The organism is Cryobacterium tepidiphilum (assembly GCF_003716325.1).
GTDB classification, from domain to species: domain Bacteria; phylum Actinomycetota; class Actinomycetes; order Actinomycetales; family Microbacteriaceae; genus Cryobacterium; species Cryobacterium tepidiphilum.
Window position 1 is genome coordinate 1 of sequence record NZ_RDSR01000011.1, and the last position, 57671, is coordinate 57671.

Annotated in this window: 48 protein-coding genes and 2 pseudogenes (1 of these 50 running past the window's edge); 23 read left to right on the forward strand and 27 right to left on the reverse strand. The window is 67.9% G+C overall.

The features are described from left to right. The coding region (locus EEJ31_RS07950) for an FGGY-family carbohydrate kinase (RefSeq protein ID WP_267897614.1) at positions 1-261 on the forward strand (261 nt) is incomplete at its 5' end. A 16-nt stretch (positions 262-277) separates the two neighbouring features. Here EEJ31_RS07950 and trpD read toward each other — a convergent pair. After that, complete coding sequence (trpD, locus tag EEJ31_RS07955; RefSeq protein WP_123045858.1) at positions 278-1342, reverse strand: anthranilate phosphoribosyltransferase; 1065 nt, start codon at positions 1340-1342, stop codon at positions 278-280. Between the two features lie 104 nt (positions 1343-1446). Here trpD and ctaE point away from each other — a divergent pair, with 104 nt between their 5' ends. Genes ctaE through EEJ31_RS07980 form a run of 5 tightly spaced genes read left to right on the forward strand, consistent with a single transcriptional unit; the run spans position 1447 to position 6551 of the window. Further along, positions 1447-2115 carry an aa3-type cytochrome oxidase subunit III gene (ctaE, locus tag EEJ31_RS07960; protein ID WP_123045778.1) on the forward strand — a complete coding sequence of 223 codons (669 nt, stop codon included), beginning with the start codon at positions 1447-1449 and terminating at the stop codon, positions 2113-2115. Between the two features lie 24 nt (positions 2116-2139). Continuing rightward, the gene (gene qcrC / locus EEJ31_RS07965) at positions 2140-2967 is read left to right on the forward strand and encodes a cytochrome bc1 complex diheme cytochrome c subunit (RefSeq protein ID WP_123045779.1); all 828 of its coding nucleotides are present in this window, start codon (positions 2140-2142) and stop codon (positions 2965-2967) included. A gap of 37 nt (positions 2968-3004) precedes the next feature. Further along, the gene (gene qcrA, locus EEJ31_RS07970) at positions 3005-4078 is read left to right on the forward strand and encodes a cytochrome bc1 complex Rieske iron-sulfur subunit (RefSeq protein ID WP_123045780.1); all 1074 of its coding nucleotides are present in this window, start codon (positions 3005-3007) and stop codon (positions 4076-4078) included. After that, positions 4075-5694, forward strand: a complete 1620-nt coding sequence (gene qcrB, locus EEJ31_RS07975) for a cytochrome bc1 complex cytochrome b subunit (RefSeq protein ID WP_123045781.1) — start codon at positions 4075-4077, stop codon at positions 5692-5694. Before qcrA ends, qcrB begins: the two co-directional genes overlap by 4 nt. Before the next feature lie 32 nt (positions 5695-5726). Next, complete coding sequence (locus EEJ31_RS07980; RefSeq protein ID WP_123045782.1) at positions 5727-6551, forward strand: methyltransferase domain-containing protein; 825 nt, start codon at positions 5727-5729, stop codon at positions 6549-6551. Positions 6552-6711: 160 nt separating this feature from the next. On the opposite strand, the gene EEJ31_RS07985 is transcribed toward EEJ31_RS07980, so the two are convergent. The 5 genes from EEJ31_RS07985 to EEJ31_RS08005 all read right to left on the reverse strand — a co-directional run bounded on the left by EEJ31_RS07985 (position 6712) and on the right by EEJ31_RS08005 (position 11855). After that, positions 6712-7128 carry a cytochrome c oxidase subunit 4 gene (locus EEJ31_RS07985; protein ID WP_123045783.1) on the reverse strand — a complete coding sequence of 139 codons (417 nt, stop codon included), beginning with the start codon at positions 7126-7128 and terminating at the stop codon, positions 6712-6714. Next, positions 7129-8868 (reverse strand): aa3-type cytochrome oxidase subunit I, encoded by a 1740-nt coding sequence (gene ctaD / locus EEJ31_RS07990; RefSeq protein ID WP_123045784.1) that lies wholly within the window; start codon positions 8866-8868, stop codon positions 7129-7131. It lies immediately after the preceding gene. A 3-nt stretch (positions 8869-8871) separates the two neighbouring features. Beyond that, positions 8872-9762 carry an aa3-type cytochrome oxidase subunit II gene (ctaC, locus tag EEJ31_RS07995; protein ID WP_123045785.1) on the reverse strand — a complete coding sequence of 297 codons (891 nt, stop codon included), beginning with the start codon at positions 9760-9762 and terminating at the stop codon, positions 8872-8874. Between the two features lie 233 nt (positions 9763-9995). Further along, positions 9996-10361 (reverse strand): iron-sulfur cluster insertion protein ErpA, encoded by a 366-nt coding sequence (gene erpA, locus EEJ31_RS08000; RefSeq protein ID WP_123045786.1) that lies wholly within the window; start codon positions 10359-10361, stop codon positions 9996-9998. 60 nt (positions 10362-10421) lie between these two features. Beyond that, positions 10422-11855, reverse strand: a complete 1434-nt coding sequence (locus EEJ31_RS08005) for a dipeptidase (protein ID WP_123045787.1) — start codon at positions 11853-11855, stop codon at positions 10422-10424. 38 nt (positions 11856-11893) lie between these two features. On the opposite strand from EEJ31_RS08005, the gene EEJ31_RS08010 reads away from it, so the two are divergent. Beyond that, entirely contained in the window at positions 11894-12493 is a 600-nt protein-coding gene (locus tag EEJ31_RS08010) for a DUF3043 domain-containing protein (RefSeq protein WP_123045788.1), read from the forward strand. 20 nt (positions 12494-12513) lie between these two features. Here the strand turns inward: EEJ31_RS08010 and EEJ31_RS08015 are convergent, their stop codons facing one another. Then, a complete protein-coding gene (locus EEJ31_RS08015; RefSeq protein ID WP_199727306.1) occupies positions 12514-13653 on the reverse strand; it encodes an alkaline phosphatase family protein in 1140 nt (379 codons plus the stop codon). A 77-nt stretch (positions 13654-13730) separates the two neighbouring features. On the opposite strand from EEJ31_RS08015, the gene EEJ31_RS08020 reads away from it, so the two are divergent. Next, a complete protein-coding gene (locus EEJ31_RS08020; RefSeq protein WP_123045790.1) occupies positions 13731-16232 on the forward strand; it encodes a DNA gyrase/topoisomerase IV subunit A in 2502 nt (833 codons plus the stop codon). 102 nt (positions 16233-16334) lie between these two features. Here the strand turns inward: EEJ31_RS08020 and EEJ31_RS08025 are convergent, their stop codons facing one another. Beyond that, positions 16335-18416 carry a DNA gyrase/topoisomerase IV subunit B gene (locus tag EEJ31_RS08025; RefSeq protein ID WP_199727307.1) on the reverse strand — a complete coding sequence of 694 codons (2082 nt, stop codon included), beginning with the start codon at positions 18414-18416 and terminating at the stop codon, positions 16335-16337. A 159-nt stretch (positions 18417-18575) separates the two neighbouring features. Here EEJ31_RS08025 and EEJ31_RS08030 point away from each other — a divergent pair, with 159 nt between their 5' ends. Beyond that, positions 18576-18824, forward strand: a complete 249-nt coding sequence (locus EEJ31_RS08030; protein ID WP_123045792.1) for a DUF7455 domain-containing protein — start codon at positions 18576-18578, stop codon at positions 18822-18824. Positions 18825-18851: 27 nt separating this feature from the next. Here the strand turns inward: EEJ31_RS08030 and EEJ31_RS08035 are convergent, their stop codons facing one another. From EEJ31_RS08035 to EEJ31_RS08055, 5 genes are all read right to left on the reverse strand, one after another. Continuing rightward, positions 18852-19580, reverse strand: a complete 729-nt coding sequence (locus EEJ31_RS08035) for a type 1 glutamine amidotransferase (RefSeq protein WP_158603926.1) — start codon at positions 19578-19580, stop codon at positions 18852-18854. Next, positions 19577-20836, reverse strand: a complete 1260-nt coding sequence (locus EEJ31_RS08040; RefSeq protein ID WP_233563804.1) for a MurT ligase domain-containing protein — start codon at positions 20834-20836, stop codon at positions 19577-19579. Before EEJ31_RS08040 ends, EEJ31_RS08035 begins: the two co-directional genes overlap by 4 nt. Positions 20837-20854: 18 nt before the next feature. After that, a complete protein-coding gene (locus EEJ31_RS08045) occupies positions 20855-22153 on the reverse strand; it encodes an RNA polymerase sigma factor (protein ID WP_123045795.1) in 1299 nt (432 codons plus the stop codon). Between the two features lie 217 nt (positions 22154-22370). Then, entirely contained in the window at positions 22371-23705 is a 1335-nt protein-coding gene (locus tag EEJ31_RS08050; RefSeq protein ID WP_123045796.1) for an MFS transporter, read from the reverse strand. Positions 23706-23744: 39 nt separating this feature from the next. Further along, positions 23745-24668 carry a proteasome assembly chaperone family protein gene (locus tag EEJ31_RS08055; protein WP_123045797.1) on the reverse strand — a complete coding sequence of 308 codons (924 nt, stop codon included), beginning with the start codon at positions 24666-24668 and terminating at the stop codon, positions 23745-23747. 92 nt (positions 24669-24760) lie between these two features. Between EEJ31_RS08055 and EEJ31_RS08060 the strand changes: the two genes are divergently transcribed. The 3 genes from EEJ31_RS08060 to EEJ31_RS08070 all read left to right on the forward strand — a co-directional run bounded on the left by EEJ31_RS08060 (position 24761) and on the right by EEJ31_RS08070 (position 29211). Beyond that, entirely contained in the window at positions 24761-26239 is a 1479-nt protein-coding gene (locus EEJ31_RS08060; RefSeq protein ID WP_123045798.1) for a leucyl aminopeptidase, read from the forward strand. Between the two features lie 104 nt (positions 26240-26343). Continuing rightward, on the forward strand, positions 26344-27717 hold the full coding sequence (lpdA, locus tag EEJ31_RS08065; protein ID WP_123045799.1) for a dihydrolipoyl dehydrogenase: 1374 nt from the start codon (positions 26344-26346) through the stop codon (positions 27715-27717). 63 nt (positions 27718-27780) lie between these two features. Next, positions 27781-29211, forward strand: coding sequence for a 2-oxo acid dehydrogenase subunit E2 (locus tag EEJ31_RS08070; protein ID WP_123045800.1), 1431 nt, complete (start codon positions 27781-27783; stop codon positions 29209-29211). A gap of 11 nt (positions 29212-29222) precedes the next feature. Here EEJ31_RS08070 and EEJ31_RS08075 read toward each other — a convergent pair whose 3' ends face one another. Continuing rightward, positions 29223-30725, reverse strand: a complete 1503-nt coding sequence (locus EEJ31_RS08075; RefSeq protein WP_123045801.1) for a serine/threonine-protein kinase — start codon at positions 30723-30725, stop codon at positions 29223-29225. Positions 30726-30851: 126 nt separating this feature from the next. Between EEJ31_RS08075 and EEJ31_RS08080 the strand changes: the two genes are divergently transcribed. Beyond that, positions 30852-31559 (forward strand): DUF4191 domain-containing protein, encoded by a 708-nt coding sequence (locus EEJ31_RS08080; protein ID WP_123045802.1) that lies wholly within the window; start codon positions 30852-30854, stop codon positions 31557-31559. 4 nt (positions 31560-31563) lie between these two features. Here EEJ31_RS08080 and EEJ31_RS08085 read toward each other — a convergent pair whose 3' ends face one another. After that, the gene (locus EEJ31_RS08085) at positions 31564-31986 is read right to left on the reverse strand and encodes an RDD family protein (RefSeq protein WP_123045803.1); all 423 of its coding nucleotides are present in this window, start codon (positions 31984-31986) and stop codon (positions 31564-31566) included. Positions 31987-32124: 138 nt separating this feature from the next. Between EEJ31_RS08085 and glnA the strand changes: the two genes are divergently transcribed. The 6 genes and pseudogenes from glnA (at position 32125) to EEJ31_RS08115 (ending at position 38467) form a co-directional block, all read left to right on the forward strand. After that, entirely contained in the window at positions 32125-33549 is a 1425-nt protein-coding gene (gene glnA, locus EEJ31_RS08090; protein WP_123045804.1) for a type I glutamate--ammonia ligase, read from the forward strand. A gap of 361 nt (positions 33550-33910) precedes the next feature. After that, positions 33911-34849: pseudogene (locus tag EEJ31_RS08095) on the forward strand (IS3 family transposase); the annotation flags it as partial. A gap of 213 nt (positions 34850-35062) precedes the next feature. After that, positions 35063-36325 carry a glutathione-independent formaldehyde dehydrogenase gene (locus tag EEJ31_RS08100; RefSeq protein WP_233563799.1) on the forward strand — a complete coding sequence of 421 codons (1263 nt, stop codon included), beginning with the start codon at positions 35063-35065 and terminating at the stop codon, positions 36323-36325. A 1-nt stretch (position 36326) separates the two neighbouring features. Continuing rightward, complete coding sequence (locus EEJ31_RS08105; protein WP_123045806.1) at positions 36327-36896, forward strand: type 1 glutamine amidotransferase domain-containing protein; 570 nt, start codon at positions 36327-36329, stop codon at positions 36894-36896. Then, a complete protein-coding gene (locus tag EEJ31_RS08110; RefSeq protein ID WP_123045807.1) occupies positions 36893-37195 on the forward strand; it encodes a putative quinol monooxygenase in 303 nt (100 codons plus the stop codon). The genes EEJ31_RS08105 and EEJ31_RS08110 overlap by 4 nt, the downstream gene beginning before the upstream one ends. Before the next feature lie 192 nt (positions 37196-37387). Then, positions 37388-38467: an NAD(P)/FAD-dependent oxidoreductase gene (locus EEJ31_RS08115; protein ID WP_123045808.1), complete on the forward strand. Its 1080-nt coding sequence runs from the start codon at positions 37388-37390 to the stop codon at positions 38465-38467. Positions 38468-38866: 399 nt separating this feature from the next. On the opposite strand, the gene EEJ31_RS08120 is transcribed toward EEJ31_RS08115, so the two are convergent. Further along, positions 38867-39067, reverse strand: a complete 201-nt coding sequence (locus EEJ31_RS08120) for a hypothetical protein (RefSeq protein WP_123045809.1) — start codon at positions 39065-39067, stop codon at positions 38867-38869. Between EEJ31_RS08120 and EEJ31_RS08125 the strand changes: the two genes are divergently transcribed. Continuing rightward, positions 39066-39362 (forward strand): hypothetical protein, encoded by a 297-nt coding sequence (locus EEJ31_RS08125; protein ID WP_123045810.1) that lies wholly within the window; start codon positions 39066-39068, stop codon positions 39360-39362. The two genes, EEJ31_RS08120 and EEJ31_RS08125, sit on opposite strands and share 2 nt — an antisense overlap. 280 nt (positions 39363-39642) lie before the next feature. Continuing rightward, positions 39643-40068: a DDE-type integrase/transposase/recombinase gene (locus tag EEJ31_RS14125; protein ID WP_123045811.1), complete on the forward strand. Its 426-nt coding sequence runs from the start codon at positions 39643-39645 to the stop codon at positions 40066-40068. Here EEJ31_RS14125 and EEJ31_RS14130 read toward each other — a convergent pair. Further along, positions 40068-40295 (reverse strand): annotated as a pseudogene (locus EEJ31_RS14130) (DUF488 family protein); the annotation flags it as partial. The gene EEJ31_RS14125 and the pseudogene EEJ31_RS14130 sit on opposite strands and share 1 nt — an antisense overlap. A 326-nt stretch (positions 40296-40621) precedes the next feature. Between EEJ31_RS14130 and EEJ31_RS08140 the strand changes: the two are divergent. Together EEJ31_RS08140 and EEJ31_RS08145 are read left to right on the forward strand one after the other, a co-directional pair. Next, entirely contained in the window at positions 40622-43021 is a 2400-nt protein-coding gene (locus EEJ31_RS08140; RefSeq protein ID WP_407643219.1) for an excinuclease ABC subunit UvrA, read from the forward strand. 125 nt (positions 43022-43146) lie between these two features. After that, positions 43147-43437, forward strand: coding sequence for a transposase family protein (locus EEJ31_RS08145; RefSeq protein WP_123045813.1), 291 nt, complete (start codon positions 43147-43149; stop codon positions 43435-43437). 178 nt (positions 43438-43615) lie between these two features. On the opposite strand, the gene EEJ31_RS08150 is transcribed toward EEJ31_RS08145, so the two are convergent. The 10 genes from EEJ31_RS08150 to EEJ31_RS08195 form a co-directional block, all read right to left on the reverse strand. Further along, positions 43616-44254, reverse strand: a complete 639-nt coding sequence (locus tag EEJ31_RS08150) for a phage integrase central domain-containing protein (RefSeq protein WP_123045814.1) — start codon at positions 44252-44254, stop codon at positions 43616-43618. Positions 44255-44273: 19 nt separating this feature from the next. Then, positions 44274-44546, reverse strand: coding sequence for a site-specific integrase (locus EEJ31_RS08155; RefSeq protein WP_123045815.1), 273 nt, complete (start codon positions 44544-44546; stop codon positions 44274-44276). Positions 44547-44576: 30 nt separating this feature from the next. Next, positions 44577-45899 carry a phage integrase central domain-containing protein gene (locus tag EEJ31_RS08160; RefSeq protein WP_123045816.1) on the reverse strand — a complete coding sequence of 441 codons (1323 nt, stop codon included), beginning with the start codon at positions 45897-45899 and terminating at the stop codon, positions 44577-44579. Next, a complete protein-coding gene (locus EEJ31_RS08165) occupies positions 45899-46123 on the reverse strand; it encodes a helix-turn-helix transcriptional regulator (protein ID WP_123045860.1) in 225 nt (74 codons plus the stop codon). The genes EEJ31_RS08160 and EEJ31_RS08165 overlap by 1 nt, the downstream gene beginning before the upstream one ends. 295 nt (positions 46124-46418) lie before the next feature. Beyond that, positions 46419-49574 carry an efflux RND transporter permease subunit gene (locus EEJ31_RS08170; RefSeq protein ID WP_123045817.1) on the reverse strand — a complete coding sequence of 1052 codons (3156 nt, stop codon included), beginning with the start codon at positions 49572-49574 and terminating at the stop codon, positions 46419-46421. Between the two features lies 1 nt (position 49575). Then, on the reverse strand, positions 49576-50028 hold the full coding sequence (locus EEJ31_RS08175) for a hypothetical protein (RefSeq protein ID WP_148040148.1): 453 nt from the start codon (positions 50026-50028) through the stop codon (positions 49576-49578). Positions 50029-50043: 15 nt separating this feature from the next. Beyond that, positions 50044-53196, reverse strand: coding sequence for an efflux RND transporter permease subunit (locus EEJ31_RS08180; protein WP_123045819.1), 3153 nt, complete (start codon positions 53194-53196; stop codon positions 50044-50046). Between the two features lie 296 nt (positions 53197-53492). Then, complete coding sequence (locus EEJ31_RS08185) at positions 53493-53999, reverse strand: GNAT family N-acetyltransferase (protein WP_123045820.1); 507 nt, start codon at positions 53997-53999, stop codon at positions 53493-53495. 16 nt (positions 54000-54015) lie between these two features. Next, entirely contained in the window at positions 54016-57090 is a 3075-nt protein-coding gene (locus EEJ31_RS08190) for a bifunctional [glutamine synthetase] adenylyltransferase/[glutamine synthetase]-adenylyl-L-tyrosine phosphorylase (RefSeq protein WP_123045821.1), read from the reverse strand. Between the two features lie 10 nt (positions 57091-57100). Beyond that, positions 57101-57671 carry the end of a glutamine synthetase family protein gene (locus EEJ31_RS08195; RefSeq protein ID WP_123045822.1) on the reverse strand. The gene runs 767 nt beyond the window's last position, so 571 of the gene's 1338 nt are visible here — the last part of the coding sequence; its start codon lies beyond the right edge, outside the window; the stop codon is at positions 57101-57103.

The window sequence follows — 57671 nt, forward strand, 5'->3', positions numbered from 1 at the left end:
CTGCTCATGCAGTTCCAGGCCGACATCCTCGGCGTCCCCGTGATCCGCCCCGTCGTGGCCGAGACCACCGCCCTCGGCGCCGCATACGCCGCGGGCCTGGCCGTGGGCTTCTGGAGCGGACTGGACGACCTCCGCCAGAACTGGCAGGAAGACCAGCGCTGGGAACCCCAGATGGACGACGCCGAACGCGACCGGCTCCTGCGCAACTGGAAAAAAGCCGTCACCAAAACCCTCGACTGGGTCGACGACGACGTCGTGTGAGCCGCAGAACGCGCCGCTAGGCCCCCAGCGGGGCCTTCGCCGCCTCCACCCACGCAGCGAGCTTGGCCGTGGCCGCGCCCGAGTCGATCGCTTCCGCGGCAACGGCCATCTTGCTGCGGAACCGGTCGAGGATGGCGACCTGCACCTGGCTGGGGTCGTTGGCCAGGTCGTATGCGACGAGTCCGGCCGCGGCGTTCAGCAGCACGATGTCACGGACCGGCCCCGTCTCTCCGCCGAGGACGGCGCGCGCGACGGCGGCATTGTGACCCGCGTCGCCACCGATGAGGTCGGTGATCCGAGCCCGCTTGATGCCCAGGTCGCGCGGGTCGATGTCGTGCTCGGTGACGAGCCCCCGCGAGACCTCCCACACGTGGCTGTGGCCCGTGGTGGTGAGCTCATCGAGTCCGTCGTCACCGCGGAAGACCAGTGCGGTGGCCCCCCGGGTCTGGAACACCCCGACGAAGAGCGGCACCCGTTCCAGACTGGCCACCCCCACAGCGGATGCTTCGGGACGTGCCGGATTGCACAGCGGCCCGAGGTAGTTGAAGACGGTCGGAACGCCGAGCTCGGCGCGAGTGGCGCCCGCGTGGCGGAATCCCGGGTGGAAGGCTGCGGCGTACGCGAAGGTGATTCCCGCACGCTCGAGCACCGCGGCGACCGCATCGGGGGTCAGCGTGAGATCGATGCCGAGTGCCGCCAGCACGTCAGACGACCCGGACGCCGAGCTGGCCGCACGGTTCCCGTGCTTGATCACCGGCACGCCGGCCGCGGCGCAGACGATCGACGCCATGGTCGATACGTTGACCGTGCCCTGCCGGTCGCCTCCGGTTCCGACGATGTCGAGCGCCATCGGATCAACCGGCAGCGGAAGCGCGTGCTCGAGGATCGCGTCGCGGAAGCCGACGATCTCATCGACCGTCTCCCCCTTGGCCGCCAGCGCCACGAGGAACGCACCCAGCTGCGACGGGGTCACGTCTCCCAGCATGACCTGCTCCATGCTCCACGCCGCATCCGCAACGCTCAGGTCCTCCCCCTTGAGCAGCGCAGTGAGGACATTGGGCCAGGACTGGGATTCAAGCATGACCACAATCTTAATCTCACCGGCCGACACGCCCGCCCCAGACCCTTCTTCCTCCCCACCGGCACCCTCCCTTCCGTGGTATCGGCGGGGACTGGCACGGCCGAATGGGAAAAACCTGTGCGGAGTTCGGCCATAATGGAGGAGTGACGAGCACCTCATTTACTCCTACGGCGAGTGCGCCCGTAGTGAACAGGCCCAACAGCGTGGCGGTGGGCACCATTGTCTGGCTGGGCAGCGAAGTCATGTTCTTCGCGGGTCTCTTCGCCATCTACTTCACCCTCCGGTCGACCTCCCCCGACCTGTGGCAGTTCGAGACGGCGAAGCACAACTTCCCGTACGCGCTCACCAACACGCTCATCCTGGTGGCCTCGTCGTTCACCTGCCAGTTCGGCGTGTTCGCCGCCGAGCGCCTGCAGGCCCGCTCCACCGGTCCGCGCCCCAGCCAGTGGGGCATGGTCGAGTGGTTCTTCCTCACCTACGCCCTCGGCGCAGTGTTCGTCTCCGGCCAGATCATGGAGTACGCCACCCTGGTCTCCGAGCACGTCTCGCTCTCATCGAACGCCTATGGCTCGGCCTTCTACCTGACCACGGGCTTCCACGGCATCCACGTCACCGCCGGACTCATCGCGTTCCTGCTGGTGATCGGGCGCGCGTTCGCGGTGAAGAACTTCGGACACAAGGAGGCGACGAGCGCCATCGTCGTCTCGTACTACTGGCACTTCGTCGACGTCGTGTGGATCGGGCTCTTCCTGGTCATCTACGTTCTCAAATAGGAATCAGGAGCGGAAACCTTCAGCATGCCAGAGAACAGAACCCCAACGCCCCCCAAGGCACGGAGCCGCAAGCCCCGCAAGACCGGCCGTCGTCATCCGCTGGCCAGCGTCGCACTGATCGCCATCGGCCTCTTGTTCACCGGCGGCGCCTACGCCGCCTTCAGCACCAGCACGGCCAGTGCGGCAACGGATGCCACGTCGCAGCAGACCATCGACGAGGGCCGCAAGCTCTTCATCGCCAACTGCGCCACCTGCCACGGAATGCAGGCCCAGGGCGCGGATGCCGGGCCGAGCCTCATCGGCGTCGGTGCGGCATCCGTCGACTTCCAGGTGGGCACCGGCCGCATGCCGATGGCCGCCCAGGGCCCGCAGGCCCTGCAGAAGCCGGTGCAGTTCAGCGATGAGGATGTCGCGGCGTTGGCCGCGTACATCGGCTCGCTCGCCCCGGGCCCGGCGATCCCCGAAGCACACGAGATCGACGGCGAAGGCGACGCCTCCGCCGGTGCGGAACTGTTCCGCATCAACTGCGCGATGTGCCACAACGTCGCGGGCGCCGGCGGCGCCCTCACCGAGGGCAAATTCGCGCCCTCGCTCGCGGAGACCAGCAGCAAGCACATCTACGAGGCCATGGTGACCGGCCCGCAGAACATGCCGGTGTTCAACAACCTGAACATCACGCCAGAAGGCAAGCGCGACATCATCACCTACCTGAAGTACCTGCAGACCCACCCGTCCCCCGGCGGCTACGAGTTGGGGAACTTCGGTCCGGTCTCGGAGGGCTTGTTCCTCTGGATCTTCGGCATCGGCAGCATTGTGGCGTTGACCGTGTGGATCACGGCCAAGTCCAACTGACGGTCATCCGGTTTGAAACAGCGCAAGAAGGAGAACAATGGCTAACGACGACACCAGCGGGAAGGACCTCACGGGAGTGACCCCGTCCGGTACCGCTCACGGGGAGGCCCCAGCCGGCACTGCCGTCGTCGCCCGTGACGCCTTTGAGAACCCCGGCTTCCCGCCCCACCGTCCCCGTGTCACCGACATCGACCCCAAGGCAGAACGGCGTGCGGAGCGGTGGGTCTACACCCTGTTCTACCTGTCGATCGTGGGCAGCATCTTCGCGATCGTCGCGTACATGGTCTTCCCGATCGACGCGGAGAACATCGCGTCGGTTCGCCGCAACAACCTCTTCATCGGCCTCGGCCTGGCCCTCGCCCTGCTGGCGATCGGCATCGGCGCCGTGCACTGGGGCAAAGCCCTCATGTCCGACCACGAGGGCATCGACGAGCGCCACCCCGTCCCCGGCACGCCGGAGACCCGGGCGCGCGCCGTGGAGATCTTCGAGCAGGCCAACACCGAGTCCGGCTTCGGTCGCCGCGCGCTCATTCGCAACAGCCTCATCGGCGCACTGATCGCGTTCCCGCTGCCGGCGGTCGTATTATTCCGCGGCCTCGGCCCGCAGGACGTCGACCCCGTGACGGAGCTCTCCCACACCATGTGGAAGAAGGGCACCCGCCTGGCGATCGACCCCACCGGCAACCCGATCAAGGCTGCCGATGTGACGCTCGGATCCGCGTTCCACGTGATCCCGGAGGGCCTGCAGGACCTGGAGCACGGCCTGCTCGAGGCCAAGGCCAAGGCGGTCGTCCTGCTGATGCGCCTGAAGCCCGAGGATCTCAACGAGCTCCCCGAGCGCAAGGGCTGGTCGTACGACGGCATCGTCGCGTACTCCAAGATCTGCACGCACGTCGGCTGCCCGGTGGCGCTGTACGAGCAGCAGACCCACCACCTGCTGTGCCCCTGCCACCAGTCGCAGTTCGATGTTGCCAACCACTGCGAGGTCATCTTCGGCCCGGCCGCGCGGCCGCTGCCGCAGCTGCCCATCACCGTCGACGCTGAGGGCTACCTGGTAGCCCAGAGCGACTTCCACGAACCTGTCGGCCCGAGCTTCTGGGAGCGTCATTGAGTACGACAACAACCGCGGCGCAGCCCGCGGTGAACACGAAATCCGGTGGCTTCACTGCGGCGGCCGCCAACTACCTCGACGAGCGCACGAGCGTCTCGACCGTCGTCAAGGAGCTCGGGCGCAAGATCTTCCCCGACCACTGGTCGTTCCTGCTCGGTGAGGTCGCCCTCTACAGCTTCGTGGTGATCCTGCTCTCGGGCTCGTTCCTCACGTTCTTCTTCCAGGCCTCCATGGCCGAGGTCGTGTACGACGGGTCGTACGTTCCGCTCAAGGGCATCGACATGTCCGCGGCCATGTCGTCGACCCTCGACATCTCGTTCGACGTGCGCGGCGGCCTCCTCATGCGGCAGGTCCACCACTGGGCGGCGCTCATGTTCGTGGCCTCCATCGGCCTGCACATGCTGCGCATCTTCTTCACGGGTGCGTTCCGCAAGCCGCGCGAGCTGAACTGGGTGATCGGCTTCGTGCTGTTCATCCTGGCCATGGCGGAGGGCTTCACCGGCTACTCGCTGCCGGACGACCTTCTCTCCGGCAACGGCCTCCGCATCATCGACGGCATGGTCAAGGGCATCCCCCTGGTCGGCACCTGGATCTCCTTCCTGCTCTTCGGCGGGGAGTTCCCGGGCAACGACATCGTGGGTCGCCTGTACACGCTGCACATCCTGTTGCTCCCGGCGATCGTCGTCGCCCTGATCGCGATGCACCTGCTGTTCGTGGTAGTGCACAAACACACCCAGTACCCGGCCGCCGGTCACACCAACCAGAACGTCGTCGGATATCCGGTCATGCCGGTCTACGCCGCCAAGGCCGGTGGATTCTTCTTCATCGTGTTCGGCGTGATCATGCTGATCGCGTCGCTGGTGACGATCAACCCGATCTGGAACTACGGCCCGTACGACCCCTCACCGGTCTCCGCGGGTACGCAGCCGGACTGGTACATCGGCTTCGCCGACGGCGCCCTGCGCCTGATCCCACCGCACCTCGAGTTCGTGTGGCTGAACCACACCTGGTCGTTCAACATTCTGATCCCGCTCGGCGTCATCGGCGTGTTCATCCTGCTCGTGATGGTTTACCCCTTCATCGAGGCCTGGATCACCGGCGACAAGCGTGAGCATCACCTGCTGGACCGCCCGCGGAACGCGGCCACGCGCACCGCGATCGGCGCCGCCGGCGTCTGGTTCTACGCCTCGTTGTGGGCGTCGGCCGCCTCGGACCTCATCGCCACGCACTTCCACCTGTCGATGGAGGGTGTCATCCACGCCCTGCAGATCTCGGCGGTCCTCGGACCGTTCGCGGCGTACTTCATCGCCAAGCGTGTCTGCCTCGCCCTGCAGAAGAAGGACCGCGAGATCGTGCTCCACGGCTTCGAGTCCGGCCGTATCGTGCGTCTGCCGGGCGGCGAGTACATCGAGGTGCACCAGCCGGTGAGCGAGTACGAGCGTTGGAAGCTCGTGAGCTACCCCGACTTCAAGCCGCTCATGATCCGGCCTGACGCCCGCGGGCGCATCAGCACCGGGCAGAAGGTGCGGGCCGGTCTGTCCCGCTGGTTCTTCGAGGACCGGATCGCTCCGGTCACCCGCACCGAGATCGAACGCGCCCACGGAGGCCACCACTAGAAGGCCGTGCCTTCCGGAGCGATCGGGCACCGATGTCCCTGCTGACCCTGTCAGAGTGGCTTCGGTGCCCGATCTGTTTTCAGGACCTCTCGCCCCGTCCCCCGCTCGCCCTGGCGTGCCCGTCCGGCCACGCGTTCGACGTCAACAAGCGGGGGTACGTGTCGCTGGCCGCGTCCGTCGGCAAGCTGCGCTACGACACGGCGGCGATGCTCGATGCCCGCGACGCGTTCCTGGCCACCGGGGCGTATGCGGCACTCCGCGAGGCACTGGCCTCCGCCCTCGCCGAGCGGTCACCACGGCGGATCGTCGACGTCGGGTGCGGCACCGGGTACTACCTGGACGGAGTGCTCTCCCGGCTCCCGTCGGCTGCCGCACTGGCGATGGACCTCTCCCCCGTCGCCGTGACCCGCGCCGTACGGAGATCGGAACGAATCGACGGACTCGTCGCGAACGTGTGGTCGCCGCTGCCCATTCGCGACGGCGCCGCGGATGCCGTTCTCAACGTCTTCGCGCCTAGGAACCCTTCTGAATTCCACCGGCTGCTGTCGGACGACGGCGTTCTCGCCGTCGTGATCCCCGGCGACGACCACCTGCAGGAGCTCCGTGACCGGGACCTGCTCATCGACGTCCAGCCCGGCAAGGGGCAGCAACTGGTCGAGTCACTCGGCACCGGCTTCGTCGTGGACGACGTGCGCGACATCCGTTCGACGCTCAGCCTCACCGGCACGGCCATCGAGTCGCTCGTTGGCATGGGCCCGTCGGCGCACCATCGGCCGGCTGGGCAGCCGGAGATACCCGACAGCTGTGACGTCACGGCGTCGTTCCGACTGTTCCTGCTCCGCCGCCAGGGTGTGTAGAGCCGCCCTAGGTCCACCCGTGAGATGCGGAGAATGCACACGAAGGCCAAGACCGTAACTCATCCCGCCGCCCGCCACTCCCCCGTGAGATCCGGAGAGGGGAACACGAAAGCGCCGGCGCCCGCGATGCGGGTGCCGGCGCCGAGGCGTCACACTGGGATCAGCGGGCGAACAGGCCCCGGTAATACTCGTAGACCCAGCCGACGAGGCTGACGATACCGACGGCCACCGCGATGAAGCAGATCCAGAACCCGGCTCCGAGGCCGAGGAACATCAGCGCCGCACTGCCGGCGAGGAGAATCGGCCACCAGCTCCACGGGCTGTAGAAGCCCACCTCGGGGTCGCCGTCGTCGATGTTGGCGTCGAGACGGTCCTCCGGCAGCTCCCCACCCTGGGCGCGGTGCACCTTGGCGAGGTAGAAGGCGATGAGTGCGCCCATGACACCGACGAGCACCAGGCCGAAGGTTCCGGCCCACTCCAGCACGCCGGTGTCGTAGTACGTCCACAGTCCGTAGCCGGCACCGACGACCACGAAGAAGACGAAGATGATCCAGAAGATATTGGCGTTGGCCTTCATTTACTTGACCTTCTCCGAGCTCGTGTCATACGTGGGCGAATCCGAAGCGTCCTTCGCGGGACCGACTCCGAGAGGGATGCCGACCTCGGGGTGGTTCAGGTCGAACGCGGGGCGCTCCGAGCGGATGCGCGGGATCGACGTGAAGTTGTGCCGCGGCGGCGGGCAGGAGGTCGCCCACTCGAGTGACGCCCCGTAGCCCCACGGGTCGTTCACGGTCACCTTGGGCGCGTGGCGGGCGGTGATGTACACGTTCAGGAAGAACGGGATCAGCGACACACCGAGGATCATCGCGCCGATCGTCGACAGCTGGTTCATCCAGGTGAACCCGTCGTCAGGCGAGTAGGTGGCGTAGCGACGGGGCATGCCCATGACGCCGAGCCAGTGCTGGATGAGGAACGTGGTGTGGAAGCCGATGAAGAGCAGCCAGAAGTGCCACTTGCCCAGTCTTTCGTTGAGCATGCTGCCGGTCCACTTCGGCCACCAGAAGTAGAAGCCGCTGAACATCGCGAAGACGACGGTTCCGAACACCACGTAGTGGAAGTGCGCGACGACGAAGTAGGTGTCGCTCACGTGGAAGTCGAGCGGGGGCGACGCCAGGATGACGCCGGTGAGCCCGCCGAACGTGAACGTGATCAGGAAGCCGAGCGCCCACAACATGGGCGTCTCGAACGTGAGCGAACCGCGCCACATGGTGCCGAGCCAGTTGAAGATCTTGAGCCCGGTGGGCACCGCGATCAGCATCGTCATCAGCGAGAAGAACGGCAGCAGCACGGAGCCGGTGACGTACATGTGGTGTGCCCACACGGTCACCGACAGGGCGGCGATCGAGATCGTGGCGTAGACCAGCGTCTTGTACCCGAAGATCGGCTTGCGGCTGAACGCGGGGAAGACCTCGGACACGATGCCGAAGAACGGCAGGGCGATGATGTACACCTCGGGGTGGCCGAAGAACCAGAACAGGTGCTGCCAGAGGATGGCGCCGCCGTTCGCCGCGTCGTAGATGTGCATATCGAAGATGCGGTCGCCGGCGGCGGCGAGGAGTGCGGCGGCCAGCACCGGGAAGGCCATCAGCACGAGGATCGAGGTGACCAGCGCGTTCCAGGTGAAGATCGGCATCCGGAACATGGTCATGCCGGGCGCGCGCATGGTGATGATCGTCGTGATGAAGTTCACACCACCGAGGATCGTGCCGAAACCGGAGAGGCCGAGGCCCACCATCCAGAGGTTTCCCCCGAGTCCGGGCGAGAAGGTGCTGTTGGCGAGCGGCTGATAGGCGAACCAGCCGAAGTCTGCGGCACCGTACGGGGTGAGGAAGCCGCCAACGGCGATCAGGCTGCCGAAGAAGAACAGCCAGAACGAGAACGCGTTCAGGCGCGGGAACGCCACGTCAGGGGCGCCGATCTGCAGTGGCATGAGCGCGTTGGCGAACCCGAAGAACAGCGGCGTCGCGAACATCAGCAGCATGATCGTGCCGTGCATGGTGAACAGCTGGTTGTACTGCTCCTTGGTCTGCACGACGCTCATGCCCGGCTCGAACAGCTGGCTGCGGATGATCAGGGCCATCACGCCGCCGAAGCAGAAGTACACGAACGACGTGAGCAGGTACATGTACCCGATGACCTTGTGGTCGGTCGACGTGATCCACCGAACGAGGATGTTGCCCTTCCGGCGCGCGGTCGGGGTGATTCCCACGGGGGGCCGGGTCTCCGCCGGTGCGGCGGTTGTGGTGGTGGTACTCATGGCTTACTTGCCCTCCTCGCTCGCGGGGCGCTGAATGCCTGGCAGGTTCTGGTTGCGGTCGTAGTTCTTGTCAAGCTGACCGACGTTGCCTTGCGCACGAAGCGTGTCGATGTAGGCGGCGTAGTCCTCGGGCGAGACCACCTTGACGTTGAAGAGCATCAGGGAGTGGTACTCGCCGCAGAACTCGGTGCACTTTCCGGCGTAGGTGCCGATGCGCTCCGGGATGACCGACATGTAGTTGGTCTTGCCCGGGATCACGTCTTTCTTGTACAGGAAGTCGATGATCCAGAAGGAGTGGACGACGTCGCGGGAGTCGAGTGCGAACTCGATCTTCTTGCCCACGGGCAGCACGAGCGTCGGGAGGTCTTCCTCGACGCGGGACCCGGGCTCGCCGCCGGTCTTCGGCTGCACCTGGATGCTTGAGGAGTACACGTTCTCGTTGACGTAGTTGAAGTCCCACGCCCACTGCTTCGCCATCACCTGGATCTTGACGTCCGGGTCGTCGAAGCGCGCCTCGATGGCCGCCTGGTCGCGCGCGGTGAACGAGAAGAAGCCGAGGACAAGGATGAGCGGCACGACCGTGTAGAAGATCTCGATCGGCATGTGGTAGCGCAGCTGCACGGGGAGCCCGGTCTGGCCCTTGCGACGGCGGTAGACCACCACAGCCCAGAGGATCAGCCCCCACGTGATGATCCCGACGACGAGGAGCACGATCCACGACGTCGTCCACAGGCCGGCGACGCGGTCGGTGTGGTTCGTCACGGCCGGCGCGCCAGCGTCTTCGAAGCCGGGGAGGAAGCCGTGGAGCTCGGTGGAGGTACACCCAGCCAGGACTATTGCTAACGTCGCTGCGATCGGAATTGCAGCCCATCGGAGACGGCGATTAGTGCGCACCGGTGACCTTTCGGAAGACTCGAGGGCACTTCTCAGGAAGTGCTGTGATCGGTTATCAGCCTACTCCGAGAGACGGGCGCTGTTGTGCACCTGCGGCGCCGTGCCGCGAGATCACCGGGGTCCGGGGCGCCGAAACGGCCGTGCGGCCCCGGTTCAGCGGATGCCTGCGGCGGTTTAACAACACTGGGAGACCGCCTGCTCCGGCGATCTCCCAGTGTCTCGTGCGAGTCGGGTCAGTGGAACGAGTCCCCGCACGCGCAGCTGCCGCCCGCATTCGGGTTGTCGATCGTGAAGCCCTGCTTCTGGATCGTGTCCTCGAAGTCGATCGTCGCGCCGTCCAGGTACGGCACGCTCATCTTGTCGACGATCACCTCGACGCCGTCGAAGTCCACGACCGCGTCACCGTCGAGCATCCGCTCATCGAAGTAGAGCTGGTAGATGAGCCCCGAGCATCCGCCGGGCTGAACGGCCACGCGCAGCCGCAGGTCGTCGCGGCCCTCCTGGTTCAGGAGACTGCGCACCTTCTCCGCCGCGGTGTCGGTCAGGCCGACCCGGTGGGCCGTGCTGGGCGCGCTGTTCTCGGTGATGGTGTCGGTCATGGTGCTCCTTGCCTGATTGCACGAGGGTTGCGTGAATTCTATCCCCTGCAACGCCGGGAATCAGCTGGGCATTCCCGAGTCGAGCCGGCCCAGGAACAGGGCCTCGGTGAGCACGGCGCGCTTGAACACGCCGAGGTGCAGCGACTCGTTGGGGCTGTGGGCGCGCGTGTCCGGGTCCTCCACGCCGGTGACCAGGATCTGCGCCTCGGGGAACACCTGCACGAGGTCGGCGATGAAGGGGATGGACCCGCCGATCCCGGTGTCGACGGGATCGCGGCCCCACGCATCCGCCATGGCGCGCCGCACCTCTGTCACCGCCCAGCCACTGGTGTCGACGAGGAACGGGTCGCCGAGGTCGACGTCCTCGATCTGCACCTGGGCACCGAACGGGGCGTGCCGGCGCAGGTGCGTCTCGATGGCGGCGAACGCGTCGGCCGCGGACTGGCCCGGTGCCACGCGGGCGCTGATGCGCACGCTGATCTCGGGGGCGAGCGTGTTGGAGGCGTTGGCGACGCTGGGGGCGTCGATGCCGGTCACGGTGAGGGAGGGCTGGGCCCAGATGCGGCTGAGGATCGCTCCCCGGCCGATGGGCGTCACGCCCTCGATGAGGGCGGCCTCCTCGGCGAGTCGGTCCTCGGTGTACTCGGGCGTCTCCTGCTCGTGCCGGGTGAGGCCGTCGACGGCCACCGAGCCGTCGGCGTCGTGCAGGGACGCGAGCAGCCGCACGGTCGCGAGCATGGCGTCGGGCACCGCTCCCCCGAACATGCCCGAGTGCGACGCGTGCTGCAGGGTGCGGACCGTGAGCTTGAACGTGACGTTCCCGCGCAGGCCGACCGTGAGCGCCGGCGTCTCGGTGTCCCAGTTGTCGGAGTCGGCGACGACGATCACGTCGGCGGCGAGGGCGTCGCGGTTCTCCTGGAGGAACGTGGCGAACGAGCGGCTGCCGAACTCCTCCTCCCCCTCGATGAACAGGGCGAGTCCCAGGTCGATCTCGCCGGCGACCTCGGCCAGCGCACGAAGCGACGCGATGTGCGCCATCACGCCCGCCTTGTCGTCGGCCGCGCCCCGGCCGTAGAGCCGGTCTCCGCGCACAGTCGGCTCGAACGGCTTGGACTCCCACAGCTCGTCGGCGCCGGGCGGCTGCACGTCGTGGTGCGCGTAGAGCAGCACCGTCGGCCGGCCGTTCCGCGCCGCGCGCGTGGCCAGCACAGCAGGCTGACCGAGCTCATCGCTTCCGGGGATGCCCGCCTGCCGGACCTCCACGGTGTCGAAGATCCCGAGCCCGCGGGCCAGGTCTGCAACCGCCGCCGCGCTGGCGGCCACCGCGGACCGGTCGAAGGCCGCCCACGACACGGAGGGGATGCGCACGAGGTTGCAGAGATCGGCGATCGTGCCGGGCAGTCCCAGCTCCACCGCGCTCCTCAGCTCGTCGTCCCGGCCCGTGCCCTCGGTTCCGTTCCCGGCTCTGTCGTCTGTCCGTTGCTGCTGCGTCATGCGGCTAATCTTAAAGGAACCGATTCCAAGGACATGATGTGGCAAAGCAACCTGTGAAGCCCGACACGAGCGCGCTGACCGAGACACCAGAGCAGACGGCCGCCCGGCTCGCCGCCGCGACGACCGCCGGCAAGGGCGCCCCGACGCCCACCCGCAAGCAGCAGGAAGCTGCCCGCAAGCGACCGCTGGTTCCGGACGACCGCAAGCTCGCCGCCAAGCAGGCGCGCGCCAAGGCCGCCGAGGCCCGGGAGAAGGCCCGCCTCGGCATGGCCTCCGGCGATGAACGGTACCTGCCGATGCGTGATCGCGGTCCGCAGAAGCGTTTCGTGCGGGACTACGTCGACGCCCGCTTCAATGTGGGCGAGTTCATGATCCCCGTCATGTTCGTGATCATCGTCCTCACCATGTTCCCCGACCCGCGCGTGCAGGTCTACGGCATCCTCTTCCTCTGGACGTACTTCATCGTCTCGGTGATCGACTGCGTCCTCCTGGGCTTCCGGCTCACCCGCAAGGTGGAGCAGCGCTTCGGTTCCGGCAAGGCCGAACGCATCCGCTGGTATGCGGCCATGCGTGCGCTGCAGCTTCGCCTCATGCGGATGCCGCGGCCGCAGGTCAAGCGCGGACAGTTCCCGGCGTAGCGGCTCCGCGCCGGTCCGCATCAGGTGCGGGCGAAGGCTCCTGCCCGCACGAGCGGCACCCGTAGTTCCTCGTCGGTGAGCGCGCCGTGCTGGCCCACCATGCGCTGGGCTGACGTGTTGGCGTCCCGCGAGTCGTAGTAGGCCACGCGCTTGCGGGCGGACACAATGACGTCGCCGATGCGCGGGCGCACGGCGTCGTCGACCTCGCCGAACAGTCCGGCGCCGATGGCCTCGTCGCGCGTCATCACCCAGGCGCGCTCTCCCTCGACCGCGCGCCACGCGGTGGCCACGGCCTCGCCGCTCACGCCGGGCTCGAGGTAGAGCTGCAGGCAACGCGGGTCACCCCCGACATGCCGCACCCCGGCGACGAGTTCGGGAACCGTGTCGAAGAGGACGTGCTTCTCGGCCGGCACATCGAGCACCCCGTGATCGGCGGTGACCAGGAGCCCCTCGTCGGCGGCGAGGCCCGCCGCGAACCGGGACAGCTCGCCGTCGACGGCCTCCAGCTCCGCGAGCCAGCGATCGGACTCCCAGCCCCGAGCATGCGCGGCGACGTCGAGTTCCGCCACGTAGAGGTAGACCAGAACCCGGTCGTGGGTGCGGAGGATCCGCCGCGCGGCGTCGAAGCGGTCCGCAAGCGATTCGGCGGGGACGTACTCGCTGCCGCGCAGGACGGCCCGCGTGAAGCCGGAGCCCGCGAACCGGGGGGCGCCGACGGAGAAGCTCGCAATCGCTTCCTGCCGGGCCTGCTCGAACACTGTGGGCATCCGTTGCCACACGCCCGGGTCCATCCCGTCGTCCCAGCCGGTGAGCTGGTTGACCGTGCGGTCGCCGGCGGCGTCGAGCACGCGGTAGCCGACGAGCCCGTGCCGGCCCGGCTCGACGCCCGTCGTGAGCGTCGCGATGCCGGCGGCGGTGGTGGCCGGGAAAACGCTCTCGATCACGCTGCGCCGATCCATCCTGGAGGACAGGAACCGGGCATGGCCGGCCCGCGCCCTGATGGCGCTCGCACCCAGTCCGTCCACCAGGACGACCACCGCCTTGGCGACCGCGGGAAGGCCCAGCGGGTTCGCGCGTCCGGACATCGCGGCGAGGCAACTGGGCAGGACATCCGCAAGGCGCAGGGCGCTGAATGCGCGGGCCGGTAGCATGGGTGGCATCGACTACCAGTGTTCCACAGTCGTTCAGGCCTCCGATCGACCGCGCGCGAGACTGCGCGCTCCAGCAGAATTCACGAATGAGCCGCTCAGACACCACGAAACCAGCCTCCGCGGGCGCCGTCGTCCCTGCCGCCGAACGCATCGAAGACGTCGACGTCTCGTCGGAGATGCAGGGATCGTTCCTGGAGTACGCGTACTCGGTCATCTACTCCCGGGCGCTGCCCGACGCGCGCGACGGCCTGAAGCCGGTGCAGCGCCGCATCCTGTACCAGATGAGCGAGATGGGACTTCGGCCCGACCGCGGTCACGTCAAGTCGGCCCGCGTCGTCGGCGAGGTCATGGGAAAGCTGCACCCGCACGGCGACACGGCGATCTATGACGCCCTGGTGCGCCTCGCGCAGGCGTTCACGTTGCGCGTGCCGCTCATCGACGGCCACGGGAACTTCGGCTCGCTCGACGACGGCCCGGCCGCCCCGCGGTACACGGAGGCCCGGCTCGCCGCGGCGGCCCTGGCCATGACCGAGAACCTCGACGAGGACGTCGTCGACTTCGTGCCGAACTACGACAACCAGCTCACCCAGCCCGACGTGCTTCCCGCGGCGTTCCCGAACCTGCTCGTGAACGGCGCCAGCGGCATCGCCGTGGGCATGGCGACCAACATGGCGCCGCACAACCTCGTCGAAGTGATCGGTGCGGCCCGCCACATTCTCGCCCACCCCGATGCGACGCTCGATGAGCTCATGGAGTACGTGCCCGGCCCCGACCTTCCCACCGGTGGCACGATCGTCGGCCTCGCGGGCATCAAGGATGCCTATGCCACCGGGCGCGGCAGCTTCAAGACCCGCGCGCGCGTCTCCGTCGAGGCGATCACGGCCCGCAAGACCGGCCTCGTCGTGACCGAGCTGCCCTACCTCGTCGGCCCCGAGAAGGTGATCGAGAAGATCAAGGACGGCGTGAACTCCAAGAAGCTCAGCGGCATCTCGGACGTCACCGACCTCACCGACCGCACCAAGGGCCTCCGCCTGGTCATCGGCATCAAGACCGGGTTCAGCCCGGTGGCCGTGCTCGAGCAGCTCTACAAGGTCACCCCCCTCGAGGACTCGTTCAACATCAACGCCGTCGCGCTCGTGGACGGCGGCCCGCAGACCCTGGGCCTCCGGGAACTGCTGCTGGTGTACGTCGACCACCGCATCCAGGTGGTGACGCGCCGCTCTGCCTGGCGCCTCGCCCGCAGGAAGGAACGGCTGCACCTGGTCGAGGGACTGCTCATCGCGATCCTCGACATCGACGAGGTGATCCAGGTCATTCGCGGCAGCGACGACACCGCGCAGGCCAGGGCGCGCCTGATCGAGGTGTTCGACCTCAGCCAGGTGCAGGCCGAGTACATCCTCGAGCTGCAGCTGCGCAGGCTCACGCGGTTCTCCCGCATCGAGCTGGAGGCCGAACGCGACAAGCTGCGCGCCGAGATCGAAGAGCTCGAAGCCCTGCTCGGCAGCCCCCAGGCGATCCGCACGCTCGTCTCCGACGAACTCGCGGCCGTCGCCGACCGGTTCGGCACCCCGCGGCGGACCGTGCTCACCGAGGCGAAGCCGAGCATCGCCGGCGCCGGGGCGAAGAAGGCCGCGGCGCTCGAGGTGCAGGACACCGCGACCCGCGTGTTCCTGAGCGCCACCGGCCGGATCGCGCGCGTCGACCTCACCGCCGGCGAAGTGGAGGTCGGCGAGTCCGGCGCCCCGCGCATGAGCCCGGTGGTGAGGCGAAGCAAGCACGACGCCATCCGTTCGGTCATCGACACCACTAGCCGCACCGAGATCGGCGCGGTGACCAGCCTCGGCCGGCTCATCCGCTTCTCCCCCGTCGACCTGCCCGTCATGCCGCCCGCATCCATCCAGCTGGCCGCGGGCGTGCGGGTGGCCGACTACCTCGCGCTGCCCAACCGCCAGGAGCACGTGCTCGCGCTGGTCTCGCTGCAGTCCGACCGGGCCATCGCCCTCGGCACCCGCGACGGCGTCGTCAAGCGCGTCACGCCCGGCGACTGGGCCAACAAGCCCGACTTCGAGATCATCGGGCTGAAGCCCAAGGACGAAGTCGTGGGCGCCGTACAGGGCGGCGACGACGACGAGCTGGTGTTCGTGACGACGGATGCGCAGCTGCTGCGCTTCGCGGCCGACTCCGTGCGGCCGCAGGGACGCGGTGCCGGCGGCATGGCCGGCATCCGCCTGGCACCCGGCGCCGCGGCGATCTTCTTCTCCAGTATCCCGAGGGACCCGGCCGGCGAGGTCGTCGTCGTCACCGTCGCGTCGTCGAGCGGCGTGCTGCCCGGCACCGACCCGGGCAGCGCCAAGGTGTCCGACTTCGCGGAGTTCCCGGCGAAGGGCCGCGGCACGGCGGGCGTGCGGTCGCACCGCTTCCTGAAGGGCGAGGACGCGCTCGCCCTGGCCTGGGTGGGACAGGCGCCGGCGCGACCGGTGAGTCCCGAGGGCGCCCCGCGCACCCTGCCGGAGGCCGGGGCCAGGCGCGACGCGTCCGGCACTCCCCTCGACGCCGTCATCGGCGCGCTCGGCGCCTCGATCGCGTAGCGCCGCAGCCGTTTAAACTCTCCCCCGCTGCGCGAGTGCGCGCATCGTGTCGCCTCCGCATGGGAAGGGGCGGCAGAAACCACGCACTCGCGGAGGAAGCCGCTACACGTCGATGCGGTCCCGGCCGAGCTTGTCGGAGCTTTCGATGAGGAATTCCTTGCGCGGCGCCACGTCGTTGCCCATCAGGAGTTCGAAGACCTTGCCGGCCATCTCGGCGTCCGGTACCTGCACCCGGCGGAGCGTCCGATGCGACCGGTCCATGGTCGTGAGCGCCAACTGGTCGGCGTCCATCTCCCCGAGTCCCTTGTAGCGCTGGATCGGGTCCTGGTAGCGCTTGCCGGTTCGCTTCAGCCCGGCGAGGACGCCCTGCAGTTCGGCCTCCGAGTAGGTGTAGATGGTCTCGTTCGGCTTGCTGCCGGGATTCATCACGACCACCCGGTGCAGCGGGGGCACGGCCGCGAACACCCGGCCCTCCTCGATCATGGGCCGCATGTACCGGAAGAACAGCGTCAGCAGCAGGGTGCGGATGTGCGCGCCGTCGACGTCGGCGTCGCTCATGATGATCACCTTGCCGTAGCGGGCCGCCGACAGGTCGAAGCTGCGGCCGGAGCCGGCTCCGATGACCTGGATGATCGACGCGCACTCCGCGTTCGAGAGCATGTCCGAGACGGATGCCTTCTGCACGTTGAGGATCTTGCCGCGGATGGGCAGCAGCGCCTGGTGCTCGCTGTCGCGGGCGAGCTTGGCCGTTCCGAGCGCCGAGTCGCCCTCAACGATGAAGAGTTCACTCAGTGCCACGTCGCTGCTGCGGCAGTCGACGAGCTTCGCCGGGAGTGAGGAGCTCTCCAGTGCGTTCTTGCGCCGCTGGGTCTCCTTGTGCGCCCGCGCCGAGATGCGGGACTTCATCTCCGCGACGACCTTGTCGAGAAGGAGCGCGGTCTGCGCCTTGTCGTCGCGCTTCGTCGACGCGAACCGCTCCTTGAGCGCCTTCGAGACGACCGAGGTGACGATGGCGCGCACGGCCGGCGTGCCCAGGATCTCCTTCGTCTGCCCCTCGAACTGCGGCTCAGGAAGGCGCACGGTGATCACGGCGGTGAGACCGGCGAAGATGTCGTCCTTCTCGAGTTTGTCGCTGCCGGCCTTCAGGCGCCGTGCGTTCTGCTCCACCTGCGACCGCAGCACCTTCACCAGTCCCTGGTCGAAACCGGCCTGGTGCGTGCCGCCCTTCGGCGTGGCGATGATGTTGACGAAGCTGCGGGTCACGGTCTCGTACCCGGTGCCCCAGCGGAGGGCGACGTCCACCTGGCACTCACGCTCGAGTTCGGTGGCGACCATGGCGCCCGTCGGCGAGAGCACCGGCACGGTCTCGCTGAATGTCCCCGTGCCGGTGAGGCGCCAGGTGTCGGTGATCGCCGCGTCTCCCGCGAGATGGTCCACGAATTCCGAGATGCCGCCCTCGAACGAGAACGTCTCCTGCAGCGGCTCCTCCCCGCGCTCGTCGTCGATGCTGATCGACAGGCCAGGCACCAGGAACGCGGTCTGGCGGGCGCGGGAGAGCAGGTCGTCCACCTGGAAGGCTGTGCCGCGGGTGAAGATCTGCCGGTCGGCCCAGTAACGGATGCGGGTGCCGGTGACGCCCTTGGCGACCTTGCCCACCACGCGCAGTTCGCTCTGGTTCTCGAACGGAGTGAACGGGGAGTCGGGGCTCTTCCGCCCGTCCGCGTCGGCGAAGATGCCCGGCTCGCCGCGGTGGAAGGACATGGCCCAGGTCTTGCCGCCCCGGTCCACCTCGACATCGAGGCGCTCCGAGAGGGCGTTAACGACGGACGCGCCCACGCCGTGCAGGCCGCCGGAGGCAGCGTACGATCCCCCGCCGAACTTCCCGCCGGCGTGCAGCTTGGTGAAGACGACCTCCACACCGGAGAGGCCGGTCTTGGGTTCGATGTCGACAGGGATGCCACGGGCCGAGTCGCGCACCTCCACGCTGTCGTCGGGGTGCAGCACGATGTCGATCCGCTCGCCATGGCCGCCGAGCGCCTCGTCGACGGAGTTGTCGATGATCTCCCAGAGGCAGTGCATGAGGCCCCGGGAGTCGGTCGAGCCGATGTACATTCCCGGTCGCTTGCGGACGGCCTCGAGGCCCTCCAGGACCGACAGGTGGCGCGCGGAATAGTCAGAACTCACAACAGCCAAGGTTACTAAGCCGTTGGGCTCCGCCCTGACCGACACCCGGCGGCGCCCTACGCGTACAGCGAAATACCGGGCCCAGCGGTCGCTATGTCACCGGAAGCGTGTTTACATTGTGGAGCAAGCAGTACAGGAAGAATTCTGGAGGAGGAGCACATGTCCCAGCTCAATGCCCATCAGGGTGCTGTCGACGCACTCGGCACCGCCGAAATCGACTCCCCCCAGCTCACCGCCGCCGACCGCTGTGACGCCTGCGGCGCGCAGGCGTACATCCGTGTCGTCGTGAACAACAGCGAATTGCTCTTCTGCGCCCACCACGGTCGCAAGCACCAGGAGAAATTGGCCGCCATCGCACAGAGCTGGCATGACGAATCCGCTCGCCTGTTCGAGGAACAGCGGGCCTGACCCCACGTGACTGCCCGGTAGCGTCTGTTACTCGGCAGGGAGCTTGAGCCGCACGGCAACCTGGTTGCGTGCGGCTCTCGCTGTTTCATCGACCGCGTCGGATCGTGCGCCGGGAACGTAGTCGGAGCCGCGGCGGGCCAGCGCGAGCCGGAGCAGGTGATCTGCCAGGCCGGGGTTCCGTGCCAGCACCGGTCCGTGCAGATGCGTTCCGAACACGTCGCCCATGACGAGGCCCTCCTGGCCGTTCCCGTTGCCGGTGCCGGCGAGCACCCGGCCCAGGGGTGAGCCTTCCGCCCCGACGTAGTGGCGGGAGTGGTTCTCGAACCCGATCAGTCGGCCGTACTTCGACTTCACGGCGAGGTCGTCGGCGATGCGCGCGGGGGCGGGAACGGCCCGGCCGGCGACCAGCCCGATCCCCTCGACGACACTCCCGTCGGCGAGGTCGATGCCGACGCCCAGGAGTTCCCAGCCGGTTCCGACGGCCAGCAGCGGGACGCCCGCCGTGACCAGTTCGCGCAGCCGGTCGGCCATGGGCAGCAGGGCCGCACGGGCGGCCGGGAGGGCCGCGTCGCTGCCCGAGCCGATCACGATGATGTCGGCCGACGCCGGGAGGGCGTCCCCCGGCGCGACGTCGAGGACGACCGCGTCGAACCCGGCCCACCGGGCGCGCTGGGCGAGGACCCTGGCGTTCGCGGCGTCGCCGTTGGTGTCCTGGAGGCCTGGCAGCAGGGAGACGATGGTCAGTGTGTCGGTCACGCCGGCTCCTCGATGTTGCTGGTCAGGCCCAGGTGCGCCCGCGTGCGGCGCATGGAGTCGGCCGAGAAGACGATGGTCTTGAGGCCCGTGGCCGGGTCGGGAAGTGCCAGGAAGTCGTCGAGTGCGCGGCCGAGGTCGGGCTCCACGCGCTCCACGTCGACGTCGTCGTAGGCGAGCTGCAGGGCGATGTCGTGGGCCTTGGATCCGGATGCGATGAGCACCCGCCCCAGGCGTGACGTGTCGACCGGCCAGAAGTAGGAGGGATCCCGGACGTCGGAGCCGAGCGCCACGAGCAGCTGCTCGGTGTGCGCGTCGAGGCTGTCGAGGTTGAGCTGGAAGCTCGCCGGGTTCTGCACGAGCACGAATTCGACGGTGCGACCCCGCACGGTGACGATCTCGCCCCGGCCGAACACCGGGGGAATGCGGGAGACGGCGTCGGCGGCGACGGATACGTCGAACTCCTCCCCCAGCACCGCCCGCGCGGTCGCCAGGGCCGCCACGGCGTCCACCGCGTAGTGCACGCCACGAGCCGGCAGGGCCACCTCGTGCGCGGCTCCGTCGAGGCTCACGGTCGCCTCACGTCCGTCGACGCGGGTGAGCACGACGCCGTCGCCCGGCGTCAGCCGGGCGGGGGCGGTGCGGGAATACCCAAGGCCCCGCGGGGACCCGGCGAGGACGTCGGCGGACACACCGAAGCGCTCGACGCGCGCGTGCCCGGCAAGGCCTGCGGCGACCCCGTTCAGGTAGTCGTCATCCGCGTTGATCACCACGGCATCCGTCGCCCGGTTCGCGATCTTCGCGAGCATCGCCGCGACCATCTCCGAGTCGTGGAACCGGTCGATCTGGTCGACCATCACGTTCGTGAGGGTGACGACGCTGGGAGTGAGGCGCGCGGAGATCAGCGCCCCGTGCCCCTCGTCCATCTCGAGCACGGCGATGTCGCCGTGGATGCGCCCGGCCAGGCTCACCCGTTCCAGGAGCGCGGATGTGAGTCCCTGGCTGATATTGGCCGTCGACTCGTTCGTGAAGACCTGCTTGCCGCTCGCGCGCAGCGCGGCGACGAGCATCTTCGTCGTCGTCGACTTGCCGCTCGAGCCGCTCACGATCACGAGCCCGCCGGGGAACCCGTTGAGGGTGTGCGCGAGGAAGCCCGGCGCAATCCGGTTGACGACGAGACCGGGAACGGCGGACCCGCCGCCGGGCTTCCGCCAGCGCGCAAGTCTCCTGACGATCCTGCCGATGAGGATCGCCGGCATGTAGCGCACGCGCGCCCCTTACTCGAGGTAGTCGCGCAGCGACTGGGACCGCGACGGATGCCGCAGCTTGGCCATCGTCTTCGACTCGATCTGGCGGATGCGTTCGCGGGTCACCCCGAACGTGTCACCGATCTGGTCGAGGGTCTTCGGCATGCCGTCCCCGAGCCCGAACCGCATCCGGATCACGCCCGCCTCCCGCTCGGAGAGCGAGTCGAGCAGGCTCTCCAGCTGCTTCTGCAGCATGGTGAAGCCCACGGCATCGGCGGGGACGACGGCTTCGGTGTCCTCGATGAGGTCGCCGAATTCGCTGTCGCCGTCTTCACCGAGCGGGGTGTGCAGGGAGATCGGCTCGCGGCCGTACTTCTGCACCTCGACGACCTTCTCTGGCGTCATGTCGAGTTCGCGCGAGAGCTCCTCGGGCGTGGGCTCGCGCCCCAGGTCCTGCAGCATCTGCCGCTGCACGCGGGCGAGCTTGTTGATGACCTCCACCATGTGCACGGGGATGCGGATGGTGCGGGCCTGGTCAGCCATGGCGCGGGTGATGGCCTGGCGGATCCACCAGGTGGCGTACGTCGAGAACTTGAAGCCCTTGGTGTAGTCGAACTTCTCGACGGCACGGATGAGCCCCAGGTTGCCTTCCTGGATCAGGTCGAGGAACTGCATGCCGCGACCGGTGTAGCGCTTGGCGAGGGAGACGACGAGACGGAGGTTCGCGCCCAGCAGGTGGCTCTTCGCCCGGGCGCCGTCCTTGGCGACCCACTGCAGTTCACGCCCGAGGGCGCTGCGCTTCTCGGCATCCGTCATGTGCGACAGCTTGTCTTCGGCGAACAGGCCCGCCTCGATGCGCATCGCCAGCTCGACCTCTTCGGCCGCGTTGAGGAGCGCGACCTTTCCGATCTGCTTCAGGTAGTCCTTCACCGGGTCGGCGGTGGCGCCCGTGATGGCCGTGGAGTAGACGGGGACCTCGTCGTCGTCGTCGACGAGCGACAGGACGAGTGCACCGGTGGGCAACGGCTCCACCGTCTCGGTGCTCTTGCCGTTCTCCTCCTCGGTCTCCTCCTCGTCGGTGGACTGGTCGTGCTTGTCCAGGTCGGCGGCGACCTCTTCGGTCTCGTCGACCGTTTCGTCGTCGTGCTCGTCGTCGGCCTTCGATTTCGACGCGGCGCGCTTGCGGGTCGCCGGCTTCTCAGCGGCAGCCTTCTTCTTCGCGGGCGTCTTCTTCGCCGCGGTCTTCGCCGGAGTCTTCTTCGCCGCCGGCTTGCTCTCGGTCACGTCGTCGGTGGTCTGCTCGGTCGCCTCTGATTTTGCGGTTGCCATTCGAACACCTCTCATGCAATCGTTGTGCGCGGGCAGCGCTCCCAAACGCTCGGGACTTTCCCGCGGTCACAGAGGGCTGGAACGGTCATTTGGGCAGTACTAAGACCCATGTCAAGTCCTGGATCCGCCAGGGGCGGAACCACGACCAGAACGGGTCTTGGAGTCAATTATTGCACGGTTTGCCCTGTGGGCGAGCCAGTGCGGGCACAGCGCCGGGTCAGCGCCGCCGCGACCGACGCTGCCATGCCCTGGAGAGTGCAACCCAGAGCGGGGCCACGGTTATTCCCTGATCGAGCGACAATTGCCGTCGTGTCTTCCGCCGTGCGCGCAGCAGGAACACCACGCCGAGGCCGATGACGAGGTACTGCACCGCGAAGGCGACGCGGAAGGCGTCGAGGGCATACAGGTCGCCGGCCGATCCCTGCGCGACGCGGGCGTTGTTCACCACGTCGAGGATCAGCCCGATGAGATACATCATGACGAAGCTCGCGGTGAAGCCGCCGACGTTCACGACGCCGTTGGCCGACCCGAGGGAGCGCTGGGGGTTGAACGTCCGCGCGAAGTCGAAGCCGATCAACGACCCCGGACCGCCCACGCCGATGACGACGAGCAGCAGCACGATGAGCCACACCGGCGGTTCCGTCGGCCAGAGGAGCACGACGGCCCAGGCGATGCCGATGGCCGTGACGATGCCGAGCACGATGTTGCTGCGGTGCAGCGGATGCCGGGCGGTCAGCACGCCGAGCACCGGGCCGAACACCATGCCGGCGCCGACGATCACGGTCAGCATCGCGGCGGCGAACGACGGCGGGTAGCCGAGGCCGTACACCATGAACGGGAAACCCCACAGCAGGCTGAACACGGTGCCCGAGGACTGCGTCACGTAGTGCGACCAGAAGCCCAGCTGCGTACCGGGCCGCTTGAAGGCCTGCCGGAGCTGCGCGAGCGCCGACGACAGCGTGGCTTCGCCGGCGGGCTCGGTGCTCTCCCCCGGCCGGTCGCGGATGGCGATGACGATCACGACCAGCGCGACGGCGGCGACGGATGCGGCGGAGCAGAACGCCGCCGTCCACCCCGAGATGTGCAGCACCCAGGCGAGGGGAACGGCGGAGAGCACCTGCCCGAGCTGGCCGATGTTTCCCATCCACTGCGAGAGCGGTGGAACCAGCCGGCCGGTGAACCACGAGTTGATGAGGCGGATCACCGAGATGAAGATGGTCGCGTCTCCCGCGCCGACGAGGATCCGCCCGATCACGGCGACGGTGATGGTCGGCGCGAAGGCGAGGGTGAGCTGCCCCACGACCATGAGGGCGGTGCCGCAGAGCATGAGGCGCCGCGGCCCGAACCGGTCGATAAGCACGCCGACCGGGATCTGCGCCGCGGCGTAGACGATGAGCTGGACGACCGCGAGGCTGGACAGCACGGCGGCGGATCCGCCGTAGCGTTCGGTGGCGGCGACGCCGGCGATGCCGAGCGACGTTCGCTGCAGGATCGCGGAGAGGTACGCGAACGACCCGAAGGAGAAGATCAGCCAGGATCGACGGGAGTTCACTCCGTCTAACCTAGCCGAACGGGTACGCCGGACCGGTCGTCAGCTGGGCGGGCCGTCGTCGCGGTTGCGCCGGATCATGAGGAACTTCTCCAGTTCCGCCGCGATCTCGTCGGCGCTCGGGAGCTCGCCGTCCTCGTCGGTGAGCGGGGACCGCAGCGCGCTGCCCTCCATGTAGGCGTCGTAGCGCGCCTCGAGGGTCCCGACGAGCCGCGCGAGCTCCGGGTTCTCTTGCACCTGCTCATCGATGCGGGCGGTGAAGTCGCGGTTCTGCTCGCGCAGCCGGTCGGTGGGAAAGATCAGACCCGTCGCCGCACTGGTGCTCTCCAACGCCGAGAGCGCGGCCGAGGGGTACTCCGTGTCGGCCAGGTAGTGCGGGATGAGCAGCACGAAGCCCGCGGTCGACAGGCTGCCGCCCTGCAACCGGTACTCAAGCAGGTGCAGGGCGTTCGCCGGCACCTGCGTCTGCGGTCGCCACACCGACATCGTCTCGACGAGGTCGGACCGGCTTCCACTCACCGTGACCCCGATGGGGCGCGTGTGCGGCACCGGCATGGGGATGGAGTTCACCCAGCTGATGGAGGAAACGCGGAAACGCTCCACCAGTTCCATCACGGCGGCCGTGAACTGCTCCCACCGGAAGTCCGGCTCGAAGCCGACCAGGAACAGGAACTGCTGGCCCACCTCGTCGCTGGCCAGGTGCAGTTCGAGCGTCGACGCCTGGTAGCTGCCCAGGTGGTCCTGGTCGAAGTAGACGACGGGGCGCCGGGCCCGGAAGTCCAGCAGGACATCGGCGTCGAAGGTCGCGATCAGCGTGTGGTCGAGGGAGTCGAGGAGGTACTCGTTGAACTGGGAGACCGCCCCACCGGCATCGGCGAAACCGGTGAGTCCCGCGACGAGGTGCAGGCCCTCGGGGACGCGCGCGGCATCCGAGGTCAGCTCGTACAGGTCAGCGGGATTTCGCATAGTCCAACTCTAGGCTCCAGGCCCCGCCCGACCGCCAGCCCGGGTCAAGCCGATAGCGAACACCCGCATCGACGTCCCGTTAGCATCGAGGCATGACTTCTCCAGAGCTGTCCCTGTCCTCCGAGCCGCCCGTCGAGACCACCACCGACGTCGTCGTCGTCGCCGCCATCGCAACGGATGAGGGTCCCCGGCTGTTCGCGGACGCCGCGTTCGAACCGCTCGCCGCACGCCTGGCCGGCCTGGGTGTCACGGGCGGGCGCGACGAGGTCGTCCGCATTCCCGCGGTCGTCGGCTCGGCAGGGAGCATCGCCATCACCGGTCTCGGCTCAGAGCCCACGACCGACGCGCTCCGGCTCGCCGCCGGCAGCGCGGTGCGGCAGCTGACCGGCGTGGATTCGGTGGCCTTCGCCCTCCCCCTCACCACTGCCGGTGAAGTCGAGGCCGTGCTGGAGGGCGCCGCACTCGGCGCATACAGCTACACGGCATACCGTTCGAAGAGCCTGAAGGGCGCGCGTTTCCCCGCCGGTCACATCACCGTGCACACCCACCTCGACGCCGCGGCGGAGCTGGATCGCGCGCGCGTCGTCGCCGACGCCGTGAAGCTCGTGAAGGATCTCGTCAACATGCCCCCGCGTGACCTGTTCCCGGCGTCCCTCGCGGACCACGCCGTTGCGGCGTCGGAGGGGCTCCCCGTCGACGTGCAGGTGTGGGACGAGGAACAGCTGGCCGCCGACGGTTTCGGCGGCATCCTCGGGGTGGGCCAGGGCTCGACCCGGCCGCCGCGACTCGTGAAGGTCAGCTACAGCCCCGACAACGCGGGCAAGCACCTCGCCCTCGTCGGAAAGGGCATCACGTTCGACTCCGGCGGACTCTCGCTGAAGCCTGCGGCCTCGATGGTGGGCATGAAGTCGGACATGACCGGCGCCGCCACCGTGCTCGCGGTGACACTGGCGGCCGCGCGCCTGGCCCTGCCGGTGCGCCTCACCGCGTGGCTGTGCATCGCCGAGAACCTCCCGTCGGGCTCGGCGATCCGCCCCGAGGACGTGCTGACGATCCGCGGCGGTCGCACGGTCGAGGTGCTCAACACCGACGCCGAGGGACGCCTGGTGCTGGCCGACGGCCTGGTCGCGGCCGGCGAGGAGCAGCCCGACGCGATCATCGACGTGGCCACCCTCACCGGTGCAGCGACCGTGGCGCTCGGCACGCGCTACTTCGCGGTGATGGGCGACCAGACGGTGACCGACCAGGTCGTGGCCGCCAGCGCCGAGACCGGCGAACTGGCCTGGCCGATGCCCTTGCCGGGTGAGCTGCGGGCCAGCCTGGCCTCCGAGGTCGCCGACATCGCCAACGCCAAGATCGGTAACCGCGCCGCCGGCATGCTGCTCGCCGGCGTCTTCCTGAAGGAGTTCATCGGGTCGACCGGCGACAGCGGAACGATCCCGTGGGGCCATCTCGACATCGCGGGCTCGGCGCTCAATGAGGGGGGCGCCTGGGGCTTCACCAAGGCCGGGCCCACCGGGGTCTCCGTGCGCACGCTGGTTCGGCTGGCCGAGCTGTTTTCGCGCGCGTAGTACAGTCGGTACGGCAGGAAAAACTTGCCGGTTGAACGCCTGCCCGGGCAAGAGCTGCGGGCAGACCGTGCCACACGTCGTGACGCACACAAGGGAGTAGCTGGGTGTCGGAGCAGAATTTTGACATTGTCGTTCTCGGTGGAGGAAGCGGTGGATACGCGGCAGCACTGCGCGCAGTCCAGCTCGGGTTCTCCGTCGGACTGATCGAGAAGGGAAAGCTCGGCGGCACCTGCCTTCACCGCGGCTGCATCCCGACCAAGGCGTTGCTGCACTCGGCGGAGATCGCCGACGTCAGCCGGGAGTCGTCCAAGTACGGTGTGACGACGACCCTGGACGGCATCGACATCGCGGGCGTCACCAAGTACCGCGAGGGGATCGTCGCCAGCAAGTTCAAGGGCCTGCAGGGGCTCATCAAGGCGCGCGGCATCACCGTCATCGAGGGCGAGGGCCGCCTCACCTCCCCGACGACCGTGCAGGTCGGCGACGACACCATCACCGGCAAGAACGTCATCCTCGCCACCGGCTCCTACTCCCGTTCGCTCCCCGGCCTCGAGATCGGCGGCCGCGTCATCACGAGCGAGGACGCCCTGGCGCTCGACTTCGTGCCGAAGAAGGTCGCGATCCTCGGCGGCGGCGTCATCGGCGTCGAGTTCGCGAGCGTCTGGAAGTCGTTCGGCGCCGACGTGACCATCATCGAAGCGCTCCCCCACCTCGTCCCGAACGAGGAGGAGTCCATCTCCAAGCAGCTCGAGCGCGCGTTCCGCAAGCGCGGCATCGAGTACTCGCTGGGCGTTCGTTTCCAGAGCGTCACCCAGAACGACTCCGGCGTCGTCGTCACCCTGGAGGACGGCAAGACCATCGAGGCGGAGCTGCTGCTCGTCGCCGTTGGCCGTGGCCCCGCCACGCAGGGCCTGGGTTTCGAGGAGGTCGGGGTCGAGATGGACCGCGGCTTCGTGCTCACGAACGAGCGCCTCGCCACGAACGTCCCGGGCGTCTTCGCCGTCGGCGACATCGTCCCGGGCCTGCAGCTGGCCCACCGTGGTTTCCAGCAGGGCATCTTCGTGGCCGAGGAACTCGCCGGGTTGAACCCGATCGTCGTGGAAGACGTCAACATCCCGAAGGTCACCTACTGCGACCCCGAGGTCGCCTCGGTCGGGTACACGGAGGCGAAGGCCGCCGAGAAGTTCGGCGCCGACAAGGTGTCGAGCTATGAGTACAGCCTGAGCGGCAACGGCAAGAGCGCCATCATCGGCACCACCGGCTCGATCAAGGTCGTGCGCGTCAACGACGGCCCCGTCGTCGGCGTGCACATGATCGGCGGCCGTGTGGGCGAGCTCATCGGCGAAGGCCAGCTCATCGTCAACTGGGAGGCGTACCCCGAGGACATCACCCCGTTCATCCACGCGCACCCCACGCAGAACGAGGCCCTCGGCGAGGCGTTCCTGGCGCTGGCCGGCAAGCCGCTGCACGCCATGTAGTCGCGGGCGGCCGGGCCGGCCGTCGGTAAGGTACTACTGAGACATCTTTTGAAGGAGAAGAGCATGAGCGAATCCGTCAGCCTCCCGGCACTCGGTGAGAGTGTCACCGAGGGTACGGTCACCCGCTGGCTGAAGAACGTCGGTGACCGGGTCGAGGTTGACGAGCCCCTGCTCGAAGTGTCGACCGACAAGGTGGACACCGAAATCCCATCGCCGGTCTCGGGAGTGATCGAGGCGATCCTGGTGCAGGAGGACGAGACCGTCGACGTGGGAACCGTGCTGGTGACCATCGGCGACGGCTCCGGCGCAGCAGCGCCGGAGGCGCCCGCCCAGGAGGAACCGGCCGAGCAGGTGCCGGCCCAGGACGAACCGGCCGAGCAGGCGCCGGCCCCCGAGGCGGCGGCCCCCGCCGCACCCGCCGAGCCGGCACCGCAGGAGAAGCCGGCCGAGGAGACGCCGTCGGCGCCCGCCGAGTCGCCGGCGAAGGCCGCAGCCGACGCCGGCCCGTCCTACGCGGCACCGGCCCCGTCGGAGGAAGCCCCGAAGGCGGCTGCACCGGCGGCCTCCTCACAGCCGACTCCCCCGGCCGCCCCCGAGGCCGCGGCGGGAACCAGCGGGTACGTCACGCCGATCGTTCGCAAGCTGGCCAACGAAGCGGGCGTCGACCTCTCCACGGTCACCGGAACCGGCGTCGGCGGCCGCATCCGCAAGCAGGACATCGAGGCGGCCAAGGGCCGGCCCGGCGCCGCGTCGGCCGCCCCGACCGTCGCCGTGTCGCCGCTCCGCGGCACGAGCCAGCCGATGTCCCGCCTGCGCAAGGTTGTCGCCGAGAGCGCAGCCACGTCGATGCAGACCTCAGCGCAGTCGACGACGGTCATCGAGGTCGACGTGACGCGGGTGGCCCAGCTTCGCGACGCCGTGCAGCAGAAGTTCCAAGCGAGCACCGGGACGAAGCTGTCATTCCTGCCGTTCTTCGCCCTCGCGGCCGCCGAGGCCCTCCAGGCGTACCCCATCATCAACGCCACGATCGAGGGCGACGCGATCGTCTACCCCGCCCACGAGAACATCAGCATCGCGGTCGACACCGAGCGCGGGCTGCTCACCCCCGTGGTGCGGGACGCGTCCGCGCTCGACCTCGCCGGCCTCGCGAAGCACATCGCGGACCTCGCCGACCGGACCCGGCAGAACAAGCTCACGCCCGACGAGTTGACCGGGGGCACGTTCACGGTCACGAACACTGGCTCCCGGGGTGCCCTCTTCGACACGCCGGTGGTCTTCCTGCCGCAGAGTGCCGTCCTCGGCACCGGCATCGTCTGCAAGAAGCCCGTCGTCGTCACCCACGACGACGTCGACGCCATCGCGATCCGCTCCACGGTGTACCTGGCGTTGTCGTACGACCAGCGCATCATCGACGGCGCGGACGCCGCCCGGTTCCTCACCGCCGTCAAGGAGCGCCTTGAGAGCGGGGCGTTCGAAGGCAACCTCGGTATCTGACCCCTCGCGCGTCAGTCGAACACCTGCCGCAGCCGCCAACCGGCCTCGCCCTTCACCAGGAGGAGCGAGGCCGGTTCGCTGTCACCTCCCTTCGATGCGGTGCGCTGCAACGCCACGATCGCGAGGTCACCGCTGTGTTCCCGCAGCTCGCCGACATCCCCGGCGGTGAATGACGCGTCAGGTTGCGATGACCCGGTGTCGATCGCGTGCGTGTCGGCCTCGAGGATCGCCGACCCCGCCTGGTCGAAGGCGTCCAGGCAGGTCACGGACGCGGCCGCCAGGCACCCGATTCGCCCGGCCAGGAGCGCCCGGGCCGCCCGCACCGGGTCGTCGCCGGCGATCGCGCCGGTCGATGCGGGCGCGTCCGCTTCCCCCGACGAGACCACGCGCTGCGGGCCCGGCTCCGACGGAACCGGGGCGGCCTCGTCGGATCGCCCGGATGGCACCTGCGCCGCCGGGGCAGGCGGCGATGGCGGCATGAGCGTCAGCGCGAGCACCGTCGCTGCTGTGGCCACACACGCCAGCACGATGAGGGGCCCCCGCCTGGCCGCCGCCAGCACACGCACCCGGTCGGCGGCCAGCCGGAGAGGACTCCGCTCGAGCGCGGAACCCAGCCGCAGCACGAGGGACGACCGCCCGGCCGCTGCACCTGCGACGGTGGCGGGCGCGCCCATGGGCGGTCCGCCCGGTCGCTGGGGTGCGGAGCCGGCGGCCACCGCGTCGACGCGTGCGGGAACCGGAGGGGCCGGCGTCGCCGATTCGGTGAGGCTCACGGCCGCTGCCGGCGACCAGGCGAAGAGCCGGCGTTCCAGCTCGTCGAGACTCGGCTGGAACGGCACCGCCGTCGCGGTCATCTCGAACCACGCGACCAGCGCTTCCGCGCGCCGCGCCGCGGCATCCGTTTGGTGCAGCGTGTCGAAGACGCCGCGCATGAGCAGCGCAAGCCGTGCATAGTCGGCCCGGATCAGGTCGAACCGGCTGGCCCCGTCGCCCGGCTCAGCGGCGTCCTGGCCGTGCCGGCCACCGAATCCCGGGAGGCGGCGCAGCCCTCCCAGCCCGGTGACGTACGGACGCCCGTCGGCCTGGAAGCGCACGGTCGCCCGGCTGAGGGTGGTGTGCGCGAAGCCGAGCGCGTGCAGGGACGCCAGGGCGACGACGACGGGCGCGAGCACCGTCACCGCCTCCCCCGGCGCGATGCGTGTGCGGCCCTCGAGCACGGCCGGGAGCGCCGGACCCGTGAGCCGTTCGACCACGAGGACCACGACCCCGCCGGGCTGCGTGGCGAGGTCGACCAGCCGCGCGAAGCTTCCCGGCGCCGCCCGGGTGAGGACCGAGACCTGATCGCCGATGAGATCCTGGTCGGTGGAGGGGTGGAAGACCTTGACGATCACGGCGGCCCCGCCGTTCGCATCCGCTTCGTCAGCGTGGCCGAGGTAGAGCTCCGAGTGCGATCCGGCACCAAGCCGTCGGATGATCCGGTAGCCCGCGATGCGCTCCTGCCCTGGGATTTCCATGCACGCATCGTGCCTCGGGGACGGCCTCCGCGCGGCGCCGGTTCCGGTCGTGGTGGACGGCACCGTCACCGTCGGGTGCTGGGGAGGACGTCACGGAAGCACGGGCCGACTCGGTAGTCTTATGGCATGGCACGAAGCAAGGACCAGAGCCCGCGCACCCCGAAACAACCCGGCCGTCTCAAGCAGATGTGGCAGGTGTTCCAGATGACCCGGCGGTACGACTCGAAGGTCGTGCCGTTCCTGCTCCTGGCCTTTTTCGTTCCCGTGATCCTCGGGGTCGTCATCGCGCTGCTCTTCTCGTCCAACGGTTTCACGGTCGCGCTCTGGATCATCGCCGGCGTCCTTGCCGGGATCCTCGCCGTGTTGCTCGTTCTCGGCCGGCGTGCCGAGAAGGCGGCCTACTCGCAGATCGAGGGACAGCCCGGCGCCGTCGGCGCGGTGCTCAACAGCTCGCTGAAGCGCGGCTGGATCGGCAGCGAACGTCCGGTCGCCGTCAACGGCAAGACCCAGGACGCCGTCTACCGTGCCGTCGGCCGCGGGGGCGTCGTGCTGATCAGCGAGGGCCCGAAGACCCGCACGGCTCGCATGGTCGACGAGGAACGGCGGAAGGTCGCGCGCATCGGCGGCAACGTGCCGGTGACCGTGCTCGCCGTCGGCCCCGACCCCGACGCCGTTCCCCTGCACAAGCTCGCCCGGCGACTCACGCGCATCAAGCCCGCGCTGACCAAGCAGGAAGTCGTGGCCGTGAACAACCGGCTGGGTTCCATGGGAACGAAATTGCCGATCCCCAAGGGCGTCGACCCGATGCGCGCCCGCCCCCAGCGCGGCAAGTAGGGCGTCAGGCGCGAATCAGCACCGTTCCCGCGAGCTTGTCGTGGAACCCGCGCTGGTCCGAGTCCCACACGGCTGCGGGGATCACGAGCGCGAGCAGGAGCGAGCGCACGACGGGACGCCAGAGCCCGACCCAGCCGCCGCGCATGGGCACGACACGGAGACCCAGGAGGCGGTGGCCGAGGCTGCCGCCGAGCGTGGGGATGAAGACGACCTGAAGCACCACGAACATGACGCTGATCGAGAAGCCCGTCGTGTTCGTCAGGAGGGACGCAGCCGCGTAGGCGAGCGCCCAGTCGACGACAAGGGCGAGGATGCGGCGTCCGGGCCGGCCGATCGAGCCGGGACCGCTGTACGGGAGCCCGAGCCGCTCCCCCGGCCAAACGCTCGGCGCACGCGCGGGGACAGGCTGGACGGCGGGGCTGGACACACGCCCAGTCTACGGTCCGGGCCGTGGCGTAACATGTTCGAAACATCTGCGTCACCCTCGGGTAATCCGGTGCGACTAGCGTCGCCTGTGGCCGCATGGGCGACCGTCCTGATTCACACCGTTTGGAGTTAATCCCGCATGTTCAGCGATCCGTCAGAAGTGCTCGCGTATATCAAAGACACGGACGTCAAGTTCCTCGACATCCGTTTCACCGACCTGCCCGGTGTTCAGCAGCACTTCAACATCCCGGCGTCCACCGTTGACGAGGAGTTCTTCACGGTCGGCCAGCTGTTCGACGGCTCCTCGATCCGAGGGTTCGCGTCGATCCACGAGTCGGACATGCAGCTCATCCCCGATGTGACGACGGCGTACATCGACCCGTTCCGTGCCGAGCGCACGCTCATCATGGTCTTCGACATCTACAACCCCCGCAACGGCGAGATCTACTCGAAGGACCCGCGCCAGGTCGCGAAGAAGGCCGAGAAGTTCCTCTCCTCCACCGGCATCGCCGACACCGCGTTCTTCGCGCCGGAGGCGGAGTTCTACATCTTCGACGACGTGCGGTACGAGATCAACCAGCACTCCAGCTTCTACTCCGTCGACTCCAGCGAGGGCGCCTGGAACTCCGGCCGCGTCGAAGAGGGCGGCAACCTCGGCAACAAGACGCCGTTCAAGGGCGGCTACTTCCCCGTCAGCCCGGTCGACCAGCACGCCGACCTGCGCGACGACATCTGCCTCAAGCTCATCGACGCGGGCCTCATCCTCGAGCGCAGCCACCACGAGGTGGGCACCGGCGGCCAGGGCGAGATCAACTACCGCTTCGACACGATGGTCGCCGCGGCCGACGACATCCTCAAGTTCAAGTACATCGTCAAGAACACGGCCAACGAATGGGGCAAGACGGCGACGTTCATGCCGAAGCCGCTCTTCGGCGACAACGGCTCGGGCATGCACACCCACCAGTCGCTATGGGCAGACGGCAAGCCGCTGTTCTATGACGAGGCCGGCTACGGCGGCCTCTCCGACGTGGCCCGCTGGTACATCGGCGGTCTGCTGAAGCACGCGCCGTCGGTGCTCGCGTTCACGAACCCGAGCGTCAACTCCTTCCGCCGCCTGGTGCCGGGCTTCGAAGCGCCGGTCAACCTGGTCTACTCGGCCGGCAACCGTTCCGCGTGCATCCGCATCCCCATCACGGGCACCAACCCGAAGGCCAAGCGCATCGAGTTCCGCGTGCCGGACGGCGCGAGCAACCCGTACCTCGCCTTCGCCGCGCAGCTCATGGCCGGCCTCGACGGCATCAAGAACCGCATCGAGCCGCACGAGCCGGTCGACAAGGACCTCTACGAGCTTCCCCCGGAGGAGGCCAAGAGCATCCCGCAGTTGCCTGCGTCGCTCGACGCCGCTCTCGACGCGCTGGAGGCGGACCACGACTTCCTGCTCGCCGGCAACGTGTTCACCCCGGAGCTCATCGAGACCTGGATCGCGTACAAGCGCGAGGTGGAGATCAAGCCGCTGCAGCAGCGTCCGCACCCGTTCGAGTACGAGCTGTACTTCGGCGTCTGATTCCGAGGGGTCTTGGGGACCGCACTCCCGGTTTCCGAGGCCAGCAATTTACTGAGCCCCAGGCGGCAGGTGCCGTCTGGGGCTCAGTCTATCTCTGGTCGTTTACGGACGGCTACGGGGAATAGACGGACAGGTTCTCGGACGGTGCGGATGACCGCTTCCGCTCACGCGCAACGACGGCGAGAGGAGCCTGACCCGCTTTTCAGGACACCAACTTTGAGGCGATGATCGTCTCGGAAGGAGTCCGTGAGATGCCTGCTGCCCACCCGCCGGAGTTCCGGCGTCGAGCCCTGGATCTTCTCGCCCAGGGAAACCCTGTGGAGATCGAGATCCTCAAGCGCGCGAGCGCGTATTTCGCCAGAGAGAACGTGCTCCGAAAATAGGGTTCCGGCTGGTCCGGGAGCTCGCCGCGGACGGGATCCCCGTCGCGGTGGCCTGCCGGTCCCTGAACGTCTCGAAGTCTGACTATTACGAATGGGCCGGACGGGCGCTCTCGGTGCGTGCGGTCGCGGATGCTGAGCTGACGACCACGATTCGTCGGATCCACGCCGACTCACGCCAGACCTATGGTGCCCCGCGGGTGCTCGCCGAGCTGCGGCTCGGACTTGGCATTCGAGTCGGCCGGAAACGCGTCGCCCGGTTGATGCGGCTGGGCGGGCTGGTGGGCGTTTCGCACCGTCGGAAGCGGCGCGGCTGGAAGCCAGACACTGCCACCCATGAGGACCTCGTGAAGCGGCAGTTCCGCGCTGATGCCCCGAACCGGCTCTGGTTCTGCGACATCACACAGCATCGCGCGAACGACGGGTGGGTCTACTGCGCCGCCGTGATCGACGCGTACTCGCGGCGGATCGTTGGGTGGTCGATCTCCGACCGGATAACCGCGGAGATCGTCGTCGATGCGCTCGAGATGGCCCGCTGGCGACGACGACCCGAACCGGGAACCGTGGTCCACGCGGACCGAGGAGCGCAATACACCAGCTGGCTCTTCGGGCACCGGCTCCGCCAAGCGGGGCTCCTCGGATCGATGGGCCGAGTCGCGTCATCCGTCGACAACGCGCTCATCGAAAGCTTCTGGTCAACGATGCAACGCGAGCTCCTCGACCGGTCGACCTGGACCTCGAAAACGCAACTGGCATCGGCGATGTTCGAGTGGATCGAAGCGTTCTACACCCCCCCCCCGCCGGCACACCGCGCTCGGCAACCTCAGCCCCGTGGAGTTCGAACGACTTCACAACCCCGCCGCAACCCCGGCATGATCAACAAAGAGAAACCGTCCGGGAAACCGGGTCAGGCTCCATGACACCACACCACGGGACTTGACCCTCAACCAGCAGCGGTGGACGACCCGACAGGAGCTGCGACTCGCGATTATCGTGTGGATCGAGCGGAAGTCCCACCGGCAACGTGCGCAGGACCCCCCCAAAGTGCGCGCCGAAAACGCAGATCAGCGGCTGGTTTCAGTGAGCGTTCGCGGCTCGCTCGTCAGATCGTCTTCTTGGGGAAGCCCCTTGACATGTGGTTCGTGGGAGCGTTCGCTGTCTCGCGGAGGGCCAGCGTTGTCGAGGCCCTGTCAAAGAAGCATCGAGTAACACATCGGATCGGAGTGGACATGAAGGCAGTGGTGTACGAAGGACCCCGTCAGGTCAGCACGAAGGACGTCCCGGACGCGAAGATCGAGCGCCCTACCGATGTCCTGGTCAGGGTGACGACGACGAACATCTGCGGCTCGGATCTGCACATGTACGAGGGGCGGACGTCCTTCGAGGTGGGCCGGACGTTCGGTCACGAGAACATGGGGGAGGTCATCGAGGTCGGTAGTGGTGTGGAGAAGGTCAGGGTCGGAGACCGGGTTGTGCTCCCGTTCAACATCTCGTGCGGATTCTGTAAGAACTGCGAACGCGGCCTGACCAACTACTGCCTCACCACCCAGCCCGAACCATCATTCGCCGGTGCGGCCTACGGGTTCGCCGACATGGGTCCCTACGGCGGTGGCCAAGCGGAACTGCTCCGTGTGCCTTTCGGTGACCACAACGCGCTGCGCTTGGGCGAGGATGCGGAGGAGAAGGAGAACGATTACGTCATGCTCTCCGACATCTTCCCCACCGGTTACCACGCCACCGAGATGGCCGGCGTGGTCCCGGGCGACAGCGTTGTCATCGCCGGGGCGGGTCCGGTCGGGCTGATGGCCGCCCTGTCCGCGATGATCAAGGGCGCCGCGAAGGTGATGGTGGTCGATCGTCACCCTGACCGGCTCGCGTTGGCCGAGCAGATCGGCGCGATCGCCATCGATGACTCCAAGGTCGATCCCGTGCAAGCCGTGCTCGACGAGACGATGGGGCTGGGAGCTGACCGGGGCTGCGAATGCGTGGGTTACCAGGCCCACGATCCTCAAGGCAACGAGGACATCGCCGCTACTATGAACATGCTTATCAACGCGGTGCGTTTCACCGGAGGAATCGGCACCGTCGGCGTGTTCGTCCCCCAGGACCCCGGAGCCAAGGACGACCTCGCCAAGCAGGGAAAGGCGGCCATCGACTTCGGAACGCATTGGTTCAAGGGTCAGACCATGGGGAGCGGTCAGGCCCCGGTCAAGCGGTACAACCGCCAGCTGCGGGACTTGATCGCCGCCGGCAAGGCGACCCCTTCTTGGATCGTCTCCCACGAGATCTCGCTGGACCAGGCTGCCGATGCCTATAAGAACTTCGACGCCCGGTCCAAGGGTTGGACCAAGGTTCTCATCAAGCCCGGGATGTCGACCGAGAAGAAGGAGAACTGATATGGCCGAGACGCTGCAGGGCAAGAGAGTCGCCATCCTCGCCGCCGACGGGGTCGAGCGAGTCGAGCTCGAGAAGCCCCGCGAGGCGCTGGAGCAGGCTGGTGCACAGACCGAGGTTCTGTCGATCCATGACGGTGAGATTCAGGCCCGTGAGAACGATCTGGATGCAGCAGGCACGTTCACCGTCGACGGGTTGGTCGCGGACGCCTCTGTCGCCCACTATGACGCCCTGCTTCTCCCGGGCGGCACGGTGAACCCCGACCAACTCCGGGTTGATCCCGACGCGGTCTCCTTCGTCCGCGAGTTCGTCGAAAGCGGCAAACCCGTTGCGGCGATCTGTCACGGGCCGTGGACGCTGATCGAGGCGGGTGTGGTCGAAGGTCGCACCTTGACGTCCTTCCCGAGCATCCGCACCGACCTGCGCAACGCCGGTGCGGACGTCGTCGACCAGGACGTCGTGGTGGACGGGAATCTGATCACCAGCCGCTCGCCCGATGACCTGCCTGCGTTCTGCGATACGATCGCGGTGAAATTTGCGAGCAATTCGACCCAGGAAGAGGTGACGTCATGAGCGTGACGAAGGGACTGCTTGTCAGGCTGGAGGCCCTGCCCGGCAAGGAAGACGAGGTCCAGGAATTCCTCGGCATCGGGCGAGGACTCGTCGAGGAGGAACCGGCCACCATCGCGTGGTTCGCGATCCGTCTCGGCCCGTCCTCCTTCGGGATCTTCGACGTGTTCCCCGATGACGCCGGCCGCGACGCGCACCTGTCAGGCGCGGTTGCGACCGCTCTCGGCGAGCAGACCGGCAAACTGTTCAGCGAGCCGACGATCGAGAAGCTGGACGTCGTAGGCTCCAAACTCCCCGCCTGACACCACAGACCGGGAGTACTGGCCCAGAAAGGAGGGGTCGCTGCGCGCGGTGACTTCGGGCTTACACAACCCGCTCACGTCGTGGCAGCGGCCCCTTCTCTTGCGGCCTATCGCTAATCACCATCAGATCGGGGAACCGCGATGACAGGAACTGGCGACGGCGTCGCCACGACGCATGCACCCGAGGTAGCAGTGATCGGGGGCGGGATCGTCGGTCTGTCGACGGCGTACGCGCTGCGGGAGCAGGGCGTGCCGGTGCGCTTATATGAGGCTGGTCTGCCCGGGACGGGTCAGTCCGCAGGCGAGTCGCGGATCTTCCGGCATGCCCACGACGACCCGCGACTCGTCGCTTTCGTGCGCGAAAGCCGTGGGGTATGGGATGAGTGGGCCGAACACTTCGACGTCGAGCTGGTCTCATCAGACGGTGTCCTGGCGATCGGAGACAGCGCCCTGGCGCGGCTGCGGGTGCTCGACCAGGTCGGCGGCGTGGAAGCGCACGAGATCGACGCGGCCGAGGTCGCCCAGCGGATGCCGCTGCTCGCTGGGTATTCGGGGCCAGCGGTGCTCGACGAGTCGGGCGGAGCGATCCGCACCCGCGCCGCAATCACGGCACTCACGGGTACCTTGGCAGATGCGGTCACCACCGGTGAGGTCATCTCCATCGATCCCCGCGCCGACGGGACGGTCGAGGTGCGCAGCGTCACCGACCGGGCTGTCTACTCCAAGGTGGTCGTGTGCGCCGGCCGCGAAACCGCCCGCCTGGCACGCAGCGTCGGCCTGTCGCTGCCGGTTCGCCTTGCCGCACACGTCAGGCTGACCTTCGACGTGAAAGCTGCCGCCCCGGCACGAGTCGCGTGCCTGCAGGACAGCAGCGGCGTCTTCGGCGAAGTCGGCGTTTACGCGACGCCGCTACCGGGCAACAGCAACTACTCGGTCGGACTCAGCGACACCGTCGGCGTCCGCGACGACGGAACTTTCATCGACCCGGCGGCGATTCGATCGCTGGACGAACGCGCACGCGAATACGTGACACGGGCGCTGCCCGGTCTCCACCCAGAGCCGCGCGACTTCCTTCACTGCTGGGTGACCGACCTCCCGTGGAGTGAGGACGGCGTGGCCGTGTGGGAGGCAGGCTCTGTCCTTTTTGTGGCCGGTCACAATTTGTTCAAGCAGGCACCTGCGCTGGGTCGCGCTCTTGCCCGGGCTGCGACCGGCGGCGGTCTCCGCGCCGAGCTCACGCCCGAAGCGCGCCTCGGCGAGGCCCAGAGCTAGGGCATGTCTCCCAATCGCGGGGGGGGTGACCCGCGATTCGTTCTTCTGCAGCAGGCTGAAGAACGATTCCATCGCCGCGTTGTCGCCCCATGACGCGACTCTGCCCATCTAGCCGACGAGATCATCCAAGGTCTCCTCGAGGATCGTGAGATCGTTCCCTCGAAACCGACTGGGATGGGGCGAGGGCTCCACTACCGCCTGCCAGAAACCTCGGCCGGATGACGGTGGGGACGCAGCGGTCGGCGACCTCGTCCATCTTCTGCTGGAGGCGCACACTCTCGCCGACAAGAGCAAATTCTCAGGTGTCGGCCGGGCTCCTGGCCGAGCCGCGCACGGCACCGTGCACGGTGACCCGGCGACGGGGCGCCGGCCGACGAAGGGTCGGCGCCCCGCCTCCTGTCAGGCGAGATGAATGCCGTCGGCGGCGCCGATCATGAGGTCGATCGGGTACTGCGTGATCGGGCGCAGCTGCCGATAGTTGTCGAGCCAGATCGGCGTCTCGTCGTCGAAGTGGTCGAGGAACCCAATCAGATCAGTCTTGGTGAACGGGTCGTGCCCCGCGGGCAGCGCGCTGCGCAGGGGCCATGAGTGTTCGGCCATGACGGCCTCCTTCCGGTACAACGCTCGCATGGTGGCGGCGTTGGCAGCGGAAGAGGTTCACGCGACGACTCTGTCGGGCAGCGCACTCCTGCCAGAGGCGTCGACCAGGACGCGCAAGCCGCTCGTCGAGTGGTTCGGCACGCTGCTCGATCGTGTGCGGGCGGATGCGTCAGGTCGCGGCGCGCAGGACGTGACGGCCGCGCTGGCGCGCACCAGGAGCGCCGCGGCTGCGCCGACTCGCATGGCTAGCACCCGCGCTACGGGCGAGTGCGGTGCACCGCTGCCTGTCGCCTGAGGTATGCCGAGAATCGTCCAGTCGTTGGTTGCACGACAGCGAATCGAACGCTTGACGTGTTGGTGCTGCCGGGGAGTTTGTGAAGTACAGCGGACCGGATCCCGGTACGTTGCCGGTTGAGGGCCCAGCACGCGGGGCCTTCGTTCTCTGCGGCAACCAGATCCGCGGCCTGGATGCCTGGCACTGGCCCCTCGAAGGCGAGTCGAGAGTTCCACAGCCTCCGCCACTTGTCGGAGATCTGCGAGTCTGGCAGCGTGACGATTGCGCTCGGGCCCTGGCCATGGCGGACCGGACGGCGTGGCGGATCTGCCGTGACAACGCTTGGTGGTCTGTGTTCGGGAAGTGTCGTCGCGGGAAGGGCAAGCGTCCTGGCCCGCCCGTCCACGATGATCTCGTGCGTCGGGAGTTCACCGCCGTCGCCCCGAATCGGCTCTGGCTCAGCGACATCACGGAGCACAAGACCGGTGAAGGCAAGCTCTACCTCTGCGCGATCAAGGACGTGTTCTCGGGCCGGATCGTGGGGTACTCGATCAGCGACCGAATGAAGGCGCGTCTGGCCCTCGACGCGGTCAACAGTGCCGCCGCCCGGCTTGGGAACGTTGCCGGCTGCGTGGTCCACACCGACAGAGGATCCCAGTTGCGCGCGAGGAAGATGGTCCGGACCCTGCACGCGGCAGGCCCCCTCGACACAGCCCCGTGCTGGTAGTCACGTAGCGCTAGCTCTGTCGGGGTGAGGAGCAACTGCTGCCGATAATGCATGTCGCGAATCTCACTGAGGAAGAACTCGACGTCGTCTCGCTCCGCGAATCCTGCGAGCTGCGAACGGTTCCGCAGCCGTATGTCAACAAGAGCCGTCGCGCCGCTGTCGGGGAGCAGACCGAAGAACTCGCGCGCCTTCTTCTTCGTGAACCCGATGGTGAACAGCCGCATCATCGTGCCTCCCACGGTCGATGAACCTGCTTACCACGAGCCCCGCTTGGTACAGTTCCGAAATGGATCACCTTTCCTCAGTGTCTACCCACGTCCAGCCCGATGTCCGGGTGCGTGGTGCCCGCGAACACAACCTCAAGGACGTCGATCTCACGGTTCCGCGTGACGCGATGGTTGTGTTCACGGGCGTGTCCGGATCCGGGAAGTCCTCCTTAGCTTTCGGCACGTTGTACGCGGAGTCGCAGCGGCGCTACTTGGAATCAGTTGCCCCGTACGCGCGGCGACTGATCGACCAGGCGGGTGTCCCCGACGTCGACTCCATCACCGGGATGCCGCCCGCAGTCGCCTTGCAGCAGCAGCGCGGAGGGCGCAGCGCGCGCTCCTCTGTAGGCAGCATCACCACGCTGTCGAGTGTGGTTCGGATGCTCTATTCGCGAGCCGGTGAATACCCAGATGGTCAGCCGATGCTCTACGCCGAGGACTTCTCCGCGAACACCGTGCAGGGCGCGTGCCCCGAGTGCCACGGCATCGGCAAAGTGTACGCGGTGACCGAGGAGCGGATGGTGCCCGATCCCTCACTCACCATCCGGGAGCGCGCCATCGCATCGTGGCCGACCGCCTGGCACGGCCACCAGTTGCGGGACGTGCTCGTCGCGCTCGGCTACGACGTCGACGTACCGTGGAAGGATCTGCCGAAGAAGGATCGGGACTGGATCCTCTATACCGACGAGACCCCCTTCGTTCCCGTCCACTCTCGACTCACGCTCGCTGAGGCGCGCCGGGCAATCCGAGCAGGAATCGAACCGAGCTACTCGGGCACCTTCGTCGGCGCGCGGCGGTACGTGCTCGACACTTTCGCGAACACGAAGAGCGCGTCTATGAAGCGCCGCGTAGCCCAGTTCATGAGCGCGGCGGTCTGCCCGGTGTGCCATGGGAAGCGGCTCAAACCCGAAGCACTGACGGTGACGTTCGAAGGACTCGATATCGCGGACTTTTCAGCCTTGCCACTGCGTGAATTGGCTGCGCTCCTCGAGTCCGTCGTCGCCGAGTCTGACCGCGAGGGCGAGACCTCCGGCGCCGTGGTAGACGTCGCGACTGGACGTGAAGCCGTCGAGCAGCGCGTTGCTGCTGGCGGCTCCGCGCACTCCGCTGCGCCGGATGTCCGTCGCACACCGAATCAGTCTGTCGAGAAGCGCGCCGCGGCAGCCCGCCTGGGCGCAGAATTGCTGGACCGCCTGCGCCCCATCATCGATCTCGGACTCGGTTACCTCTCGCTAGGTCGCACTACGCCGACACTGTCCGGAGGGGAGCTACAACGACTTCGACTCGCCACGCAGCTCACGTCGGAACTGTTCGGTGTTGTCTACGTCCTCGACGAACCGTCAGCCGGTCTCCATCCGCACGACGTCACCGCGCTGCTGGGTATCCTCGACGGGCTGAAGCAGCGCGGCAACAGCCTCTTCGTCGTGGAGCATTCCGTCGACGTCATGCGGCACGCCGACTGGCTGGTCGACATCGGCCCCGGAGCCGGAGAACGCGGCGGGCGCGTGATCTACAGCGGACCCACGGACGGGCTCGCGGAGGTCGACGAGTCGGTGACGCGCGGATACGTCTTCGGGGGCAGCGGCCTTCCACCGCACCAGCCCCGCGCCGCCCACGACTGGTTGCAGCTGGAGCACGTCACCCGCAACAACCTGCGGGACGTATCTGTGGCGCTACCGCTCGGAACGCTCACGGCTGTCACTGGCGTGTCAGGGTCGGGGAAGTCCAGCCTTGTCAGTCAAGTCCTGCCCGCCCTCATCGGCGCCAGGCAAGGAGACGCCCCTCGCGTCGAGGAGGAAAGCGCTGAGGCCGACGCCCTGCTCCTCACTGACGAGTCCGACGAACTCGGAGGGTCGGTCGAGGGCGATCTCACGACCGTCCGGCGTGTGGTGAGCATCGACCAGAAACCCATCGGCCGCACGCCCCGCTCCAACGTCGCGACCTACACAGGACTCTTCGATCATGTGCGGCGCCGGTTCGCCGAGACGCCGGAAGCTCGGACACGCGGATACAAGCCCGGTCGGTTCTCCTTCAATGTCGCAGGCGGCCGTTGCCCGACCTGTGAGGGTGAAGGCTCCGTGATGGTCGAGCTGCTCTTCCTGCCCTCGGTCTACACCGTGTGTCCCGACTGCCATGGCACCCGCTATCAATCGAGCACCCTTGAGATCACCTGGCGAGGGCGCAACATCGCGGAAATCCTCGCGATGAGCGTCGAAGAGGCTCACGAGTTCTTCGCCGGCGAGTACGACGTGATGCGCTCCCTCACCTCGCTGGTCGATGTCGGGCTCGGTTATCTGCGCTTGGGACAGCCGGCCACAGAGCTCTCCGGTGGGGAGGCGCAGCGTGTAAAGCTGGCCACCGAACTGCAACGAGCGCAGCGCGGCGACACTCTGTACGTGCTCGATGAGCCGACCTCCGGATTGCACTGTGCCGACGCAGACCGTCTAGTCACTCACCTTCAGACTCTCGTCGATGCGGGCAACACGGTCGTGATGGTGGAACTCGACATGCGAGTGGTCGGCGCAGCCGACTACGTCATCGATCTCGGGCCGGGAGCCGGTGACAACGGCGGCACAGTGGTCGCGTCCGGAACGCCAGAAGAGGTCGCCGCGTCGAGAAACAGCGCTTCAGCACCGTATCTCGCCGCCGCCCTCGCCGAGGCCGCGACGGTGACGTCAGGGGCATAACCGGCGCTTCGCCGTTGAATGTGGGTATCGGGTGACGGACCGGTAGCCGGGGCTGCTCGGGAGATGGGTCGAGATCCCCGAGGATCAGAGGACTTCTACCTCATCTGATCGAGAGGACCTCGACGATGACCGAGCCTACGACCTGCTGCCGTGCCGATGGCAACTACTGCGACCGCTGCGACCTGCTGGTCGGCCTAGACGGGCTGCGGGTGATCGCGGTCGAGCGCCGCGGCCGCAATGCGCTGACCGTGACGGTCGAGTCCCCGCCTGGACCAGTCGGCTGCCCCGGCTGCGGCGTCCTCGCCATCGGTCACGGCCGCGCACCGGTGCCGCTGGTGAATGCACCCGCGATGGGCCGGCCGGTCCGGCTGCTCTGGCGCAAGCGCCGACGGCGCTGCAACATCCAAACTCCCTGATCAGGGAGTGAAGTTTCGGTGCTTTACCGGGAGTTTTGGTGGACCTGAGGGGACTCGAACCCCTGACCCCCTGATGCCGGTTCAATCTCGTGCTGCGCTAAAGGAGCGGCTGGCGCTTCATTGCCGAGGTCGGCGCGCGCCCGTGTCGAGGAAGCCGCGCCCTCCGCGACGAGCTCCGTCAGCGGTCATGTCCCACATCGCGCCGACGCTCGTCGCGGCGCAGCTCTATGCGTCCACGAACAAGCTCCCTGTAGACGCTCAGATCGCCGAGACGCCCAGGCACTCCATCTGCCGCCGCAACCTCCATCGGGTTCGAGCGGATCACGCCCTCGCCGACCGCAAAGTCGAGAAGCAACTGGATCGCGTCCCGCGAGGAGGCGGCGGCCTCCTCTGATGCGGCCCGCTGAGCAGCCAAGTGATGTTCGATCCGGTCCGCGGTGATCTCGCCGATCGTCAAATCGCCGAACGCCGGCGTGAGCTGCGTTCGAACCAGCCGTTCACACCGCGCGTATGTAGCCTCGCTCACATCGGAGAGCCACGCGAGGTCGCCGAGCCACATGTAGGCGAGTTCGTCTAAGGGGTCGTCGGGAGTGAGATAACGCCAGGCATCGAGCTCCGACAGCCGGAGTCGCTCCGCGATTCGGAGTTCCAGCCGTGCGCGGGCGTCCGTCGCGTTGTCTGCGGTGGCTGTGACTCGGTGGAGTTCTCCATCCCACAGCCGTAGTCGCGCGATGGCGCATGTGCGCCCAGTGCCGACGGAGCGGGTGGTGATCGTGCCGTGTGTGCCGAATTCGAGCGGCGGTCGCCCTGTTCGCATGTTGCACCTTCCCTGCCTGTCAGGATCCGAGAACTTCGTCGAGGATGTCGATCGTGATCGGGTCGACTTCGACGGCGCCGACGACGTAGCTCGCGCGCGTGATCTGCTCGTTCGCGTGGCCGAGCAGCCGCGAAGCGAGTCTGATTCCGGCGGGCCGCTCGACGAATGTCGTCGTCGTGCGTCGATACAGGTGTGTCGTGAAGTCGTCCACATCGACACCCCGGGTGGTGAGAGCCGCAGCGTTGTCGTCGACGAACGTGCGCAGCAGCGGCTCGTAGTTGCTCACAATCATGCGTTGTCAGTTCTCCCTCTTCGCGGCCTTTCATGCGTCAATGCCCGCGAACACCTCATCGAGCGCGTCGGCCGCGATTTCGACAATGAGGTCGGGGCGCTTCGCGTAGTGGCCTTCGGTGATCGCCGCGTCACTGTGCCCGAGCAGATCGCGTGCGACCTCGACGCCGGCCGTGTTCGATACCGCTGCGGCGACGGCCTTGCGGAGGCTGCGGAAGGTGAGGTGCTCGGCGTCGACCCCGATAGCCAAGAGTTCCGGCTTGAACTCGCGGCGGAACATCCGTAGCAGCTCGCCGACTGCGCTGGGGTCGCGCGGACGGCCGCGCTCGGTGATGAACAGCACGTCGTCGGGATTCCGTTCGGGATTGGGAACGTGGCTGGCGACGAGCTCGCTCAGCACCTTGGCGGCGAACTTCGGAACGCGATCCCAACGCTTCTGCCGCTCCGCCTTGGGCGAGTCCTGGCGGAACAGGCCGCGGGACTTCGTGCGAACCATCGTCCCCCCGACCCAGACGAGCGCCTCCATCGTGAGGCTTCCATCCGGCTGCTCCACCGCCTCGAACCGCACGTCCTGGAACCGGATCGCAATCGGCTCCGCTGTTCTCTCGGAAGTGCCGAGCGTGATGAGGATGTAGTCGGCGAGCAGCTTGTAGTTGGGCCGGCGGCCCACCGGATACCGCGCCCGGTGTCGCTCCGGCCACACGTCGCGGATGAGGTGGAGGATGTACTTGACCTGCACCGCGTCAAGTTCGAAGTACACCGTGTTCGGCTCATCCGCTCGCCGGGTCGCACGGATGGGGTTCGCCACGACGACCGCTCCGTACCGTGTCTGCTGGATCGACCCGGCAGCCGAGAAATGTCCCTGCTGGATCGCCCAATCGAACATGAGCGACATCACGTTACGAACCTTGTTCGCGGTCGTCACCGACTTCTCCCGTGCGATGTCCATGAGCAGCCCGTCGGCGCGATCAGCGGTGATGTCGGCGATACGGATGGCTCCGGCGCGCGGGGTGACATGCGCTCGGACCACCGATGCGTAGCCATCGACGGTCTGCTCGCGGCGTTGGCGCAGCACTCGCGGGTCGTCGTCGTGATACGCCGTCTTCAGCCACGCCGTCGCCAACTCCGCGACGGTCATGAGTTGCGTGCGTCGTGCCAGGACTCGACCGACGGCAACATCGGCCGCTTCCTGCAATGCGGCCAGCGCCTCGGCTTCGGTCGCTCCGCTGCCGCTCGGACGACGCTCGCGCCCGTTGCCGTCGTGGACGCGTCCTCGTGCGACGACCAGACCGCTCCCTTCAACGGTGTAGGTCACCTTGCCGAGTTCGCCGAGCGCGCGCTTCGGCCGCGCCATCAGTCGGCCGCCCTATCCATCGGAGCCACGATCCGCCCTGCGATGAACGCCTCGATATCCTCATCGCGGTAGCGGACGTTGTGCGCCGAGAGTGCGACGAACGGCAATCCGAGACCTCGGCTGCGCGCGCGCTCCGTCCGCCAGTCAGCGAGCGTCCTGATGGGGATGCCCGTATAGTCGGCAAGCTTCTGGGCAGTCCAGAGGCGGGGGCGGTCGGCGCTCATATCAAACAGGTAGGCGGCACCTCCCGTGGACCCCCAGGAAGACCCGTAGGACGGCCAAGAATCGGCAAGACGGACAGGTTCTCGGACAGCCGCAGCAGCGACCCACCCCATGCTCAGCATCGCACTTCCCTGAGTTTGCAAGGGAGTTCGATCCTGTGGAACACCCTCCGAATCTCAGATCCTAAAGCCGAGCTGTACTACGGCGTCTAGAACCTACGGTTCCCCGCGAGGCCGCACCCTTCGGGGTGCGGCCTCGTCGCATTCCGGTCGACCGGCACGACGGATGCCGCCATGATCACGTTGACGAGGACCTCGCTGTGACCGCGCCCTCGGCCGCGCGATCCAGGGCGGCCGTCACCTCCGGCTTGCCGAACCGCAGGTAGAGGGCCGGCACGATGAACAGGTTCATCAGCGTCGACGTGACGAGCCCGCCGAGAATGACCACGGCCATCGGGTGCTCGATCTCGTGGCCCGGGATATTGCCGAGAACCGCAAGCGGCACTAGGGCCAGCCCCGTGGCCAGGGTCGTCATCAGGATCGGTGCCAACCGTTCTCCCGCGCCGCGCAGCACCATCTGCGCGCTGAACGGCTCTCCTTCGAACATCTGGAGATGCTGGCAGTGCGAGATCAGGAGGATCCCGTTTCTGGCAGCGATTCCCATCACGGTCAAGAACCCCACCAGGGAGCCGAGCGACAGCACACCGCCGGTCAACCAAGCCGCGAAAACCCCGCCCACGAGGGCGACCGGCAGGGTCAGCATGATCAGGGTCGCGAGCCGCCAACTTCGGAATACCGCCTGCAACAGCAGGAAGATCATGATGAGGGCCGCAACGGCCAGGAGGACCAGCCGTTGCGCCGCGTCCTGCCGCTCCGCATACTCACCCAGCACCTCCGCGTGGTAGCCGGACGGGAAGTCGATCGTCGCGAGCCCCTGGTTGAGCTTCTGCACGAGCGCACCCAAGTCGCTATCGGTCACCGCATTGGCGCTCACGTCGATGCGTCGCGAGGAGTTGTCGCGCTCGATGTCGCTCGGTGTGGCGTTGACGCTCACCGTCGCGACGTCCGCGAGCCGAACGTGGCCGCCGTTCGGCACGTCGATCGTCATGTTCCCGATATTCGTGACGCTCGAGCGCACCTCGGGCGGGCTCCAGACCCGGACGTCGTAGACCTTGCCGTCACGCCACAGGTCACCCACTTCCTCGCTGGCCACCATCGCCGCCGCCGCGCGGCGCACATCGCCGGGTTTCAGGCCGTACGCCTGGGCCTTGGCCAGGTCGACCTTCACGTCGATCTGGGGCACGTCGACATCCAGTGACACATGTTCGTCGGCGGACTCGGGGATTCCGGAGAGCACGTCGTCGACCTGGTCGGCGAGGTCACGGAGCACGTCGAGGTCGTCGCCGAAGAGCCGCACGACGACGGCATCGCCCGTGCCGGTCAACACCTCCTCGATCCGCTCCTTCAAATAGGTCTGCACATTCCGGAACAGCCCGGGGTAGCTGTCGACCACCTTTTCGATCTCCGCCCGGGTCTTGTCGTAGTCCACTGCCGGGTCGATGCTGATCCAGTGTTCGCCGAAGTTCACGCCGGCAATCTCGTCGGCGGAGAGCGCCTGCCCGATGTGCGTGCCGCAATTGCGCACGCCGGTCACTGCCATCAGGTCCCTGCAGCCCTTCTGGGTGATGCGCACCTCCTCCGTGACGGAGGTCCCCGGCTGGCTGATCCAGTGGATCAGGAAATCCCGCTCCTTGAAGTTGGGCATCAACGATTGCCCGAGGAACGGCAGCGCCACGACACCGGCGAGCGTCGCCGCGGCGAAGACCAGGTATCCGGGCCTGGGCCGCCTGAGCATCCGCGTCATCGCGGCGTGGTAGCCGCGCTTCAGCACGCGCACCAGCGGCGGCTCCCGCGGGTCAAGGGGGGCTTTGCGCAGGAGGATCAGCGCCAGCGCCGGCGTGACCGTGAGCGCCACGAGCATCGACGCGAACACCGCCAACGTGTACGACACCGCGAGAGGTCGGAAGAACGCTCCGGTGAGGCCCTCGAGGAAGAAGATGGGCACGGCCGCCGCCACGATGATGAGTGTCGCGTACACGATCGGCCCGCGCACCTCGAGGGACGCCTCCAGCACGACGGATGCGGTTGAACGGGTGCCGCCCATCGCACGGTGGTGACGCAATCGCCTGATGATGTTCTCAATGTCGATGATGGCGTCATCGACCACGACCCCCACCGCGATCACCAGGCCAGCCAGGACCATGGTGTTGACACTGCTGCCGGTGAGCACGATGACCAAGCCTGCCGTGACCAGGGACAGCGGGATGGCGATCAGGCTGATGAGCGCCGTGCGCCACTGGAACAGGAATGCCCCGAGCACCATGATCACCAGGAGAATGCCCAGCAGCATCGACAGGCTCAGATTGTTGATCGAGTCCTGGATGAACGTCGCTGGTCGAAAGATCGTCGTGTCGAAATGCACGCCGGGCATGGCCGGGGCGATCTCCTGCATGGCCTGCTCGACGCCGCGCGTGACCTGCAGGGTGTTGCCCCACGGCAGCTTCTCCACCACCAGCATCAAGCCCTCACCGCCGTCGATCACGGCGTCACCGATCAGGGCGTTGTGGTCGGACACCACCTGGGCGACGTCACCCAGACGCAGCGGCCCGTCGGGGCGATTCTCAATGACGACTTGGGCCAGGTCGTCGGCGGATGCGATCGGGAGCACGTGCTGCACTCCCAACCGCTGGGAGGGGGTGTCGACGAAACCGCCGGTGCCCACGACCGTGCCGGGCGAGTAGGAGAGCAAGCCCGCGTTGAGGGCGTCATTCGTGATTCCCATCACTTGCTCGAGGGAGACGTCCGCGGCCTGCATCCGCTCGGGAAGGACCCTGACGTGCAGCGATTCCTTGCGCGCCCCCCAGATCGACACATTGGCAACACCCGGCACGGCGAGCAGCTGGGCGCGGATCTTGTAGTGCGCGAGCATGGACAGCTGGATGAGCGAGCGCGAGTCCGACGTCAGACCGATCTTCATGAATCGGCTGAGCGTGGACAATGGCTGCAGCATCAGCGGCGGCGCCGCCCAACTCGGAAGCGTCGGCGTGACGGCAGCGACACGTTCGGAGACCAATTGCCGGGCGGTCAGGAGATCCGTATTCGGCTCGAACACCATGACGATGTCGGACAGCTGCGGCACCGACTTCGATCGCAGCTGCTGCAAGCCTTCGACGCCGTTCAGCGCCTGCTCCATGGGCACAGTGACCAGCTGTTCCACCTCGGTCGCGCTCAAGCCGAGACAGGAGACCTGCACCTCCACACGCGGAGGGGAGAACTCTGGGAAGACATCGACCGGGGCAGTGCTGAGCTGCGCCGCTCCGATCAGCATGACGGCGCAGGCGAGCGCGACGATCATCGATCGGAACTTCAGGCTGAAACCGATGATCCTGCGCATGTTATTCCTCCACGTCGAGTTCGGCGCCCAACAACTCCGAGGCGCCGACGATGACGACCGGCGTTCCGACAGCGGGCCCGCTGGTGAGCTTCACCGCCTCCCCGTCGACACGGTCGACCGTCACCGGCTGCCGTACGAAGACCAGCGGTTCGGGGGTCACGTAGACCCACGTCTTGCCAGTCGCGTCGTAGAGGAGAGCGGAGTACGGCACGGTGAGTCCGCCGCCGTCGGCCTTCTCCACGGGCGCCGTCGCCACCCCCAGTCGCTCGGCGCCCTGCGCGGACAGGGTGATCCGGCTCACGCCTCCACCGACGTCCTCCAACGTGGCGGGTTCGTTCACCCGCGTGGCCTCCGCAGTCTCGAGGCTGCAGCCGGCCAGTCCTCCCACCATCAGCGCGGTCAGCAGCGACCCCGCCATGCAACGACGCGCGGTCGTCGCCTGCGTGCTCTTCATCGTTCCCATCACTCCTCACGAACCAGCCATCGGGTGCAGAGTCGTACCCGGCTCCACAGCGTCGTCCCTGACCTGAACCCCGACCGCGGCCAGGACCGGGGGCAGCACGAACAGCGTCAGCACCGCCGAACTCACCAGGCCGCCCCACACCACCATCGCCAGGGGCAGGAACACCTCACGGCCCATCACGCCGCCGAGGGCGACGAACGGCAGCAGCATCGCCGCCGTGATCACCGCGGTCGCCACGGTCGGCACAAGCCCGTCGCGACTGGCACGCAGAGCGGGCCGCTCCCCCGTTGACGCGTGGCTGGCGGTCGCCTTGCGCGTGCGTTTCACCGCGATGATGCTGTCCCGCACAGCGATGCCGAGGACGGCGGCGAAGCCGAGAACGCTGACGAGCGAGTTGTAACCGCCGGTGAGGGCGGATGCGAGCACCCCGCCGCCCAGGGCGAAGGGAAGTCCGAGGAGAATGATCCCGGCGACCCGCCAGCTTCCTGCCGCGATCTGCAGAAGCACCATCATGCCGATCAGTGCGGCGATCGCCACCGCCCAGATGAGCCGGGGGTCGCCCTGCTGGGCGACCAGTGGTGTGGGAATCTGGGCGTTGTACTCCTCGGGGAAGGAGATTCGCGCGATGCCCGCCCGCGCCTCCGCCTCGATGTCCGAAGGCGTCCGGCCTGAGTAGTCAGCAAGCACGTCAAGATAACGCTGCGTGTCAACATGCCTGACCTCGGTCTGGTTCGGCGCTATCTTGACCGTCGCGATGTCGCCCAGGCGGACCTGGCCGCCGTCGGGCGTGTCGATCAGCAAGTCGGTCACGCTTGTGAGGCTGTTTCCCGTCGACGGCACTCCCTTGACAACAACCTGGAACACCTTCTGCCGCTCGAACAGGAAGCCGACCTCCACCCCCTGCACGAGGGCGGCGGCGGCACGGCGCACCTCGCCGGGCAGTATTCCCGCTTGCTGCGCGGCGTCCAGGTTCACCTCGATCTCGGCGATCGGTTGTTCGCTCGGTGCATCGATCCGGGCATGCGAGAGCCCGTCGATACCGGCGATCATGGACTTCACCTCCTCGGCCTTCGCCATGAGCGTGCCGGCATCGACGCCGAACACACGCACCACGAATCCGGTCCGGATCCGGTTGCGTTCCGCGCTCACGCGGTCCTGCGAGTAGGTGAGAACCGTGCTCTTCATCCCGGGGTAACCGTCAACGACGTCGCTGACCGCTTTCGCGGCGCTCTCATAGTCGGCATGGTCGTCGATCGTCACCCACATCTCAGCCGAGTTGACCCCGACGACCTGGTCGCCGGTGGTGGCCCGGCCGACGTCGGCCCCCACGTTGGCGACGCCGGGCACGGTGCGGATCTCGCTGCTGGCCCGTGCCGTGATCCGGTCCATCTCCTGGACAGAGGTCCCGGCGATCCCGTCCCAGCGGATCAGGACCGTGCGGTTCTGCAACACGGGAATCATGGGATCCCCGACGGCGAGGAGGGGTGCTGCCACGAGCGCGACCAGCCCCAGGGCAGCGGTGGCGCCGATCACCGGCCTGGATCGCCTGGACACCCACCGGAACGCGGTCAGGTGGCCGGCTCGCATCCGCTGGGCGAACGCCGTGGGCGCGCGGTCCGCCTCGGCTCGCAGGAGAGCAGCGGCCAGCGCCGGCGTCAGCGTCCAGGCAACGAGGGTGCCGACCGCGATGGACAGGAGGAAGGCGAGCACCAGCGGCACCATCAAGGCACGATCGACGGATTCGAGGAAGAAGGCCGGCGTGACCGCCAGCGCCATCACGAGCGCGGCGATCCCGATCGAGTTCCTGGTCTTGCGCAGTGCGGCGCCGATGAACGTGACCCGCGTCTGCTCCTGGACACCACGACTCCCCCCACGTTCCCAGCGGGCGTGCCGGAGTTCCTGCAGGTCCGCGACCACGTCGCCGACGACGACCGCGAGCGCGAGCACCAGTCCGGTGAACACGAGCGCGTTCAGCGTCACCCCGAGGGCGAACAACACCAGGGCCGACCCGACCACTGACACGGTGATCGCGATGAAGCCGACGAGACCGACTCGCCAGGAACGGAAGAACAGTCCCAGGAACACCACGGCAAGCACGAGGCTCAGCATCGACGCGAGGGCAAGGCTGCCGACAGCAGCCTGGATCGCGGATGCCGGCCGGTACACGGTGCTGTCGACCGACACCCCGCTCAGCCCGGGCTTCAGCTCGTCGAGGACCTTTTCCAGTTCTGCCGTGACCTGCAGCGTGTTGGCGCCTGGGAACTTCTCGATCACCAGGAGCAGTCCCGGCTCCTTCTCGGAGACGGTGTCGCCGATGAGCGGCTGGTGGTCTTCGACGACGGTGGTCACGTCGCCCAAGACCTGAGGCGTCCCTGTGACTCCTTCGATACTGACCTGTCCGAGCTCCTTCGGCGTCGTGATCGGCAGGATGTGCTGGATTCCCAGCCGCTGGTTCCCGGTTTCGATGAAGCCGCCCGTGCCCGGTGTGGAAGCCTCGAGGAAGCTCAGCGGGGACACCCAGACCGCATTGCCGGTCGTTCTGATGATCTGGTTCAGGGTGAGCCCCTTGGCCTGCAGCACCTTCTGGTCGACCTGCACCTGCATCTGTTGCTCGCGTTGCCCCCAGATGGAGACGTTCGCGACACCCGGAACACCCATCAGGCGCGGCTTGATGTTCCACCGCGCCAGGACTGACATTTCGAGGAGCGGCACAGCGGTTGAGGACAACCGCACCATCATCACCCTGCTGGTGGATGAGAGGGGTTGCATCAGAACCGGCGCCGTCGACACCTTCGGCAGCGAACGCGCCCGGGTCAGTCGCTCGGCGACCAGCTGGCGCGCGCGGAGGAGGTCGGTTCCCGGCTGGAAGACGAGTTCGATCGACGACAGCCCGGGGACGGAGGTCGAGCGGATCTCGTCGAGATAGGCGACACCGTTGAGAATGTCCACTTCCATCGGCGAGGTGATCAGCTGTTCGACCTCGACAGCCGACAACCCGAGCGCCTCGGTCTGCACCTCCACGTGCGGCGCGGCGAATTCTGGGAGCGAGTCAAGCGAACTGTGCGGCAGGAAGGTGATGCCGAGAGCGATGATTCCTGCCGCCATCGCGAAGACCAGAAGCTTGAACTGGACGCTCCATCGCACGAACGAATTCGACATGTCAGCGGCCTTTCGTGATGGCGTGCCATCCGTCGGCACGCGCGACTGACCGCTGGGCGGCCCGCGCTCAAAAGGAGCCCTGATGTGCTGAACCGATGTCAGACAACGGGCGCACGTACCACGAAGGCGCCCCGTGCCGACCGCCGTGCGTGCTCGATCTTCATCTGCTGATGTTTCCTCATGAAGAGGAATCGTGATCAGTTTCCCACCAACAGGCGCCCTACTACAAGTACCTATTTTTGTCCACACCTACGAGCAGCTACTCAGAGGATTAACCGCAGATAGCTAGGATTCCGTTACCTTTCGACGGCGAGCGTGAAGCCCACGTGCGACGCTGTGAATCCGAGCCGTTCGTAGAAGCGGTGCGCGTCGACCCGCGCCGCGTCGGAGGCGAGTTGGACCAGCTGCGCCCCGAGCTCCGGCGCCATTTCCACGGCCCAGCGGACCATGGCCCGGCCGATCCCCCGGTTCCGATGGTCGGCGCGCACGCGCACCGACGCGATCTGCAACCGGGACGCCCCGACGCGGGTCAGTCCTGGAATCAGGGTCAGCTGCATCGTGGCGATGACCTCTCGCGCCGTCGACGTGGCCACGAGCAGCCGCTGCTCGGGACTGGCGTCGATAGCCGCGAACGCGCGTTCATACGCGGGACGGGCGTCGGTGCGGGCCGTGTCGCCATGGGCGGCCCCGATGGGGTCATCGGCAAGGAGTTCCAGGATCGCCGGCAGGTCGTCGGCGGTTGCGCGCCGCAGCGCCGCCGTACCGACGGGAAGAGGCAGGATGATGTCGCTCACGCCTGACATCGTAGGCGCCCCGGGGTCACCCGGCAGAAGCGGTAGGCCGTTCCGGCGGTCCGTAGAAGCGGTTCTCGAAGACGACGCGGGCGCGACGCGTCAGCGCGAGGTATTCCTCATCGAGCCGGTTGGCGGATCCCGGCGGGAACGCGAGCACACGGGCGATGCCCTCCAGCTGCAGCCGGTCGACCGGGAGGACATCCGAGGTCTTGTTGGTCCACAGGGTGATGGCCGACCGCACGCGGGACGCGAAGATCCACGCCGCACGCAGCGTCGCGGCATCCGCTTCGCCCACCAGCCCGGCCTTCGTCGCCTCCGCCAGCGCGGTCAGGGTCGACGTGGTGCGCAGTTGCGGCAGCTCGGCGGCGTGCTGGAGCTGGAGCAGCTGCACGAACCACTCCACGTCGGAGAGCGAACCGCGGCCGAGTTTCAGGTGCCGGGTTCTGTCGGCCCCCTGCGGCAGGCGCTCGTTCTCCACGCGCGCCTTGATGCGCTTGACCTCGCGGATGTCGTGCTCGCTGATCGCAGCCGGGTAGCGCACGGCGTCGGCGAGGGCTTCGAAATCGCGCAGCAGCGCCGCGTCGCCGGCCACCCCGCGGGCGCGGAGCAGCGCCTGCGCCTCCCAGGTGAGCGACCAGCGCCGGTAGTAGGCGGCGTACGAGTCGAGCGAGCGGACCGTGACACCGTTCTTGCCCTCCGGTCGCAGGCCGATGTCCAGGTCGAGCGGGAGCGCCGGGTCGTCGGTGAGCCGGTTCAGCTCCCGCACCACGGCCTGCGCGCGGGAGTGCGCGGCCTCTCCCTCCAGGGAACCGTTGCGGAACACGTACATGACGTCGGCGTCTGAGCCGAGTCCGAGCTCCTCTCCCCCGAACCGGCCCATGCCGATCACGGCGAACTCGATGCCGTCCGGTGCCGGCTGGGCGTGCCCGGGCGAGTCGGTGGACTCGAGGGCGACGCCACGGATGGCGGCGAGGACCGCGGCGATGTACACGTTGGCGATGTCGCTGAGGCCTCGTCCCAGCTCCTCGATGGTGAGTTCGCCGAGGATGGCGGAGAAGGCGAGCCGCAGCACCTCGCGGCGGCGGAAGGTGCGGAGGATGCCCGCGACAGTGTCGGCGCTCTCGTGGCGGGCTACCACCGCCCGGGCCTCGTCGGCCAGTCCCGCCCGGCTGCGGGGGCGGAGATCCTTCGGGTCCTCCAGCCACGCGACCGCCTCCGGGACCTTCTCCAGCAGCTCGCCGATGAAGCGGGAGCCGGACAGCACGCGGGTGAGCCGGGACGCCGCGCCGGAGGAGTCCCGCAGCATGCGGAGGAACCAGTGCGTCGACCCCAGCGCGTCGCTCAGCCGTCGGAACGCGAGCAGGCCGTAGTCGGGGTCGGCGCCTTCCGAGAACCACTGCAGCATCACCGGCAGCAGGTGCCGCTGGATGGACGCACGCCGCGAGACGCCGGCGGTGAGGGCGCGGATGTGGGACAGGGCGTTGGTGGTGTTCTGGAAGCCGATCGCCGCCAGGCGCGCCTCCGCCTGCGCGCTGGTGAGGTTCAGCTCCTCGGTCGGCAGCGCCGCGACCGCCGACAGCAGCGGCCGGTAGAAGAGGCGCTCGTGCAGGCCGCGCACCCGGAGCTTGAGGGCCGTCCAGAGCCGCAGCAGTTCCGCCGCGGTGGGGGCGAGCTGGGTGCCGCGGGCGAGCACCCGCAGCTCGTCCTCGTCTCGGGGCACGAGGTGGGTGCGCCGGAGCTTCTCGAGCTGCAGGCGGTGTTCCATGAGCCGGAGGATGCGGTAGTCCCGGGCGAAGTCGGCCGCCTCGGCGCGCCCGATGTATCCCCCGTCGGCCAGGGCGTCGAGCGCCGGGAGCGTGCCGCGCTGCCGCACCGACTCGTCGGCCTGGCCGTGCACCAGCTGCAGGAGCTGCACGGTGAACTCGACGTCGCGGAGGCCGCCCGGGCCGAGCTTCAGCTGCACCCCCACCTCGTGGGGCGGGATGTTCTCGGTGACGCGCTCGCGCATCCGCTGCACCGACTCGACGAAATTGGCCCGGCTGGCGCTGGACCACACCTTCGGAGCCACGGCGTCCACGTACCGGTCGCCGAGCTCGCGGTCCCCGGCGAGGGGGCGCGCCTTGAGCAGCGCCTGGAACTCCCAGCTCTTCGCCCAGCGCTCGTAGTACGCCAGGTGCGACTCGAGCGTGCGCACGAGGGCGCCGTCCTTGCCCTCCGGGCGCAGGTTCGGGTCGACCTCCCACAGCTCCGGCTCGGCGGCGGGCTGGTTGATGCCGCGCATCATGAGCATCGCCAGGCGGGTGCCGATGTCGACGGCGCGGCCGTTGCTGACACCGGATGCGTCGGCGCCGGTCTCGCCCGTGTCGTCACCGGTGCCTTCGGCGACGAAGATGACGTCGACGTCGCTCACGTAGTTGAGCTCGCGGGCGCCGGCCTTCCCCATGCCGATCACGGCGAGCCGGGTCCCGCGCACGTCGGCGACGGGGAATACGCCGAAGGCGCCCTTCTGGCCGGAGCACATGCTCCTCGCGACGGCCAGGGCCGCCTCGAGCGCGGACGAGGCCAGGTCGGCGAGGGAGCTCGCGATCTGGTCGACGCCGGCGATCGGATCGGCTTGTTCGAGGTCGAAGGCGGCGACCTGGGCGAGGCGCCGGCGATACCGCACGCGGAGGGCAACCCAGGCCTCCTCGCCCACCAGCGCGGCGAACCCGTCGCGGGCACCGACGGCGTCGAGGAGGTCGGCCGTGAGGGAGTCCGCGTCAGGCAGCGCGTCGACCGGCTCGGCGAGCACCGCGAGCTCGGCGGGGCGCCGCTGGAAGAACTCGGCGAGGCCCGTGGAGGCGCCGAGCACCCGCAGCAGCCGCAGGGCGCCGCCGGGATGCCCCAGGAGAGCCTGCGTCTCGACCGGCCACTGCCGCAGCAATGACAGCAACGACGTGAGCGCGGCATCCGGGCTGGCCGTCTTCTCCAGGAGCGGCAGCATCTCGCCGGCGGCCGGCGCACCCAGCTCGTGGGCCTCGGCAAGGCGCTCGCGCACCACGCCCAGGTCGGCGAACCCGACCCGGGCGAGATGGGTGAGGGTCAGCTGATCTCGCACCATGCGCGGACCGCTACAGCATCTCCAGGTTCTTGTGCAGCTCGAAGGGGGTGACCTGCGAGCGGTACTCCGACCATTCCTGACGCTTGTTCAGCAGCACGAAGTTGAACACCTGCTCGCCGAGGGTCTCGGCGACGAGCTCCGAGCGTTCCATCTGCTCGATCGCCTGGTCGAGGCTGGCCGGCAGCGGGTTGAACCCCAGCGCGCGCCGCTCGGCGTCGCTGAGCGCCCAGACGTTGTCCTCGGCCTCGGGCGGCAGCTCATCGCCGTCTTCGATGCCCTTGAGGCCGGCCGCGAGCATCAACGAGTAGGCGAGGTAGGGGTTCGCGGCGGAGTCGATGGACCGGTATTCGACGCGGGAGCTCTGGCCCTTGTTGGGCTTGTAGAGCGGCACGCGCACCAGCGCCGAGCGGTTGTTGTGGCCCCAGCAGACGAAGCTCGGCGCCTCGCCGCCGCCCCAGAGCCGTTTGTAGGAGTTCACGAACTGGTTCGTGACGGCCGTGATCTCGGGCGCGTGCTTGAGGAGACCGGCGATGAATTGACGGCCGATCTTCGACAGCTGATACTGCGCGCCCGCCTCGTAG

Coding starts and splice junctions, on each gene's coding strand:
- trpD (WP_123045858.1), bottom strand. CDS start 1,342: ATGCTTGAATCCCAGTCCTGGCCCAATGTCCTCACTGCGCTGCTCAAG.
- ctaE (WP_123045778.1), top strand. CDS start 1,447: ATGGGAAAAACCTGTGCGGAGTTCGGCCATAATGGAGGAGTGACGAGC.
- qcrC (WP_123045779.1), top strand. CDS start 2,140: ATGCCAGAGAACAGAACCCCAACGCCCCCCAAGGCACGGAGCCGCAAG.
- qcrA (WP_123045780.1), top strand. CDS start 3,005: ATGGCTAACGACGACACCAGCGGGAAGGACCTCACGGGAGTGACCCCG.
- EEJ31_RS07980 (WP_123045782.1), top strand. CDS start 5,727: ATGTCCCTGCTGACCCTGTCAGAGTGGCTTCGGTGCCCGATCTGTTTT.
- EEJ31_RS07985 (WP_123045783.1), bottom strand. CDS start 7,128: ATGAAGGCCAACGCCAATATCTTCTGGATCATCTTCGTCTTCTTCGTG.
- ctaD (WP_123045784.1), bottom strand. CDS start 8,868: ATGAGTACCACCACCACAACCGCCGCACCGGCGGAGACCCGGCCCCCC.
- erpA (WP_123045786.1), bottom strand. CDS start 10,361: ATGACCGACACCATCACCGAGAACAGCGCGCCCAGCACGGCCCACCGG.
- EEJ31_RS08005 (WP_123045787.1), bottom strand. CDS start 11,855: ATGACGCAGCAGCAACGGACAGACGACAGAGCCGGGAACGGAACCGAG.
- EEJ31_RS08015 (WP_199727306.1), bottom strand. CDS start 13,653: ATGCCACCCATGCTACCGGCCCGCGCATTCAGCGCCCTGCGCCTTGCG.
- EEJ31_RS08020 (WP_123045790.1), top strand. CDS start 13,731: ATGAGCCGCTCAGACACCACGAAACCAGCCTCCGCGGGCGCCGTCGTC.
- EEJ31_RS08030 (WP_123045792.1), top strand. CDS start 18,576: ATGTCCCAGCTCAATGCCCATCAGGGTGCTGTCGACGCACTCGGCACC.
- EEJ31_RS08040 (WP_233563804.1), bottom strand. CDS start 20,836: ATGCCGGCGATCCTCATCGGCAGGATCGTCAGGAGACTTGCGCGCTGG.
- EEJ31_RS08045 (WP_123045795.1), bottom strand. CDS start 22,153: ATGGCAACCGCAAAATCAGAGGCGACCGAGCAGACCACCGACGACGTG.
- EEJ31_RS08055 (WP_123045797.1), bottom strand. CDS start 24,668: ATGCGAAATCCCGCTGACCTGTACGAGCTGACCTCGGATGCCGCGCGC.
- EEJ31_RS08060 (WP_123045798.1), top strand. CDS start 24,761: ATGACTTCTCCAGAGCTGTCCCTGTCCTCCGAGCCGCCCGTCGAGACC.
- EEJ31_RS08070 (WP_123045800.1), top strand. CDS start 27,781: ATGAGCGAATCCGTCAGCCTCCCGGCACTCGGTGAGAGTGTCACCGAG.
- EEJ31_RS08075 (WP_123045801.1), bottom strand. CDS start 30,725: ATGGAAATCCCAGGGCAGGAGCGCATCGCGGGCTACCGGATCATCCGA.
- EEJ31_RS08080 (WP_123045802.1), top strand. CDS start 30,852: ATGGCACGAAGCAAGGACCAGAGCCCGCGCACCCCGAAACAACCCGGC.
- glnA (WP_123045804.1), top strand. CDS start 32,125: ATGTTCAGCGATCCGTCAGAAGTGCTCGCGTATATCAAAGACACGGAC.
- EEJ31_RS08100 (WP_233563799.1), top strand. CDS start 35,063: ATGTGGTTCGTGGGAGCGTTCGCTGTCTCGCGGAGGGCCAGCGTTGTC.
- EEJ31_RS08105 (WP_123045806.1), top strand. CDS start 36,327: ATGGCCGAGACGCTGCAGGGCAAGAGAGTCGCCATCCTCGCCGCCGAC.
- EEJ31_RS08110 (WP_123045807.1), top strand. CDS start 36,893: ATGAGCGTGACGAAGGGACTGCTTGTCAGGCTGGAGGCCCTGCCCGGC.
- EEJ31_RS08125 (WP_123045810.1), top strand. CDS start 39,066: ATGACGGCCTCCTTCCGGTACAACGCTCGCATGGTGGCGGCGTTGGCA.
- EEJ31_RS08120 (WP_123045809.1), bottom strand. CDS start 39,067: ATGGCCGAACACTCATGGCCCCTGCGCAGCGCGCTGCCCGCGGGGCAC.
- EEJ31_RS14125 (WP_123045811.1), top strand. CDS start 39,643: ATGGCGGACCGGACGGCGTGGCGGATCTGCCGTGACAACGCTTGGTGG.
- EEJ31_RS08140 (WP_407643219.1), top strand. CDS start 40,622: ATGCCGCCCGCAGTCGCCTTGCAGCAGCAGCGCGGAGGGCGCAGCGCG.
- EEJ31_RS08145 (WP_123045813.1), top strand. CDS start 43,147: ATGACCGAGCCTACGACCTGCTGCCGTGCCGATGGCAACTACTGCGAC.
- EEJ31_RS08150 (WP_123045814.1), bottom strand. CDS start 44,254: ATGCGAACAGGGCGACCGCCGCTCGAATTCGGCACACACGGCACGATC.
- EEJ31_RS08155 (WP_123045815.1), bottom strand. CDS start 44,546: ATGATTGTGAGCAACTACGAGCCGCTGCTGCGCACGTTCGTCGACGAC.
- EEJ31_RS08160 (WP_123045816.1), bottom strand. CDS start 45,899: ATGGCGCGGCCGAAGCGCGCGCTCGGCGAACTCGGCAAGGTGACCTAC.
- EEJ31_RS08165 (WP_123045860.1), bottom strand. CDS start 46,123: ATGAGCGCCGACCGCCCCCGCCTCTGGACTGCCCAGAAGCTTGCCGAC.
- EEJ31_RS08170 (WP_123045817.1), bottom strand. CDS start 49,574: ATGCGCAGGATCATCGGTTTCAGCCTGAAGTTCCGATCGATGATCGTC.
- EEJ31_RS08175 (WP_148040148.1), bottom strand. CDS start 50,028: ATGAAGAGCACGCAGGCGACGACCGCGCGTCGTTGCATGGCGGGGTCG.
- EEJ31_RS08180 (WP_123045819.1), bottom strand. CDS start 53,196: ATGTCGAATTCGTTCGTGCGATGGAGCGTCCAGTTCAAGCTTCTGGTC.
- EEJ31_RS08185 (WP_123045820.1), bottom strand. CDS start 53,999: ATGTCAGGCGTGAGCGACATCATCCTGCCTCTTCCCGTCGGTACGGCG.
- EEJ31_RS08190 (WP_123045821.1), bottom strand. CDS start 57,090: ATGGTGCGAGATCAGCTGACCCTCACCCATCTCGCCCGGGTCGGGTTC.